We start from the raw sequence: 56,659 nt of genomic DNA on the forward strand, positions 1-56,659 counted from the left end.
CCGACATCTGGCGCGCATGTTCACCGATTACGAGCCGGGCATCCATTGGAGCCAGGTGCAGATGCAATCGGGGACCACTGGGATGAACACCCTGCGGATCTACAACCCGGTGAAACAGGGGCTGGATCAGGACCCCACAGGCGCCTTTACCCGGGCATGGTTGCCGGAACTGGCCGAGGTGCCGGACCGGTTCCTGCAGGAGCCGTGGAAGTGGCAGGGTGCTGGGCGGCTGCTGGGGCAGGCATATCCGGCGCCTATCGTCGATGTGCAGATGGCGGCACGGGCGGCGCGCGAGGCGGTCTGGGCTGTGCGGCAGCAGGACGGATTTCGCCCCGTCGCCCGCCGTATCGTGAAGAAACACGCCAGCCGCAAATCCCCGCGCGCCCGGGGCAGGCAGGTAAAGCAGCCTGCGAAGGGCGCTGATCAGCTGAGTTTTGATTTCTGATGGCACGTATGAGGAAGAAAGAAGATCTGCCGACGAAGACCTGCCCGGTTTGCGCGCGCCCCTTTGCCTGGCGGCGCAAATGGGCGCGGGACTGGGAGCAGGTCATCTACTGCTCGGCCCGCTGCCGCAGCATGGCAAAGTGCGCATCTGCAAAGAAGATTTGAAACAGCTGCGCCTAAATTGGTAAAAAAGGTTTACCACCCTTGTTGCCGATAGGAAACTTTTCCTGTATCGGGGAAACTGACCAACGTTTACCTGCGAGGAGAGAGCCGATGGCAGACATGAAAGACATTCACGGGATGCAGGTCGCATCCGAGCTGGCTGACTTTATCGAAGCCAAGGCTTTGCCGGGCACTGGCGTCAGCGCCGATGCTTTCTGGGCGGGGCTGTCCGGCCTTGTGAATGGCATGGGCGATGAAAACCGCGCGCTGCTGGCCAAACGCGAAGACATCCAGGGCCGCATCGACGCCTGGCACGTGGAGCGTCGCGGCCAACCGCATGACGCCGAGGCCTATACCGCCTTCCTGCGCGAGCTGGGCTACCTGGTGCCCGAAGGCGATGATTTCGAAATCGAGACCGAGAACGTCGACCCCGAGATCGCCCATACCCCGGGCCCGCAGTTGGTGGTGCCGATCACCAATGCGCGCTTTGCGCTCAATGCGGCGAACGCCCGCTGGGGTTCGCTTTACGATGCGCTTTACGGCACCGATGCCATGGGCGATCTGCCTGCGGCGGGCGGTTATGATGCGGCGCGCGGCGACCGGGTGATTGCCTGGGGGCGGGCGTTTCTGGATGAAACCTTCCCGCTGGCCGCTGGCTCCTGGTCCGATATCGACGCCCTGTCGGTCGCGGATGGTGCGCTGGTTCCGGCGCTGAAGGATGCGGCGCAATTCGCGGGCCACGCCGGCGAGGCTTCGGCCCCGTCGCGGATTTTCCTGAAAAACAACGGGTTGCACGCGATTATCGAGATCGACGCCACCGGCAATATCGGCAAGGGCGATAGCGCAGGTATCAACGACATCACCCTGGAATCGGCGCTTTCCACCATTATGGACTGTGAAGATTCCGTCGCCTGCGTCGATGCAGCGGACAAGGTTCAGGCTTATTCCAACTGGCTGGGCCTGATGAAGCGCGATCTGGCCGAAGAGGTCAGCAAGGGAGGTAAATCCTTCACCCGCGTACTCAACGATGACATCTCCTACACCACGCCCGCGGGCGAGGCGGCTGTGCTGAAAGGCCGTTCGCTGCTGCTGATCCGCAACGTGGGCCACCTGATGACCAACCCGGCGGTTCTGGACAGCGCAGGCCGCGAAGCGGGCGAGGGCTTTCTGGACGCCATGATCACCGTGCTGATCGCCATGCATGACCTGAAGTCCGAAGGCGGTAACTCGCTGCACGGCTCGGTCTACGTGGTCAAGCCGAAGATGCACGGGCCGGAAGAGGTCGCCTTTGCGGTGAAGATCTTCGACCATGTCGAGGACGCGCTGGGCCTGCCGCGCAACACCGTCAAGATCGGCATCATGGACGAGGAACGCCGCACCTCTGTGAACCTGAAGGAATGCATCCGCGCCGCCAAATCCCGCGTCGCCTTTATCAATACAGGCTTCCTTGACCGGACCGGCGACGAGATCCACACCTCGATGGAAGCAGGCGCCATGCTGCGCAAGGGTGAGATGAAATCGACCCCTTGGATCGCGTCCTATGAGGATCGCAACGTCGATATCGGTCTGGCCTGTGGTCTGAAGGGCCGCGCGCAGATCGGCAAAGGCATGTGGGCTATGCCCGACCGCATGGGTGAAATGCTGGAGGCCAAGATTGGCCATCCGCAATCAGGCGCCACCTGTGCCTGGGTCCCGTCTCCCACTGCTGCGACCCTGCACGCCACGCACTATCACAAGGTTGATGTGCTGGCGCGTCAGGACGAACTAAAGGCAGGCGGTGCCCGTGGCAGCCTCGCGGACCTGCTGACCATCCCGGTGATGGAAAGGCAGAACCTGTCGGATGATGAGATCGCCAAGGAAATCGAGAACAACGCTCAGGGCATCCTTGGCTATGTGGTGCGCTGGGTCGATCAGGGCGTCGGCTGCTCCAAGGTGCCGGACATCAACAACGTTGGCCTGATGGAAGACCGCGCGACCTGCCGGATTTCCTCGCAGGCGCTGGCCAACTGGCTGCACCACGGCATCGTGGACGAGGCGCAGGTGATGGCAGCGATGCAGAAAATGGCTGCTGTGGTGGATGGGCAGAACAAGGGTGATCCGGCCTATCGTCCGATGGCGCCTGGATTTGACGGCATCGCCTTCCAGGCGGCCTGCGATCTGGTCTTCAAGGGCCGCATCCAGCCCTCTGGCTATACCGAGCCGGTGCTGCACGCACGTCGGCTTGAACTGAAGGCGGCTGGCTGACCCACACGGATTGATCGGACCGGGGCCTGTCCCCGGTCCTTTTCTTTGAAACTCACTCATCAGAAGGAAACCGCAGATGACGATTTCACTCAGACGCGCACGTACCATCATCCGCAAGGCGCTGGAAAAGGGCCGCGAGCTGAACCTCAAACCGCTGTCGGTGGTGGTGCTGGATGCGGGCGGGCACGTCCAAGCCTTTGAACGCGAAGACGGTGCCGCACCGGGTCGCTTTGCCATCGCCCACGGCAAGGCCTATGGCGCCGTCATGCTGGGCATGTCTGGTTCGGCGCAGATGGCCCGGGCTGAACAGCAGGCCTATTTCATGGCGGCGGTGAACGGTGTTTACGGCGGTCAGGTCGTGCCTGTTCCCGGCGGCGTTCTGCTGCGCGACAAGAAGGGCGCCGTGCTGGGCGCCGTGGGCGTCACCGGCGATACCTCGGACAACGATGCCGCAGCGGCGCTGGCTGGGATCGAGGCCGTGGGGCTGGTCGGCGAGGCCTGATCTCCCGCCTTTGTGCAATGGCGAACAATGAACCGGCCTGTCCCCGTTCCGGGGTGCGGGCCGTTTCGTTTTGACGCGGCGTTACCGCAGGATTGCGTTAAAAATCACCGCTTTGCCCCCTGTGCGTACCTGAACAAGCGCCTGCGCCACCCTGACGAGTTGAATGCCTGGCGCTGCGCCGCTAGGGTCACCAAAAGGCAACAACTCGCGAGTGGATCATGGCGCGGCCCAAAGTTGGCATTATCGGCAATTCCTATCTGATGAACGATCAGTATCCCACCCACGCCGGTGGAACTATGAACTCCGAAGCGGTGGCCGACGTGTCCGGCTGCATGCCGCTGCTGATCCCCTCGGATCCGCGTTTCCTTTCGGTGGAAGAACTGCTTGAGACCTTTGACGGTTTCCTGCTGACTGGTGGGCGTCCGAACGTGCATCCCAACGAATACGGCGAGGAAGAGACCGAAGCCCACGGCGCCTTTGACCGCGCCCGCGATGCCATCGTCCTACCGCTGGTGCGCGCCTGCGTCGAGCGGGGCCAACCCTTCCTCGGCATCTGCCGCGGCTTTCAGGAGGTGAACGTCGCCATGGGTGGTACGCTATACCCCGAGATCCGCGATCTGCCGGGCCGGATGAACCACCGCATGCCCCCCGATGGCACCCTGGAAGAGAAATTCGCCCTGCGCCATTCGGTAAAGCTGACCAGCGGCGGCGTGTTCCACCGCCTGTTCGGCGCCGAAGAGGTGATGACCAACACCCTGCACGGGCAGGGCATCAAACAGCCGGGCACCCGCATCGTGATCGACGGCTACGCCCCTGATGGCACGCCCGAGGCCATCTATGTCGAGGATGCGCCCGGATTTACCCTCGCGGTGCAATGGCACCCGGAATGGGACGCAGCGAACGACCCAGTGTCGCGCCCTCTGTTCCAGGCCTTTGGCGAAGCGGCAAGCGACTGGGCAGGCGGCGCCCGCCCGAAGCCGTTGCAGAAGTCGGCCTGATCGGGAGCTCGTCTCAGTCGAACGTGGGGGAGAGGGTGAACGAAATATCCCCTCCCAATCGCGTTGGTCCGCTTTGAGCCCAAAGAAGAATTGCTTTCCGGGGCATCTCGACTCCGCCATCGATTGAACTTGTCAACTCATGGTAGACCATGACGCAATGAGAACGGCGGCACCCCAAATCAATGCCACTGTCCCGAATACCATTGCCAACACACGATAAGCGACCATCGACACAAAGTGAAACCTTGGCGATTTGTTCGACAGATACCTGTATATAGGGTTGATTTTCAAAGATTTTTTGTCACACTGAAGCCAAACAGTCTTTATTGACGTCAAGCATAATATTGACCCCACGAGAAACAAAATAGATCCAAAAGCTAATGTGAAGAACTGGTCCAAGCCGCTCAAATCCTGTCGGTGAAGATTTGCGCAAAGGGTAAGGAGATCACGTAGTCAGTGCAACCATGTTGGTCGGTTAGGTGCAGATTGCCGACCATCAAGGCTAGCACGCAGAAAAAGCCCGCCGGATCAGCGGCGGGCTCTTCTTGTTCATAGTCTCGCCACGCCGGTTCAAACCAGCAAGTCGAACTCGTGCATCAACGGCAGGCTGCGGGCGCGTTTGCCGGTGAGGTCGAATAGCGCATTCGCCAGCGCCGGGGCTGCCGGGGGCGTGCCCGGTTCACCTGCGCCGCCCATGTGGGTCTGGTTTTGCAGAACCGCCACCTCGACCGCAGGCATGGTATGCATGCGCATGGCTTCGTAGTCGGGGAAGTTCTGCTGCTCCACCGCGCCGCCGTCAAAGGTGATCTCGCCAAAACAGGCCGCTGACAGACCGTAGGCGAGGCCGCTGAACATCTGCGCCTCGACGTTGCTCGGGTCGATGGCGCGGCCGATGTCGGCGGCGATCCAGGCCTTGTTGAGACGGATCTGGCCGTCTTCATCGACCACCTCGATCACCTCTGCCACGGGGGTGCCGAAACTATAGGCCAGCGCCACGCCGCGTCCGACGCCTTCCGGCGTCTCTCCTGTCCAGCCGGACATCTCGCCCACCTTTTCCAGGACTTTGGCCGCTGGTTCCCATTCTGCGCGGGCCAACTCCAGACGGAACTCCAGCGGATCGCGGCCTGCGGCATGGGCCATCTCATCCAGAATGGTGTCCGAAAAGAAGCCGTTGAACGACGCCGCAACCGAGCGCCAGAACCCGACCGGGATCATTGGTTTCACCAGATAGCCTTCGACGCGGAAATTCGGGATCGCCAGCGGTTGGTTGAAGGCGGCATCGACGTGGCCCTTGTCCGGTCCACCCATCGGCAGGCCAAGCATGCGGCCTGCGCCCTCCACCGTGGTGGACTGGGCAGCGATCTTGCCGTGTACCATCACCGCCTTGCCGTCCTTCACCGCCGCGCGATAGCGCGCCACGGCGCCGGGGCGGTAGAAGTCATGGGTCATGTCTTCTTCGCGGCTCCAGGTCAGCTGGACGGGCGTGCCGCGCATCTGCATCGCGATCTCTACCGCGCGGTTGGTGTAATCCACCTCGATCCGACGTCCGAAACCACCACCCAGATAGGTGGTGTGGACCTGCACGGCTTCTTTCGGCAGGCCAGCAAGGTCGGCTGCGGATTTCTGCACCACTGTCGGACCCTGATTGGGGGCCCAGATTTGCAAGGCGTCACCGGTATAAAGCGCGGTGGCATTCATCGGCTCCATGGTAGCATGGGCCAGATAGGGCAGGCGGTATTCGGCCTCGATGATCTGCGCCCCCTCGGGGAGGCCGTTGACATCGCCATCGTCGCGCAGGACGGAGTTTGAGCTGTCCTCGAATGCGCGGTCGATTTCGGCAAAGATCGCATCAGTGGTTTCAGGGTAGGGGGCGGGCTCCCATGTCACGTCGATCGCATCCACGGCCTGTTGCGCCAGCCAGGTGTTACTCGCCACCACGGCAACTGCATCGCCCAGATCCAGAACCTTTTCCACGCCCGGCATGCCTTCGGCGGCGCTGGCATCAAAGGCACTCTTGCCGGTGCCAAAATGCGGACTTTGCCGGATGGCGGCGAACTTCATGCCGTCAAGCCGCACATCGACGCCAAAGCCCGCGGTGCCGGTGACCTTGGGAACCATATCAAGGCGCGGCATGTCCTTGCCGACGTATTTCCACTGCGCCGCCGGGCGCAGCTCGGCATCCTGCGGGTCAACCCCGGCGGCCTCGACCGCCAGTTCGGTATATGGGATGCGGCTGCCGTCCGGGGCGATCACATGGCCGTCCTCGGTATCCAGCAGCGCACGCGAGGTGCCAAGGCGCTGGGCCGCAGCCTCTTTCAGGGTTTCGCGTGCGGTGGCGCCGGCCATCCGCATGCGGTCGAACCCGTCTTTCATGGATGAGGATCCGCCGGTGACCTGCAGGTCGAGGAATTTCGACATATGGCCGACGATCTGCCCCAGCGAGTGCTGGAAGTTGCTGGCGTCATAACCGCGCCCGGGCAGGGCCTCGGCCATCATGGCGCTGTTGTAATAAGCCTTAGCGGCGGGGCCGTGGATGACCTGTACCGCTTCGGGGCGCACATCCAGTTCCTCGGCGATCAGCGCTGCCCAGGAGGTGCGCACCCCCTGACCCATTTCGGCGCGGGGGGCGACCAGGGTCACGCCGGACTGATCCACCATCACAAACGGGTTGAGGGCGGCCTGCCCTTCTTTCGGCGACAGGGGATTGGGCGCGGGCTGATGGTATTTATAGGTGCCAAAGGCCACGCCACCCAGGATGGCGGCAGAGCCGATCAGGAAACTGCGGCGGGCGATTTTCTTGAAGCTGGCCATGGATCACGCCTCCTGCATCAACTTGGCGGCGGTATGGATGGCAGCGCGGATGCGGGGATAGGTGCCGCAGCGGCACAGGTTCCCCTGCATGGCGTCGTCGATATCGCTGTCGCTAGGCGCTGGGTTCTCGGCCAGCAGGCTTGCAGCCTGCATGATCTGCCCGGACTGGCAATAGCCACATTGTGCCACCTGATGATCGACCCAGGCTTGCTGGATTGCAGCCATGGCTTCGGGTGTGCCGACGCCTTCGATGGTGGTGACCTCACCCCAGACATCGCCAAGCGCCACCTGGCAGGAGCGCGTCGCCACCCCGTCGATATGCACGGTGCAGGCACCGCAGGCCGCAATGCCGCAGCCGAACTTGGTGCCCGTAAGGCCGATTTCATCACGCAGGACCCAGAGCAGGGGTACATCCTGCGGCAGATCCACCTCGTGGTCGCTTCCGTTGATCCTGAGCGTGGTTGGCATTGGGCTGACCCCTGTTTGTGGATGTTGTGACAAAATGCGTTAATTGTGTCAGCGTGTCAATTGACAAAATCAGGCAATAGTGTCAGTAGCCTTGGGTATGAACCGTCTTACCGCTGATCCCATGTTGTCCGACCCAAAGGCCCAGACCATACTCGAGTCTGCCTGGCAGGCTTTTTCGGCCTATGGGTTCCGCAAAACCTCGATGGACGACATAGCGCGTGGGGCAGGGATGTCCCGTCCGGCGGTCTATCTTCACTTTCGCAACAAGGAAGCGATCTTCACGGCTCTGGTCGAAGCCTATTACCGGCAGGCGCGCGAAGACATCCGCGCGGCGCTAGAGGGAGAGGGCACTCAGGCCGACCGCGTTGCGTATGCCTTTGCCGCCCATGGCGGGGCAACGATGGAGGCGATGATGTCTTCGGCGCATGGGCTGGAACTGTTCGAGGCAGGTATGAGCGTCGCGCCAGAGGCCATCGAGGCGGGCGAGGTGGCGCTGGCTGGGGCCTATGCCGAATGGCTGCAGAAAAGAGATCTGCCCGAAGCCGTCGGAACGGCCGCAGAGGTGGCGCAGGTGTTTTGCGCCGCGCTCAAAGGGATCAAGCATACGGCGCCCGATTACCCAACTTATCGCATGCGTGTTTCGCAGCTTGCCGCGCTGATGGTACGGGCGCTCGAAGGCCTTTAATAACAGATGAGCAATCGCGGGGTGTGCTGCAGAAGGAGCAGGAGGCTCCCGCGGCTGACGCAGACCCTGCCTCTGGCAGAGCCCGCTTACAGTCTTGGGCCCGGCGCCGCGCCTATGGCGCGGCGCCGGGCCCAACTGGTCGAGGGTTTCGCATGAAATCCGAGACCGGGCGGGAGAGCTCCCTGACCTGCGGTGGGGACCGGGCTTACAGCTCGGTGCGCAGGTGCCAGAGTTCGGGGAACAGCTCCACTTCCAGCATGCGTTTCAGATAGCTGACCCCGCCGGTGCCGCCGGTACCGCGTTTGAAGCCGATCACTCGTTCCACGGTGGTCACATGGTTGAACCGCCAGCGGCGGAAGTAATCCTCGAAATCGACTAGTTTTTCGGCCAGCTCATACAGCTCCCAATGGGTCTCGGGGGCCTGATAGATAGTGGTCCAAGCCTGCATAACCGCGTCGCTGGCTTGGTAGGGCAAGGAGACATCCCGGCTCAGCACCTGGGCAGGCAGCGGCAGGCTGTTCGACAGAAGCCGCAGGGCCACATCGTAAAGCGAGGGCTGCGACAGTTCATTCTCCAAGAGGGCTGTCACATCCGCATCATGGGCGTGGGGGCGCAGCATGGCTTTGTTCCGGTTGCCCAGCATGAACTCAATCAACCGGTACTGATAGGATTGAAAGCCCGAACTCTGCCCCAGTGAATCCCGGAAATGAGTGTAGTCCGAGGGCGTCATCGTGCGCAGCACATCCCAGGCCGAATTCAGCTGCTCAAAGATCCGGGCCACTCGGGCCAGCATCTTGAACGCCTGCCGGGAATCACCGGCCAGCAGGCAATCGCGGGCGGCGTGCAACTCGTGCACCGCAAGGCGCATCCACAATTCGCTGGTCTGATGCTGGATGATGAACAGCATCTCGTCATGGGCGTCGCTCAGCGGCTTTTGCGCTGTCAGGATCGCGTCCAGCGACAGGTAGTCGCCATAGGACATGCGCCCGTCAAAGGACATTTCGGCGCCGTCCTCGGCCGGGTCAAAGGGAGAGTTAAGAGGGCATTTGCTCATTGGATCTTTCCTGTTCCTTGGTCTTTTATACATCAGGGAAAGGAAAGCGTCCTCCGGTTTAACCGGCAGCACTGAGCCAGGCGCCGCCAGAGCGCCACCCAGCCCGCAGGTCTGCACAAAGGAAGGATATGCGTCGCCCCACTCACGATCAGGTCACGGCGGCGCGTTGTTTGTAGGCGTCATTGTCCCACAGATCGTTGGTCATCACGTCTTTCACGATCGCCACGGCGGCGCGCACGTCATCGGCGTCGATATATAGCGGGGTAAAGCCAAAGCGCATGATGTCCGGGGCACGGAAATCACCGATCACGCCGCGTTCGATCAGAGCCTGCATCGCGGCATAGCCTTCGCGGAAGCGGAAGGAGACCTGGCTGCCACGCTGGTCGCCATCGCGCGGCGAGGCAAGCTCCAGCTCGGGACAGGCGGCTTCGACCTCGGCGATGAACAGATCACAGAGCTCGATGGATTTTGCCCGCAGATCCTGCATGTCGACCTGGTCCCAGATGTCCATCGCTGCTTCCAGCGAGGTCAGCTGGATCACCGGTGGCGTGCCGACCCGCATGCGTTCGATGCCGCGGCCTGGCCGGTAATCAAGTTCAAAGGCAAAGGGTGCCTCGTGTCCCAGCCAGCCAGAGAGCGCCGGGCGGGCAACCTCGGCGTGGCGCGGCGCCACATAGATGAAGGCAGGGCCGCCGGGGCCGCTGTTGAGGTATTTGTAGGTGCAGCCGACCGCGAAATCAGCCTTGCAGCCTGCCAGATCCACCGGAAGGGCACCTGCGGAATGCGCCAGATCCCAGACGGTCAGGGCGCCTGCCTCATGGGCCTTGGCGGTGAGGGTCTTCATGTCGTGCTTGCGTCCGGTGCGGTAATCCACCTCGGTCAGCATCAGCACAGCGACATCATCGGTGATGTTCTCGGCCACCACCTCGGGGTCGACGACGCGCAGTTCATACTCGGCGCCAAGCGATTTGAGCAGCCCCTGCACGATGTAGAGGTCAGACGGGAAGTTGCCGTTGTCCGACAGAACCACCTTGCGGCTCGGGTTCATTTCCAGCGCCGAGGCGACGGCCTGATAGACCTTGATCGACAGGGTATCCCCCATGATCACGTGATCTTCTTCGGCGCCGATCAGCCGGGCGATGCGGTTGCCGACAGCGGTGGATTTCTGCATCCATCCGGCCTTGTTCCAGCCGGTGATCAGCATCTTGCCCCATTCCTCGGTCATCATGTTGGCGACGCGGTCCTTGGCGGCGCTGGGCAGGGGGCCGAGTGAGTTGCCATCGAGGTAGATCACCCCTTCGGGCAGGTCGAACATGGCCTTGGTGGCGGCAAAATCGGTCATCGGAACCTCGTCTGGCGGGCTGAAAAGAAGGGCCTGAACTGTTTCAAGCTTGAAGGTTTCGGATTTTGTATCCGATATTCAAAAACCTGTCCAGTGCGTGTGGTATTTCTGTAGGACACGCAAAAACGCCGCCGGAAATCCGGCGGCGCAATCTGGTGCGAGGCTATTGCTGCGATCAGGTCTGGCCGCCGGAGATTTCGATGGTCTGCCCGTTGATGGATTGTGATCCGGGCCCGCAGAGCCACATGGCCGCAGCCGAGACTTCTTCCGGCTCGATCAGACGCTGGTGGCGGTTGGCGTGGGTCATGATCTTCAGCGCTTCATCTTCGCTGACACCGGCTCGGGCCGAGATCGAGGTGATGTTTCGCTCCACGATGGGGGTATCTACGTAGCCCGGGCAGATCGCGTTGAAGGTGAAGGGGGTGCCGAGGTAATCCTCGCTCAGCGCGCGGGTGAGGCCGATCATGCCGTGTTTGCTGGCGGAATAGCAGGCACCGCCCTTGAGCCCGCGCAGACCCGCGATCGAGGAAACGGTGATGACCCGGCCCCAATCGGTTTCGCGCATGGATTTCAGACACTCGCGGATGGTCAGGAAGGCACCGTCCAGATTGGTCGCCATCATGTTGCGCCAGAAATCGAGCGTGGTCTTGTGTAGCGCTTTGCCCTCGGCAACGCCGGCATTTGCGACGCAGATCTGGATCGGGCCCCGCGCATCGACGGCGGCCTGGATCTTGGTCACGATGTCGTCTTCGTCGCGCACATCCATCGCCATGGGGTGCAGCCCCTTGGTGGCGACCTCCTCCAGCACCTCCTGTCGCCGTCCGGTGATGGTGACTTCGGCGCCTTGCGCGGCCAGGGCGCGGGCGATGGCCAGGCCGATCCCGGTGCCGCCGCCCGTGACCAGCGCATGTTTTCCTGCCAGCGATGTCGTGTCTTGTGATGTCATGTCGTTCGGTCCTCCCGTGTTTGTGCCCAGCCTAACGGCCTGCCGGGGCAGGGCAAGAAAGCCGTCCCGTCACAATTCCGTGTCGGCACTCTTGGGCAAAGGTTTTCCACCGGGACCATTTACAATCATATTCATAAGTGTGAATTGTTGCGCAGCTGTTTTGGGAGGACACCATGAAACCGATTTTTACCGCCGCATTGATTGCGACATTTAGCGCGGGCGCCGCATGGGCCAGCGAAGACATTGCCGATCAGTACCCGCAATCCGAGCTATATTCCAAACCGGTCGAGGTGATCCCGCATGTGTTTTCCGCCATCGGAGCCACCGCGCCGCCGACCTACGAGAACTCAGGACACAACAACAATTTGTCATTTATCGTGACCGACGAGGGCGTCGTGGTCATCAACGGCGGCGCTTCGGTGCGTCTGGCGGCGGCGCTGCACGATGAGATCAAGGCGGTGACCGATCAGCCGGTGGTTCTTGTGATCAATGAAAACGGCCAGGGCCATGCGATGCTTGGTAATTCCTACTGGGTCGATCAGGGCGTCGATATTCTGGCGCATGTGGATGCGATCGAAGCCTTCACCGAAGAAGCCGATTTCATCCTGCAGGGCATGGAGGGCTACAACCGCGACAAGGCCGAAGGCACCCGGGTCGTGACGCCAAACCTAAGTTTTGAAGACAATTACGACCTGACTCTTGGCGGGGTAGAGATCAAGGTCATGCACATGGGGCCCGCGCATGACCCGGGGGATACGCAGGTCTGGCTGCCGCAATGGAACATGCTGATTGCCGGTGACATGGCCTTTCACGAACGCATGCTGCCGATCTTTGAAGGGACCTGTACCTCCTGCTGGCTGGAAACCTGGGAGACCAAGATGGAGCCGCTGAACCCGACCTATGTGATCCCGGGGCACGGCCATCCGACCAACCTCGCGCAGGTGCGCCGCTACACCTACGACTACCTCACGGATCTGCGAGCGAAGATCGGCGCCCATATCGACGAGGGTGGTGATCTGGCTGGCGCTTACTATGTGGACCAGGAACGCTGGAAGGGGCTCGATACCTTCGAGGAACTCGCCACCAAGAACGCCGGGCGGGTCTTCGAGGAAATGGAGTGGGAATGACCCCGCACCCGGTCAGCATGCAAAAGTATACGTAGGAAAGCCCGTAGAATTGTGCAGGATCATGCCGCATCCCGGAACAGATTCGCCGTTTCCGGGCCATTTTGGACATTTTGTCCTTTTCTTTGCGCACAACGGCGCCGCGGGCTGGACCTGTCGGCCGGATAAGAGGACTTTGCGCCCGATGAACTTGTACTCTGCCCCGGATATCGCGATGGTGTGCGCCTGATGCGCTGGATTGATATGCCCCCCGTCTGGTTGTTTGCCTGCCTTATCCTGGCGTGGCTACAGGCCAGCTATCTGACCTATGGGCTGACCTTTGGCGGGGCGTGGGCGGATTTCCTTGGTGGAATATTGGTCGGGGGGGGCATCCTTCTGATGCTGCTTGCGGTGGTCGAGATGCGGCGCCAGCACACCACCATCATTCCCCACCAGACACCAAGCCGCTTGGTGCAATCGGGGATCTTCAGCCGCAGCCGCAATCCCATTTATCTGGGCGACATCCTGGTTCTGGCCGGGCTTATCCTTCGGTTTGACGCGGTGCTGTCCTTGCCGCTGGTGCCGATATTCGTCTGGATTCTGGAACGGCGATTCATCGAACCCGAAGAAAACAGAATGCGGCGGACATTCCGTCAGGACTGGGCGCGCTACGAAGGAAAGGTACGCCGCTGGGTCTAAAGTTCATGCGGCGTCGCGGCAAAATGATGCGGCGACGCGGCGAAACGCTTGCGCAAAAATGTTGCGCAGGATAATCAAAATATTTGCGATCCGTACCCGGTGCTTTGCTGGCACGGGCAAGACGAGGGGGACCGACAAGGTGAGAATAGGTACACCAAAGGAAGTAATGAAAGGCGAGGCGCGCGTCGCGATGACGCCGGACTCTGCCAAGCAGCTGCAAAAGCTCGGCTATGACTGCGCCATCGAAACCGGTGCCGGTCAACTGGCTGGTTTCAGCGATGCCGCCTATGAAGAGGCTGGAGTCGAAATCGTGAAAACCGCAGCCGCGCTGTGGAAGACATCGGATATCGTCGCCAAGGTGCGCATTCCGACTGACACCGAATTGAAGCGGATGACAGCGGGTAAGACGCTGATCTCCTTCTTCAACCCCGGTGGCAACGAGGAAGGCCTGGAACTGGCGCGCTCCAAGGGCGCCAATGTCATCGCCATGGAAATGGTGCCGCGCATCAGCCGCGCGCAGAAGATGGACGCGCTGTCCTCGATGGCGAATATCGCCGGCTACCGTGCCGTGATCGAGGCGGGCAACAACTTTGGCCGCTTCTTCACCGGTCAGATCACTGCTGCGGGCAAGGTGCCCCCGGCCAAGGTTCTGGTCGTTGGCGCAGGTGTGGCCGGTCTGGCAGCCATCGGCGCCTCCACCAGCCTGGGCGCTGTGACCTATGCGTTTGACGTGCGCCCGGAAGTGGCAGAGCAGGTCGAATCGATGGGCGCTGAGTTCGTCTACCTCGATTTCGAAGAGGAACAGCAGGACGGCGCGGCGACCGGCGGCTATGCGGCTGTCTCCAGCCCCGAGTTCCGCGAAGCACAGCTCGCAAAGTTCCGCGAACTGGCCCCCGAAGTGGACATCGTGATCACCACCGCGCTGATCCCCAACCGCGAAGCGCCCAAGCTCTGGCTTGAGGACATGGTTGCGGCGATGAAGCCGGGTTCGGTCATCGTCGACCTTGCAGCCGAAAAGGGCGGTAACGTCGAAGGCACCGTGATGGATGAGAAAGTTGTCACCGACAACGGCGTCACCATTATCGGCTACACTGACTTCCCGAGCCGTATGGCCGCGCAGTCCTCGACGCTTTATGCCACCAACATCCGTCACATGATGACCGACCTGACCCCTGAAAAGGACGGTCAGATCGTGCATGACATGGAAGACGACGTGATCCGTGGCGCAACGGTGACTTTCGACAAGGAAATCACCTTCCCGCCGCCGCCGCCAAAGGTTCAGGCCATCGCGGCGCAGAAGAAACCCGAAGCGCCGAAAGAACTGACCGCGGAAGAAAAGCGCGCGCAGGAAATCGCCGCCTTCAAACAGCAGACCAAGCAACAGGTCACCCTCTTGGTGATCGGTGCGGCGCTACTCTTGGGCGTGGGTCTCGTGGCTCCGGCCAGCTTCATGCAGCACTTTATCGTCTTCGTTCTGGCGGTCTTTGTCGGCTTCCAGGTGATCTGGGGCGTGGCGCACAGCCTGCACACACCTCTGATGGCGGTGACCAACGCGATCTCCTCGATCATCATCCTGGGCGCGCTGATGCAGATCGGCTCTGGCTCGTTCCTGGTGATCCTGCTGGCAGCGCTCTCGGTCTTCATGGCCGGTATCAATATTTTCGGCGGCTTCCTTGTGACACGGCGCATGCTCGCCATGTTCCAGAAGTCTTAAGAGCGAGGGAAAACAGATGGAATACGGATTTACCACGGCGGCCTATGTGGTCGCGGCTGTTCTCTTCATCCTCTCGCTGGGTGGTCTGTCGGGACAGGAAAGCGCAAAACGTGCGGTCTGGTACGGGATCGCGGGCATGGCGCTGGCGGTTTTCGCCACGCTGATCGGCCCCGGTTCGGGCCTGTGGCTGCTGTCGCTGGTGCTGATCGCAGGTGGCGGCATCATCGGCTATTTCCTGGCCAACCGGGTGCAGATGACCCAAATGCCGGAACTGGTTGCGGCGATGCACTCGCTGGTCGGTCTGGCGGCGGTTTTCGTGGGCTTTATCGCCCATGTAGAACTGGGGCGCGTTATGGCCATGGACGACAGCGCCAAAGCCTCGCTTGATGGCTTTGCCAAGCTGCTGGCCAAGAAGGACGGCGTCGAGATTGCTATCCTGCGGGTCGAGCTGTTCCTCGGTATCTTCATTGGTGCTGTGACCTTTACCGGCTCTGTCATTGCCTATGGCAAACTGGCGGGCAAGGTTGGCTCGGCAGCGACGAAACTGCCCGGCGGTCACATGCTGAATGCAGGCGCGGCGGCGATCTCTTTGCTGGCTCTGATCTGGTACTTCAACACCGGCGCGCTGTTGCCGCTGTTCCTGATGACCCTGATGGCGCTGTTCATCGGCTACCACCTGATCATGGGCATCGGCGGCGCCGACATGCCGGTGGTTGTTTCGATGCTGAACAGCTACTCGGGCTGGGCTGCGGCTGCGATCGGTTTCTCCCTTGGCAACGACCTGCTGATCGTTGTGGGTGCGCTGGTTGGCTCCTCGGGTGCGATCCTCTCTTACATCATGTGTAAGGCGATGAACCGCTCCTTCATCTCGGTGATCCTGGGCGGCTTTGGCGGCACTTCGGGTCCTGCGATGGAAGTCGAGGGCGAACAGGTTGCGATCGACGCCGACGGTGTTGCGCAGGCTCTGGAAGAGGCCGACAACATCATCATCATCCCGGGCTACGGCATGGCCGTTGCACAGGCACAGCAGTCGGTTTCCGAGCTGACCAAGCGTCTGCGCGCCAAGGGCAAGAACGTGCGCTTTGCGATTCACCCGGTTGCGGGTCGTCTGCCGGGCCACATGAACGTTCTCTTGGCCGAAGCGAAGGTGCCTTATGACATCGTTCTGGAAATGGACGAGATCAACGAGGACTTCCCGGAAACTGATGTGGCCATCGTTATTGGTTCCAATGACATCGTGAACCCTGCTGCGCAGGAAGACCCCAACAGCCCCATCGCCGGTATGCCGGTTCTAGAATGCTGGAAGGCGAAGCAGGTCTTCGTGTCCAAGCGCGGCCAGGGCACCGGCTACTCCGGCATCGAGAACCCGCTGTTCTACAAAGAGAACACCCGGATGTTCTACGGCGATGCGAAAAAATCGCTGGACGATCTGCTGACCAAGATCAGCTGATCAACTCCACAGGCCTGCGGGCTGTAACACTCGGGAAAGGCGTCTCTTGTGGGGCGCCTTTTCTGCATTCTGCGGCTAGCCTGTGCTGCATGCGGCCGCGTTGTATACTGTTGTATCCTGATAAGGTATTGAATTACATGCATTCTTTACAGGTCTTGTGGTTTTGGCTATGGTCGCCCTGTACCAGTGGAGACCGTGATGCCCCCGATCCAGGATCACCCGTTGCGCTATCAGCTTGCCAATGAGCTGCACGCGCGTCCTTTTCCGACCATGAAAAGCCCAAGCACCGTGATCTATCTGGCGGTGAAACAGCCCGAGGAAGCCGTGCACCGGGACCGCGGCTTGGATCTTGCGCATCTGATCGATCTGCTGGACCGCCACGGCGCGCCGCACCCGAAACCGGGCGCCACCCATCATGCGGCCCAGCTGGGGCGCCACACCCTGAAGTGGGAACAGCACACCGAATTCGTCAGCTACACGCTCTACAGTGACGGTGTCAGCGAACGGCCCTTTGACCCGGTTGATTTCGAGGTGCTGCCTGGCGATTGGCTGGAACAGGCGCCGGGGCAGCGGATCACCTCACTGATGCTCCGTGTCCTGCCACGTCCTGACACGGCGGAGATCAAATCAAAGCTGCAGGACTGGCTGGTGCCCGAAAGCATGGCGGTGTCGCAGGTGCTGGATGACAATGCGGTGGTGGCCGGGGATTTCCGGATCGATCCGGCGGGGCACATGCGGTTTGCTGCCTTCGTGAACCGCGAAACCGGCAGCCGCAGGATTGGCCGCATCGTGCAGCGCCTGTGCGAGATCGAGACCTATCGCGCCATGTCGATGCTGGGCTTTTCCCGTGCCCGGGGACTGTCGCCCACCATCGGCGGGCTTGACACCCATCTGAGTGAAATTATGGCGGAAATGACCGGCAGCAGCGTTCCGGCAGAACAGACCCTGTCGCACCTTCTGACGGTCTCGGCCGAGCTGGAGGCGATGGCCGCCCGGGCGGCCTTCCGCTTTGGCGCCACCGGCGCTTATGAGGCGCTGGTGAACCAGCGGATCAGGCTGTTGCGGGAGGAACGTCTGGAAGGCTTCCAGACCTTCGCGGAATTCATGCTGCGCCGCTATGAGCCGGCCATGCGTACGGTGAAGTCCACCGAAAAGCGGCTGGTGACGCTGGCTGATCGGGCACGCAGGGCGGGGGAGCTTTTGCGCACCCGGGTGGATGTGGAGCGCAGCGCGCAGAATCAGGCCTTGCTGGAAAGCATGGACCGCCGCGCCGATATGGCGCTGCGGCTTCAGCATACGGTCGAGGGGCTGTCTGTGGTGGCAATCAGCTACTATGCGGTGTCGCTGGCGTCCTATGCGCTTTATCCCCTTGCCGGGCCGCTGGGGCTCAGCAAGGGGATGATGACCGCGCTGATCACTCTGCCGGTTGTGGGGCTGGTGTGGCTCGCCGTCCGGCGGATCCGGAAGGGTCTGCACTGAGCAGCGCTTGGGTGAGGCTGCCGCCCAGCAGGATCGACAAGATCGCCAGCAGGGCAGCCACGCCAAGGGTGGGAACCCCGGCCAGACCGGCGCCAACGGTGCAGCCACCGGCCAGCACGCCGCCGATGCCCATTAGTACGGCACCTGCCAGATAGCGTCCTGTCTGGGCGGGGCTTTCAAAGCTCTGCCACTTGAACTGTCCGGTCAGCAGGGCCGCAACAAGTGCGCCGACCAGAACGCCACCCACCAGACCGGTGCCAAAGCTGCCGGAGACGGCGCTGGAGGCGACGACGTAGAACAGGGTGTCAGCAGACGGCGCGGTGAAGGACAGGCTTTCCATCGCGATGGGATCGAATTCGTCAAACAGCACAAAGCCAGTGCCGACCCAGGCCAGCGGGACCAGCAGGCCAATCACAGCCGCGCCAACCAGCACAGGGATACGGTTGCCAGAGCGCAGGGCAATGGCAAGTGCGGCGAGCGCAATCAGCAGGCCCCAGACGAGCGCGCCGCCGGGCAGGGCCGCCAGCGTGGCGTAATCGCCAAGCGGAACAGTGACGGCGCCAAGGCTGGTGCGCAGTGGCGCCAGAACACCCTTCAGCGTGGCATGGGCGGTGATCGCAAAGACCGAGATGACCAGCAGGGCGCGCAGGTTGCCACTGCCGCTGAGAACCATTAGCCGGGACACGCAGCCCCGGGTCAGGATCATGCCGGCACCGAACATCAGACCTCCGGCGATGACGGCCAGCACCGGCAGATCTGCGGCGAGTAGGCGGTGATCGTCAAAGCTGATCCAGCCCTGCAGGACAGCGGCCTGGGTGCCGAGCACAGCAATGGCCAGCGCCATGGCCCAGACGCCAGCGGCTTCGCGGCGGTCACTGCCGTCGATGGTGCGACGCAGGCAGAACCGGGTCAATTGCGCCAGCGCGCCAAAGACAAGGCCCAGCCCCAACGCGAACAGGACAGAAGCCTGGCGTGCGGTGGTCTCTTCAAAACCGAACGTTTCGAACATGATACTCTCCATACCGGAAATCGGAACTTTTTCCCGAAATGGCGCGAAATATCCAAGCGAGCAAGGCCATTATCGCAGTTGTCGACGGGTATCTGCAGGACAAAGTTCCCGGTAGCGGAGGGCTGGCAGAAAATGAATCCAGATGGGGCGGGGTGCCCCAAAACAAACCGGCCGCCCTGTTGGGGCGGCCGGTGGTTATGTTCTTATTTGAATATGTGCGGGTGTGTCCCGTCTGACTTGCGGCTCAGCGGCCCCGGATACGCGGATCCAGCGCATCACGCAGGCCGTCACCCAGATAGTTGACGCTGAGAACGGTCAGCGAGATCGCCATACCGGGCCAGAACACGCGCTCAGGGTACTGCTGCAGATAGTCGGTGGCATCAAACAGCAGACGGCCCCAGGTTGGGAAGTCCGGCGGGAAGCCAAGACCAAGGAACGACAGCGAGCTTTCGGTGATGATCGCGGTGGCGATCCCCAGCGTCGCGGACACCATGATCGGCGACAGCACGTTCGGCAGGATGTGCCGGGTGATCAGCTTGCCATCCGAGGTGCCGATGGAGCGGGCCGCCAGAACGAATTCACGTTCCTTGATGGCCAGCACATCGCCGCGCACGATCCGTGCCGTGGGCATCCAGCTGGTCACGCCGATCGAGGTCACGATCAGGATGAAAATCCCCTGTTCGGGGCCGAAGGCCGCGTTCAGCGGTTCGCGGAACAGCAGCATCATCACCAGCAGCAGCGGCAGCAGGGGCAGCGCCAGGAACAGGTCCGTAAGGCGCATCAGCGGCCCGTCGAGCTTTTTGAAGAAGCCCGCGATAACGCCCACGAAGGAGCCCAGGAACAGCGCCAGCAGCATGGCCGTCAGACCTACCGAAACGGAGGTCGATCCACCGGCCATCATCCGGGCCAGCATATCGCGGCCCAATTGGTCGGTGCCGAAGGGATGCGCCCAGCTTGGACCCTGGTTCCGCGCGCGGATATCGATCCTGGTGGCTTCGATATCCCAGAACATGGGGCCTAGATACACGGCCAGAATGATGAACAGGAACAGCGCCCCGCCCATCAGGGCGCCACGGTGAGATTTGAACTGATCCCACACGTCCAGCCATTGGCTGCGCGGCGGGTTGCTCGGGACAGGATTGCTCAGCTCAGTCATAGCGGATCCTTGGGTCAAGAATGCCGTACAGTACGTCGGCGATCAGATTGAACATCACGATCAGCACCGCGAAGATGAAGGTCAGGGTTTGCACCATCGGCAGGTCGTTGGCCTGAATGGCGCCGATCAGTAGCTGACCGATTCCGTTCACCTTGAACACCTGCTCGGTGATGATAGCGCCGCCGAAGATCGCCGGGATCCCCAGTGCGATCACAGTGACAACCGGGATCATCGAGTTGCGCAGCACGTGCACCATGACCACGGTATATTCGCTCAGACCCTTGGCACGGGCGGTGCGCACGTAGTCCTGATTGAGGTTGTCCAGCATCGAGGCCCGCATGAAGCGGCTCAGCTGGGCGGTGATCTGCAGTGCCAGCACCATGACTGGCATGATCATCTGTTGCAGCTGTTTGACGAAGGCGTCCCAGCTGTCAACGACCAGGGTGGTGTCATAGATCGACGGGAACCATCCAAGCTGCACCGAGAAGATCACGATGACCAGCACGCCGGAGAAGAACGGCGGCACGGAGAAGCCGACCATGGACACGAAGGTGCCCATCTGGTCGAACCAGCTGTATTGGCGGTAGGCCGAGTAGATCCCGATGGGCAGGGCGATCAGGATTGCAACCACATAGGCGGTACCGACAACCCACAGGGTCTGCGGCATACGCTGGATCACGATGTCCATGACGGGCGAGCGGGTCTGCCAGGAGATCACGCGCAGATCGCCTTCGGAAAAATTGGAGCCGAAGTAGTGGTCAATCATGACCTGCGGCTCGATCCAGAAGAACTGCACAAGCCACTTCCAGAACCGGATATGGGCGGGTTGGCCAAGGCCAAGGGCCTCGCGCATCTTTTCTTTTACTTCGGGGGGGACGGTCAGCGGGACCTGCGCCATGGGATCGCCAGGGGCGAGCTCCAGCAGCAGGAAAATCACGAGGCTGATGAACAGCAGCGTCGGAACCGATAGGATCAGTCGCCTGATTGTAAAGGTCAGCATCAGGTGGGCGCCTTTGATGTTCGATTTCAGAATTAGGAAGCAGGGCCGGAGGCCTCGGGTCCATTATGCCCGCGCGCTAAAGCGGATCTGGGCGTAAATGGCAAGAGGCCCCGGTGGAACACCGGGGCCTCAGGAGAGGCTAGCCTGCCTTACTTGATGCGGTACCAGTCAGCCGCATCCCAGAGTTCGCTGTCCCAGACGTTCAGGACGTGGCCACCCAGGGTGTTGGATTGACCGGACAGACGACCACGGTGAACCAGCGGGATCATGCCACCTTTTTCGAAGATCATCGTGTTCAGCTGCTGACCGATTTCGGCGCGCTTGCCTGCATCGGCAGTCTTGGTCAGCTCAGCGTGCAGGGCGTCGAACTCTTCGTCACAGAAGCGGGAGATGTTCTCACCCTGCCACTGGGATGCCGGAGTCGGTGCCTTGTCGCACAGGCCGTTGCCGAAGTAGGACTGCGGGTCGGTGCCGTTGAAGGTGTTGGCGTACATTTCCACGTCCGCGTAGAACTTCTGGAAGGTGTCCGGGGAACCCGGGTCGCCACCGAAGAAGACGGATGCGTTGACGTTACGCAGTTCGGTTTCGATACCGATCTCGCTCCACCACTGTTTGATCAGGGCCTGGAAGTCCTGACGCACGGCGTTGGTCGAAGTCTGGTACAGAACCTTCATCGGCTTGCCATCCGGAGTTTCGCGAACGCCGTCACCGTTGGTGTCTTTGTAGCCTGCTTCGTCCAGCATCTTGTTGGCGCCAGCGATGTCCTGAACGTCACAGCCAGCAATATCTGCTGCGTAGACGGCAGGTGCGGGAACCCAGTTACAGGTCACTTTACCGGCTTTGCCGTAACCGATTTCAACCAGCAGCGGGCGGTCGATCGCCATGGACATGGCTTTGTAAACCGCAGGATCGCTCAGGAAGGGGTGCGGGCGTACAACCGAACGCTCGTCCGGGCCAAGCGCCGGATCAGGGTTGGTGTTGTTCAGCATGATGCGCTCAACCAGCGGGCCAAAGCCTGCCACAGCAACGCCTTTGCCGCCTGCTTCCATCTGGGCAATCACATCGGGTGCCAGCTGCAGGTTCCAGGCGTAATCGAATTCGCCGGTTTCCATCACGGCACGACCGGCCGCAGTTGCGTCGCCGCCACCTTTGAACAGTACCTTGGCGAAGGCCGGTTTGGCCGGGTCACGGTAGTTCGGGTTGGCCGACAGGGTGATCACGTCGTTCGGTTTGAACTCGTCGACCACGAAGGGACCGGTGCCGATCGGGCTGAAGTTGGCCTCGGTGCACTCGGGGGCTTTGGCGCCCAGGCATTCGGCGAACTGAGCGGCCTGGATGATCGGGCTTTCACCGCCAACGAAGGGGCCGTAAGGGAAGGGGGTCGGGCCTTCGAAAGTGACCTTGACGGTCAGATCGTCGGGGGTTTCGACCGAGGTCACGCCTTCGAATTTGGTGACCTGCGCGCAGCCGCCTTCGGGATGGGTACAGTAGTCGTAGGTGAACTTCACGTCTTTGGAGGTGAAGGGGGTACCATCAGACCAGGTGAGGCCCGCCTTGATCTTCCAGGTGATGGAAGTCAGGTCCTCGCTCACACCGCCATTGGCGACGGTCGGGATCTCTTCGGCCAGGAAGGGAACCATTGCACCGTTGGGGTCGTAGCGCGCCAGAGGTTCGATGACCAGCGAGGAGGCTTCAACGTCTTTGGTGCCGCCCGACAGGAACGGGTTCATGATCGAGGGCGCCTGCCAGTAGATGATGTTCACCTGACCGTCGGCGCCGCGCTCGGCAAACGCTGCCGGAGCAAGCGCTGCAGAAGCAATAGCCCCCATCAAAAGGGTCTTGAGTTTCATTTTCACACTCTCCTTGTCGAACACAGAAACGGTGTTCTTGTGTCTTTTTGCGGCCGGGCGATGCGTGGCCCAGCCTGTTGCCGCAAGATTGCGGATGGTTCGTCGTTCCGCCCCACGCGTTAAACGATTGAAATCTAATGCGCCAGCTTCGGCCATGGCCGGTCCTGCGCGCCAGATTGCCCGGGCAGACACTGGGAGGTATCGAAACAGAGTTTGCGGAAATTGCAAGCCTTCGGATCCAAAATTTCGCTTAACGCCGCCCATTGGTTTGACGAAGCTTCAATGATCAGCTTACATCTCGGCCTTGAAAGACTGCCAACGATGCAGCGGATAACGATTTACCGATAAGGGGACGACTGGGGTGCTGGACCAACCAATTGCACAAATTAAGGGCTTGCGGGTCGAATTTCAGACCAAGGACGGCCCGGTCGTCGGGGTTGAGGATGTCTCGTTTGACGTCAACCCGGGCGAAACCGTTTGTATCGTGGGCGAATCCGGTTCGGGGAAATCGGTTTCTTCCCTCTCCCTGATGCGTCTCGTCGAGTTCGGCGGCGGCGAAATCGCGGGTGGGGAACTGCTGTTCAATGGCCGTGGAGGTGAAACCACCGACCTGGCCAAGGCCGAACAGGAGATGATGAAGCAGATTCGCGGCAACGAGATCGGAATGATCTTCCAGGAGCCGATGACTGCGCTCAATCCGGTGTTCACTGTGGGGCGCCAACTGACCGAAGGTCTGCGCATCCACAAGAACATGACTAAAAAACAGGCAGAAGAGCGGGCGCTGGAACTTTTGCGTCAGGTGCGCATCCCCGAACCCGAACGGCGCCTGAAGCAATACCCGCATGAGCTGTCCGGGGGTATGCGTCAGCGTGTGGTGATCGCGATGGCGATGGCCTGTGAGCCGCGCCTTCTCATCGCGGATGAGCCGACCACCGCGCTTGATGTGACCATTCAGGCCGAAATTCTGGCCCTGATGGACCGGCTGAAACGGGAAACCGGCACTGCGGTGATGTTCATCACCCACGATATGGCGGTTGTGGCGCAAATGGCGGACCGCGTGGTGGTTATGTTCCGCGGCAACAAGGTCGAAGAAGGCACCGTCACCGAGATCTTTGAAAACCCGCAGCACGACTATACCCGCGCCCTGCTGGCCGCCGTGCCAAAACTGGGCGAAATGATCGGTAAGGACTACCCCGAACCGATGAAACTGATGGGCGTCGAGGACCAGAAGATCGAACCGATCAAGGGCACCGATGAGGTGCTTCTTGAGGTTAAGAACCTGACCACCCGTTTCCCGGTCAAAGGCGGGGTGCTGCGCCGTACCGTTGCCAATGTGCACGCGGTCGAGGACGTCTCGTTCAAGGTGTTCAAGGGCCAGACCCTGTCGCTGGTCGGCGAATCCGGTTGTGGTAAATCCAGCGCGGGACGCTCGATTCTCCGTCTGGTCGAACCCATGTCGGGGCAGGTAAATTTCGAGGGGCGCGATATTCTGGGGCTCAGCAATTCGCAGATGCACAAGGCGCGTCTCGACATGCAGATGATCTTCCAGGATCCCTTTGCCTCGCTCAATCCGCAGATGCAGCTCTTGGATCAAGTGGCTGAACCGATGCGCAACTACGGGCTCGCCTCGGGCTCGGAACTGCAGGATCGCGTTGCCTCGCTGTTCGACCGTGTGCACCTGCCGCGCAGCTTCATGCGCCGCTATCCGCATGAAATGTCCGGTGGTCAGCGGCAGCGGATCGCCATTGCCCGGGCGCTGGCGCTCAATCCCAAACTGATCGTCGCGGACGAGGCGGTCTCGGCGCTGGACGTGTCGGTGCAGGCGCAGGTTCTGAACCTGATGATGGAACTGCAGGCCGAATTGGGGCTGTCCTTCTTGTTCATCAGCCACGACATGGCCGTCGTCGAACGCGTCAGCCATCAGGTGGGCGTGATGTATCTGGGCCGGATCGTTGAAATCGGCCCGCGCGACCGCGTCTTTGCCAACCCGCTGCACGCCTATACCCAGGCGCTGATGAAGGCCGTGCCTATCGCCGATCCGCGCAAGCGTAAGAGCGAAAAGGATCTGAACTTCAAACCGATTCCCTCGCCCATTCACGGCACCGACTACAAGCCGGAGCCGTCAGAGTACCTTGAGCTAGAGCCGGGCCATTTCGTTCTGACCACCGACAGTGGGTATTGATCCTGTGGCTGATATTCTGACGCCGCTGGAGCTGATGGAGAAACTGGTTTCCTTTCCCACCGTCAGCCGGGACACGAATCTGCCGCTGGTCGAATGGGTCGAAGAGTACCTGAGCAGCCATGGCATCACGCCGCACCGCTGGGTCGATCCCGATCAGCCGCACAAGGCTGCGGTCTTTGCCCATGCCGGACCGAAGGTCGAAGGGGCGGTGGTCCTGTCCGGCCATACCGATGTGGTGCCGGTCGACGGCCAGCCCTGGGACAGCGATCCTTTCACTGTGGTGGAGCGTGACGGCAAATACTACGGGCGCGGCTGCTGCGATATGAAAGGCTTCGACGCGCTGGCGATCTGGGCTCTGGTCGAGGCGCACCGGCGCGGCGTAAATCGTCCGCTGCAACTGGCGCTTTCCTTTGACGAGGAAATCGGCTGCACCGGCGCCCCGCCGATGATCGAAGCGATGCAGCCCGTGCTGCCCAAGGGCGGCGCGGTCATCGTCGGCGAGCCGTCGATGATGAAGGCGGTGACCGGCCACAAAGGCGGCATTGGCTATGACACCCATCTGATCGGCTTTGAGGTGCACAGCTCGCTGATGCACACCGGGGTCAGCGCGGTGATGCAGGGGGCGCGGTTGATCGACTGGGCTAACCACCGTAATGCGGAAAATGCGGCTGCCGAGCCGGAGGAGATCCCGGCGATGTTCACGCCGCCCTATACCACCTGCCACGTCGGCATGATCGAAGGTGGCACGGCTCATAACATCACCGCCAAGGATTGCCGGTTCGTGATGGATTTCCGCGTGGTGCCCGGCGAAAACGCTGCCGATTGGGAAGAAGCTTATCTGGCCGAAGTGCGCCGCATCGAAGCCGAGATGCAGGCGGTGCATCCGGAGGCGCGAATCGAGATCGAAAAGAAGTTCAACGTTCCGGGGCTCGTCCCCGAACAGGAGGGCGCAGCGGAAACACTGGTGCGGATGATCACCGGGGACAATGGCACCCACGTTGTCAGCTATGGCACCGAAGCGGGGCAATTCCAGGAAGCGGGCTATTCCGCTGTCATCTGTGGCCCCGGCGATATTGCCCAGGCGCATCAGCCGAATGAATTCATCACCGTCGCCCAGTTCAACGCCGGTCACGATTTCATGCGGCAGTTGGTGGACCGGCTGGCGGCCTGATCCAAGGGCGCGGTGCTTGAGCGCCTGATGCATATTCTGAACACGGACGGGCTGTATCGCAGGGCGATGCAGCCCGTTTTCATTAGCCCACTCCCTAGGCCGCTATTTTGTGCAAATACAAATATTTTTTCGGGGGCGAACCAATGCAGCAGTGCAAATCTGCAAATTGGTTCGGGTTAAACCATTGATTTAATGGGGGTGAAATTTCGGAGGCCAAAATTGGTTCGCTTTGACGCGTTTTGCATGGCAGCTCGTCTGCTTGTGATACTTGCTAACGCAACTTAATTGACTGACAGTGCCCCGGAACCGCAGCCGTGCGGGCACAACGCAAGAGGAACAGGATGCCAGTCAAAAACCGTTTTGCCGATCTGCAGGATGAAATCACCAAATGGCGCCGTCACCTGCATGAGAATCCGGAACTGATGTACGAGGTTCACAAGACCGCCGGATTTGTGGAGGAACGGCTGAAGGAATTTGGTCTCACCGATATCACCACCGGCATCGGCCGCACTGGCGTCGTCGCGGTGATCGAAGGCAAGACCAACACCTCGGGACGGGTGATCGGGTTGCGCGCCGACATGGATGCGCTGCCCATCACCGAAGCCTCGGGTGTCGATTATGCCTCGAAAACGCCGGGCGTGATGCACGCCTGTGGCCACGATGGTCACACCTCGATCCTGCTGGGGGCAGCGAAATACCTGTCCGAGACGCGCAACTTTGATGGCAAGGTCGTGCTGATCTTCCAGCCTGCCGAAGAAGGCGGCGCTGGCGGCAAGGCGATGTGCGATGACGGGCTGATGGAGCGCTGGGGTATTCAGGAAGTCTATGGTCTCCACAATATGCCGGGCCTGCCTGTCGGGCAGTTTGCTATCCGCCCCGGGGCCCTGCTGGCGTCCTCGGATGAATTCGAAATCACCGTGACCGGCAAGGGCGGCCATGCGGCGGCGCCGCATGATGCCATCGACACGACTTTGGTGGCGTCGCAGATCGTGGTGTCGCTGCATTCCATCGTGTCGCGCAACGTGAACCCGGTGAAACGCGTGGTCCTGACCGTCGGCACCTTTGAAACCGACAGCACCGCGTCGAACGTGATAGCGCATACCGCCCGTCTGCAGGGCACCGTGCGCACCCTTGATACCGAGTACCGTCAGCAGGCCGAAGGCTGGGTGCGCCAGATCGCGGAAAACGTCGCTGCCGCCTATGGCGCCGAGGCAAAGGTCGAATGGTCGCCGGGCTATCCCGTCACCATCAACACCGAAGAGGAGACGGGTTACGCCGTCGAAGCTGCCCGTGTAGTCTCTGCGGATGTGGTCGACAACACCGACCCGATCATGCCGTCCGAGGATTTCGCCTATATGCTGGAAGAGCGCCCCGGCGCGTATATGTTCCTCGGCAATGGCGACACCGCCATGTGCCACCACCCGGCCTATGTGTTTGACGACAATGCCATCCCGCTGGGGTGCAGCTGGTTCGCCGAACTGGTCGAACGACGTATGCCCGCCGCCTGAGGAGATCGATAATGCCAGTCAAGAACCGCGCCGCAGAGTTTCAGAAAGAGGTCGCAGCCTGGCGCCGCGACATCCACGAAAACCCCGAGATCCTTTACGACACCCACCGCACCTCTGCCCTGGTGGCGGAAAAGCTGAAAGAATTTGGCTGTGATGAGGTCGTGACAGGGATCGGCCGTACCGGCGTCGTTGCGGTGATCCGGGGCAAGAGCGACAGCAAGGGGCGTGCCATCGGTCTGCGCGCCGATATGGACGCGCTGCCAATGCAGGAACAGACCGGCCTGCCGCATGCCTCCAAGATCCCCAACGCGATGCACGCCTGCGGCCATGACGGTCACACCGCAATGCTGCTGGGGGCAGCCAAATACCTCGCGGAGACCCGCAATTTTGACGGTACTGCTGTGATGATTTTCCAGCCTGCCGAAGAAGGCGGCAATGGCGGCGAGGCCATGGTCAAAGACGGGATGATGGAGCGTTTCAGCATCGACGAAGTCTATGCCATCCACAACAGTCCCGGCATTGAGGCAGGCACATTCGCCATTCGCCCCGGGCCGATCCTGGCCTCGGTCGACGAATTCACCCTGCATCTGAGCGGGCGGGGCGGCCACGGGGCCAAGCCGAACATGACCGTCGATACCACGGTGATGATGTGCCATATGATCACCGCGTTGCAGACCATCGTGTCGCGCAACATGGATCCGGTGGAGAAGGCGGTGATGTCGCTGACCAGCGCCGAGACCTCTTCCAAGGCGTTCAACGTGATCCCCGACAAGGCAGAGGTCCGCGGCACCATCCGCACCCACTCCGAAGACGTGCGCGCGATGATCCCAAAGCGGATCAAGGAAATCGCTGAAGGCGTGGCGGCGACCTTTGGCGGCTCGGTCGAACTGGAAATGCGCATCGGCGTGCCGGTCACCATCAACGACGATGCGGCCACGGAATACGCCCGCGCCGCGGCGCAGGCGGTTGGTATCTGCGATGATGTGCCGATCCTGATGGGCGGTGAGGACTTTTCCTTTATGCTGCAGGAGCGCCCCGGGGCGATGATCCGTCTGGGCAACGGCCCCAGCGCGGGCCTGCATCACCCCGAATACGATTTCAACGACGAGATCATCCCGGCCGGCATCAGCTGGTTCGCGGAAATCGTCGAAGGCAGAATGCCCGCGGCCTGATCCGGCCACGGACCCTCGCGGGAGCCTATGGCGCCTGCGACAGCAAACCCGGCGGCGCATTTGGCGCCGCACATGATAAAAACAAGGAGTGACACTATGCCGGTCAAGAACCGTTTTGCCGAGCTTCAGGAGGAAATCACCGCCTGGCGCCGTGATCTTCACGAGAACCCCGAAATCCTGTTCGAAACCCACCGCACTTCGGCGCTGGTGGCAGACAAGCTGAAGGAATTCGGCTGCGACGAGATTGTCACCGGCATCGGCCGCACCGGCGTTGTCGGCGTGATCAAGGGCAAGTCCGACACCTCGGGCAAGGTCATCGGGTTGCGCGCCGATATGGACGCGCTGCCGATCCACGAACAGACCGGGCTTGAGTATGCCTCCAAAACCGCCAATGCCATGCACGCCTGCGGCCATGACGGCCACACCGCGATGCTGCTGGGCGCTGCCAAATACCTGTCCGAGACCCGCAACTTTGATGGCACCGTTGTGGTGATCTTCCAGCCCGCCGAAGAAGGCGGCGGCGGCGGCAAAGAGATGTGCGACGACGGCATGATGGAGCGCTGGAACATCCAGGAAGTCTACGGCATGCACAACTGGCCGGGTAAACCGATCGGCAGCTTCTCGATCCGCCCCGGTGCCTTTTTTGCCGCGACCGACACCTTTGACATCACCTTTGAGGGACGCGGCGGCCATGCGGCGAAACCGCATGAGACCATCGACACCACCGTGATGACCGCTCAGGCGGTTCTGGCGCTGCAGACCATCGCATCGCGCAATGCCGATCCGGTGGATCGCGTGGTTGTCTCGGTGACCTCATTCGAAACCTCTTCCAAGGCATTCAACGTGATCCCGCAGCGGGTTCAGATCAAAGGCACCGTGCGCACCATGTCGAAAGAGATGCGCGATCTGGCCGAAAAGCGGATCAAGGAAATCTGCGCAGGCGTTGCAGCGACCTTTGGCGGCACGGCCGACGTCACCTACAACCGCGGTTATCCGGTCATGGTAAACCACGAAGAGCAGACCGAATTCGCAGCCAAGGTTGCTTCCGATATCTCCGGCAACTGCGATGAAGCGCCGCTGGTCATGGGCGGCGAAGACTTCGCTTATATGCTGGAAGAGCGTCCCGGCGCCTATATCCTGGTTGGCAACGGCGACAGCGCCGATGTGCACCACCCGGAATACAACTTCAACGACGAGGCCATTCCGGCTGGTTGCAGCTGGTGGGCCGGTATCGTCGAGCAGCGCATGCCCGCCGCCTGATAGAGGCTGAGTTTTTTGAAAGAAGAAGGCCCGGCAGATCGTCGGGCCTTTTTCATGTTCAGCCTTCGGACCAGAGCGCCTGATAGACCGCCTCGATCCCATCTGCTTCAGCGCGGGCGCTGAAACTGTGCAGGGCGATGTTGCGGGCATCCCGTGCCATCTGGGCATGGCGCGCCGGATCGCTCAGGATCGCGCGGGCAGCTTCGGCTGCGGCTTGCGCGGCCTCAAGCGGTACGATCAACCCGCTTTTGCTCTGGGCCGAAAAGGCGCGGTAGTACCCAGCCTCGGCCCCCACAAAGGGCACACCGCTGGCCATACCTTCCAGCGGAGCCATGCCGTAGCCTTCGTAGCGGGGCAGTTGCATCACCAGTGACAACGCCCGCATCAGCGGCGGCAGATCTGCGGCGGGGATTTCGCCGGGAAACAGGATACGATCACCTAGACCCGCAGCAGCGATGCGGGATTTCAAATCCTTTAGAAATCCCTGATGTTCGCGCGCCGCGCGGCCAATCACCAGCGCGACCGCGCCGGGCAGGGTGGGCAAGAGGTCGATCATCGCATCGACAAAAATATCGGTGCCCTTTTCTGGGCGGATACGGCCAATCGTAGCGATGCCGCGGGTTCCGCCATATCCCAGCGCCGCCCAGGCGGTGTCGCGGTTGTCTGCTGGCTGGAACAGATCGGTGTCTACCCCATGCGGCACCACCGCGCGCACGTGCGGTACGAATTCAGCAGCCTTGTCCGTGGTGGCCACGACCGCATCCATCCGGCTGATCAGCCAGCGCGGCAGGGCCGAATGCCGCCGCTGCGCCGCCGAGGTAAAGACGATGCGGATCGGAAGGCGCAGCACATCCCGCGCCCAGATCGCCGCGCGCATTTCCGTATTGCGCCGCACGTGCCAGATGGCGAAGGGTTTGCCGTCCGGGGCGTTTCTGCACAGGCGCCGCGCCTCGGCCGTGGTAATCGGGTCCGGGCAGCCGGGCAGGGGGCGGCCCACCAGCCGCAGATCATGGGTGTTTGCCTGCTGGCGGATCACATTGGCGGCCGTGGCCGAAACCCCGGTGAAATTACGGTTGAAATTGGTGACGAAGAGCTCAGGCATCGGGATGTGTCCCTTTGGCCCCAAGCCCCAGCCGGTCGATCAGAAGATCCGCCACGCCATCCAGCTCCTGCGCTTGTGATTTGGCAAAGCCGGAGGCAGCCGTGCAGGCGGTCTGCAGGGCTTTGGGGTCATCCAGCCAGTGCTGTACGGCATGCGCCAGTTGGGGTGCGTCCTGCACTTCGACCGCACCGCCAGCGGCGATCAGCGGCGGGAAGGTCTCGGTAAAATTGCTGGTGCCGGGACCGGTGATCACGGCGGCGCCTGCCTGTGCCACTTCAAACGGATTATGCCCGCCAATGGGCCGTAGCGAGCCGCCTAGAAACACCAGCGGAGACAGCGCGTAGAATGTGCCCAGCTCGCCCAGCGTGTCGGCCAGATAGACCTGCGTCTGCGGGGTGATCGCTTCTCCCTTGCTGCGCCGCGCGAAGGTCAACTCGGCGTCGCGGATGAGTTCGGCAACCTTGTCACTGCGTTCCGGATGGCGCGGGATCAGCACCAGGCACAAGTCGGGAAAACGGTACAGCAGGGTGCGATGCGCTGCAAGAATAGTCTCTTCCTCGCCGTCGTGGGTCGATGAGGCAATCCACACCGGCCGCGCACCGACGTCGGATCGCAGTGCCTCCACCACCGCCGCGTCAACCGGCAGGGCGGCAGCCCCGGCCTTGAGGTTGCCACCGGGCTGCACCCGCGCGGTATCGGCGCCAAGCGAAATAAGGTTCTGTGCCATGTGATCGTTCTGGCTTAGCAGCAGATCGAAACGCGACAGGATGAAACGGGCGGTAGCGGCGCGTTTCTGCCAGCTGCGGACCGAGCGGTCGGACAGGCGGGCATTGACCAGCGCCAGCCGGGTGCCGCGCTTATGAGCGGCGCTGAGGGTGACAGGCCAGAGTTCGCTTTCGACGAAGATCCCGGCATCGGGCCGCCAGTGATCGAGGAACCTGCGCACCGGTCCGGCCGCATCCAGTGGGGCAAACTGATGTATCGCGCCCTTTGGTAGCCGCGTTTCAGCCATCGCAGCCGAGGTGGCGGTACCCGAGGTCAGAAGGAAGCGTGCGTCGCTGCGTTTTTCCGCGAGCCGGTTGATCAGGGTGATCGCGGCCAGGCTCTCCCCAACCGAGGCGCCGTGAAACCAGATCAGCGGCGCATCGGAGGGCAGGGTGGGGCGTGGCTGGCTGGCATGGCCCAGACGCTCGCGCTGGCGCTGCGGGGACACACCCTGCGCCGCCAGTTTTGCGGCAACCTTGCGGTAGGCAAAGGGCGCAATCAGCGCGGTGACGGCCCGGTAGGCGTGAAACAGAGCCGTCGCCTTGCCGCCAGAACCTTGGCTGGTCATCTCAGCCGCCGGTGTGGCTCATGTGGCGGGACATCTGGCCGCCGGGCGTCTGCCGGGAGTAATCGAAATCATGGCCCTTGGGTTTGAGGTTGATCGCGGCGCGGATCGCCTCTTCGAGAGGGGCCTCGCTGTCCGGGTGGTCGCGCAGGGGCGCGCGCAGATCGGCCATGTCTTCCTGACCCAGGCACATGTAAAGCTCGCCGGTGCAGGTCAGGCGCACCCGGTTACAGCTTTCGCAGAAATTATGGCTGAGCGGGGTGATGAAACCGATCTTCTGACCGGTCTCTTCCAGCCGCACATAGCGGGCCGGGCCGCCGCTGCGTTCCGCCAGATCGGTCACGGTATAGTGATTTTCGTATTCGCGCCGCACGTCCTTGAGCGACCAGTATTGGTCCAGGCGGTCCTCATTGCCGATATCGCCCATCGGCATGACCTCGATCCAGGTGAGGTCAATATCACGCGAGGCGCACCAGCGGGTGATCTCGGGCAGCTCCGGTTCGTTAAAACCTTTCAGCGCCACGGCGTTGATCTTGACCCTGAGGCCCGCTTTTTGCGCCGCATCGATGCCACGCATGACCTGCGGCAGGCGGCCCCAGCGGGTGACTGCCGCGAATTTCTGCTCGTCCAGCGTATCGAGCGAGATATTGACCCGGCGTACCCCGGCATCAAACAGATCCTGGGCGTATTTCTCCAGCTGCGAGCCGTTGGTGGTCAGCGTCAGTTCCTTGAGGGCGCCGCTGTCCAGATGCCGGGTCATGCCGCGGAAGAAGGTCATGATATCGCGCCGCACCAGAGGCTCACCGCCGGTGATGCGTAGCTTTTCCACGCCCATGCCGACAAAGGTCGAACACAGCCGGTCCAGTTCCTCCAGCGTCAGCAGTTCTTTCTTGGGTAGAAAGGTCATGTTTTCCGACATGCAATAGACGCAACGGAAGTCACAACGGTCAGTAACCGAGACGCGCAGGTAGGTGATGGCGCGGGCGAAGGGATCGATCAGCGGAGCAGTCATGACTGCATAGGTAAAGCGGCGCCTTGCCTGCGACAAGAGGGGAGTGCATTTTCCTGCTGGTAAAGATCTGTGTGCGCCAATAGATTTACGGCCATGCGTATCACAGTCTCATGCTCCGCCGCCCTGCCATTGTCCCTGCTGCTGCTTGCCGGTTGCGGGAATTTGGACTTTCCCGACCTGCGTGGACAGGCCGCAAGCAGCACCCCGGCGCCGACCGCAGCGCCCGTGACTGGCGCGCCGCTGGATGCAACCGGTGGCGCCCTGACGGTGCCGGATGCTGTGGAGGAGGATATGGTGTCCGAGGCTGAGGCGCCTGCGGCGTCCTCAATCTTCACCGGCACCGAGCAGGTGGTCGCCTCGCTGGGGGATCCGGCGGTTCCGGGACTGTGGATGGAGACCTCTTTGGTCGGCACCGAGCAACAGGCGGTATTGCGCAGCGCCAGCGGTGCAGAGGTGCAGGTGACGCTGAAACCGGCGGCAAACGGGGGCAGCGCCCGGGTGTCCATCGCTGCAATGCGGGCGCTTGGTCTGCCTTTGACCGAGCTGGTTGAGCTACAGGTGCGCCCGGCCAACTGACGGGCCAACTGACCGGTGAACCAAACCCGTGGATTAGCCTGCCTTTGGCGCCTCGTTGCGAAGGTATTTCCCGGCTTCCTTGCGGGCAAAGGGTTTCATCGCATCGCCATGGGTCGCCAGAAAGATACGGGTGGCCTCTGCATCGTGTTTGCTAAGATCGCGCAGCCACCAAGCGATGGCTTTCTGAATGAACCAGTCGCGGTCTGGCACATAGCCTGCCGCCCATGTGATGATCCGCGCCCGCCGGGCCTGATCGGCGGGTTTGAGATTGTTCATTTTGGCCCAGGGCAGGGTGGCGACCAATGCGGCCCGGCGGGTCCACATATGTTCGGACTGCGTCCAGGTCTCAACATCGTCCAGCCGGGCGGGATCCGCCACCAGCCGTTTCTGCGCCGCCATGCAGGCATGGTCGGCGATGGCCCAGCTATCGAACTGCGGCACCCAGGAGCAGATCAACGCCCAGGCGGCGTCGTCGCCCTTGATCCGGGCCTGGGTTAGCAGTTTGGCGGCAGCGAGGCGCGCCTCGAAGATGTCCGTATTCCACAGGGCATCGGCAAGGGCGACGCGCTCTTCCACCGTGAGGCTCTGCCGCCAGCCCTTGGTCAACTCGTTGAGCGCCGGGTTCGGGATACCCAGAACCTCCCGGTTCTGCTTGTGATAGGCCGCCATCTGCTCGGCGCGGCCCGGTTCGATCAGGGCGCGCAGCTGCCCCAGCGCCTCGTCCAGCGCCATCGGATCATTCCACCGTCACGGATTTGGCGAGGTTGCGCGGCTGGTCCACATCGGTGCCCTTGGCCACGGCGGTGTGATAGGCCAGCATCTGCGCGGGCAGGGCGTAAAGGATCGGCGACAGGCTGTCGTGGACCTGCGGCATGCGGATTGCCTGCCAGACCTCGTCACCCGCCTCGGCAAGCCCTTCGGCATCCGAGACCAGCATCACCTTGCCCTTGCGCGCCATGACTTCCTGCATGTTGGAGACCGATTTGTCGAAAAGATCGTCCCGCGGGGCGAGAACCACGACCGGCATGTTGTTGTCGATGAGCGCGATGGGGCCGTGTTTCAATTCCCCCGAGGCATAAGCTTCGGCGTGGATGTAGCTGATTTCCTTCAGTTTCAGCGCGCCTTCGAGCGCCAGCGGGAACATCAGCCCCCGGCCCAGGAACAGCACATCCCGCGCTTCGCTGAGCTTCAGGGAGGCCTGACGGATCGCCTCGTTCTGCTCCAGTGCAGCAGACATGACGTTCGGAAGCCCGCGCAGAGCGGAGACATGCGCCTGCAGCTCCTCTTCGCCGATTTCGCCCCGGTCGGTTGCGGCCTTGAGGGCCAGCATCAACAGCACGCTCAGCTGGCAGGTAAAGGCTTTGGTCGAGGCGACCCCGATTTCGACGCCAGCATGGATCGGCAGGGCCAGATCGCTCTCGCGGGCGATGGAGCTTTCGGGGACATTGACCACCGACAAGATCTGATCGGCCTTGTCCTTGCAATAGCGCAGGGCGGCGAGGGTATCTGCGGTCTCGCCCGATTGGGAGACAAACAGTGCGGCAGTGCGACCGGGGATCGGTGGTTCGCGATAGCGGAACTCGGAGGCGATATCGACCTCGACCGGAATGCGGGCCAGTTTTTCGAACCAGTATTTCGCAGTGAGGCAGGCATAAAAGGCGGTGCCACAGGCGACCAGTGTCAGCCGGTCGATTTTTGTGAAATCGATCCCGTCTCCTGGCAGGTGCACCGCGTCTTCGCCGACTGGCAGGTAGTGGCGGATGGCTTCGGCAATGACCGTGGGCTGTTCGGCGATTTCCTTGGCCATGAAATGCTTATGCCCGGCCTTGTCGACCTGTGCTGCGTCTATCTGAATGGTGCGCATTTCGCGGTTCGCCAGATCCCCGTTTGCGTCGCGGATCTCCAGGCTGCTGCGGGTCAGGACGGCGCAGTCGCCTTCCTCAAGATAGGTGATCTTATCCGTAAGCGGCGCCAGGGCGATGGCATCACTGCCGACGAACATTTCGCCGGTGCCATGACCGATCGCCAGGGGCGAGCCCTTGCGGGCGGCCACCATCAAATCCTCTTCGCCGTCGAACAGGAAGGCGAGGGCAAAGGCGCCCTCCAGCCGTGACAGGGTTTTCTGTGCGGCCTCGGCGGCGGACAGCCCACCGCGCATGTAGCGCTCTGTCATCAGCGCGACGGTTTCGGTATCGGTTTCGGTCTGAAACTCGATCCCTTCCTTGGCCAGTTCCGCCCGCAGGTCGCGGTAGTTTTCGATGATGCCATTATGCACGACCGACACTGCGCCGGCACGATGCGGGTGCGCGTTGTTGACCGAAGGTTCGCCGTGGGTGGCCCAGCGGGTGTGGCCGATGCCGGATTTTCCCGCCAGCGGCTCATGCACCAGCAGGTCGCTGAGGTTGACCAGCTTGCCGACAGCGCGGCGGCGTTCCAGCTTGCCGTCGTTGACGGTGGCAATACCGGCACTGTCATAGCCGCGGTATTCCAGCCGCTTCAGCGCCTCCACCAGCAGGGGCGCGGCTTCATGATTGCCAAGAACTCCGACGATTCCGCACATTACGCGCCTCCTTTTGCCTTGCGGGCCTTCTTGGCACGCAGCATGTCCATCAGTTTTCGCGCGCGGCCGGGTTTGTTTTCCTGGGCGCTGCGCGAGATTGCCAGATCACCATCGTCGACATTTTTTGTCACCACGGTGCCGCTGGCGGTCATCGCCTCATCGCCGATGCGCACCGGTGCCACCAGAAGGGTGTTGGAGCCGATAAAGCTGCGGGCGCCGATTTCGGTCCGGTGCTTCATTACGCCATCATAGTTGCAGGTGATGGTGCCGGCCCCGATATTGGTGGCTTCGCCGACCGAGGCATCGCCCACGTAAGAAAGATGATTGACCTTGGCGCCAGCAGCGATTTCGGCGTTCTTGATCTCGACGAAGTTGCCGATATGGGTGTCTTCTGCCAGTTCGGCGCCGGGGCGCAGGCGGGCATAGGGGCCGACCTTGGCGCCGCGGCTGACGTGGCAGCCTTCGAGATGCGAAAAGGCGCGGATCAACGCGCCGCTTTCTACCGTGACGCCAGGGCCGAACACCACGTTGGGTTCGATGACCGCATCGCGGCCGACCACGGTGTCAAAGGCGAAATAGACGGTTTCCGGCGCCATCAGGGTGACGCCATTTTCCAGCGCCTCGGCGCGGGCGCGGCTCTGGAACAGCGCATCGGCCTGGGCCAGTTCCGCGCGGCTGTTAATGCCCAGCGTTTCGGCCTCGTCACAGGCTACGGCGGTGACGCGCAGGCCCTTGGCGCGGGCCAGTTCCACCAAATCGGTGAGATAGTATTCGCCCGCCGCATTGTCGTTGCCGATCTCGGCGATCAGTTCGAACATCAGCTGCGATGCGCAGGCCATCAGGCCGGAATTGCAGAAGGTGATTGCGCGTTCGGTCTCGCTCGCGTCCTTGAACTCGACGATCCGCTCCAGACTGTCGCCGTCCATCACAAGCCGCCCATAGCGGCCAGGGTCAGCAGCCTCAAAGCCCAGAACCACCAGATCGGCCTTGGCGCGCGCTTCGATCATGCGGGTGATGGTCTCGCCGCTGACAAAAGGCGTGTCGCCATAAAGAACCACCGCATCGCCATCAAACCCGGCCAGCGCCTCCCTTGCCTGATCCACTGCGTGACCTGTGCCCAGCTGTTCATCTTGCAGCACAACCTCGGCGCTCACGTCGATGTCGGCCACGGCGGCGCGCACTGCTTCGGCGCCATGACCGGCAACCACGACGATCCGCTCCGGCTCCAAAGCGCGCCCGGCGGACATGGCGTGTTCCAGCATGGGGGCCTGGGCGATGGGATGCAGGACCTTAGGCAGATCCGAATTCATCCGCGTGCCTTTGCCTGCGGCCAGGATGACGAGGGCTGTGCTCATGTTATGTTTCTCTTTGTCTTTTCAGCGCCCCCGTTTTATCCGCTAACAGTGGGTGCGCAAGCCATTGCGCCATCAAACTAGGTTGCGGCTTGCAACATCATGCGGCGGAAATGCGCCGAAAGGGGACGATATGCGGACAGTGATCTTTGATCTGGATGGTACTCTGGCGGACACGTCGGGGGATTTGCTGGCAGCGGCCAATGCCTGCTTCCGCCAGATGGGCCATGGCGATCTGCTGACCCGCCCGGGCGACGCGGCAATTGCCCTGCGCGGTGGCAAGCGGATGCTGACCGAGGGGCTGAAGCGGGTCAATGAGTACGATGACGCTACTGTCGAAACCTTTTATCCCGTGCTGCTGGAGGCGTACAAAGGCGCAATCGATCACCACACCGTTCTGTATCCCGGCGCGATGGATGCCGTCGAGGCGTTAAAACTGGCTGGCTATGGCGTTGGCATCTGCACCAACAAGCCTGAGGCGCTGGCCGAGCATCTGATGCGATCCCTTGGCGTGCGCGATGCCTTTGCCTCGCTTGTGGGCGCCGATACGCTGCCGGTGCGAAAACCCGATCCCGCGCCCTTGTTCGAAGCGGCCCGCCGCGCGGGCGGTGATCCCGCGCGCACCGTTCTGATTGGCGACAGCGATACCGACCGCAACACATCCGCCGCGGCGGGCGTGCCCTCGGTCCTCGTCACCTTCGGTCCTGCAGGCGATGACATGGCGGCGCTGAATCCCGAGGCGCTGCTGCACCGGTATGAAGATCTGCCCGGGGTGGTGGCGGAATTGCTGCCCTGATGATCTGATGTCCTTCCGCACGCGTCTGAAACCGGGCGCGACAGCGGCTTCCCCCTTGACCCCGCAGCTGGCCGCGCTCACAAACAGGCCATGAGCGAGATTTTCACTGGCAGTTTCACCCAGCAGGAACCCATTCCCGAAGAGGCGATTTCCGCCGCGATGGAGGTACTGCGCCATGGCCGTCTGCACCGCTACAATGTTGCGGGCGACGAGGCCGGAGAGACCGCGCTGCTGGAGCGCGAATTCGCCGATCAGATGGGGGCGAAATACTGTCTGGCGGTTGCTTCGGGCGGCTACGCACTGGCCACCGCGCTAAGAGCGGTTGGCGTGAAACATGGCGACCGGGTGCTGACCAATGCCTTTACCCTCGCGCCGGTGCCGGGCTCCATCGCAGCTGTCGGCGCCACGCCGGTCTATGTGGATGTGACCGAGGATCTGACCATCGATCTGGAGGATCTGACCGCCAAGGCTGATCAGGCGGATGTGCTGATGCTGAGCCATATGCGCGGGCATCTGTGTGACATGGACCGGCTGATGGAGATCTGCAACGACGCCGGGATCACCGTAATCGAGGATTGCGCCCACACCATGGGGGCGGCCTGGAATGGCACCCTTTCGGGACGGCATGGCACGGTGGGCTGCTATTCCTGCCAGACCTACAAGCACGTGAACTCGGGTGAGGGCGGATTGCTGATCACCGATGACGAGGAGGTCGCCGCGCGGGCTATCATCCTGTCCGGATCCTACATGCTCTATGGCCGTCATCTGGCCGCGCCGGGGCCAGAGGTGTTCGAACGGGTGAAATACGAAACCCCGAATATTTCTGGGCGGATGGACAATCTGCGGGCGGCGATCCTGCGGCCCCAGCTGCGCGATCTGGAGGTGCAGGTCGCCCGCTGGAATGAACGCTACAGGGAGGTCGAAACCGGGGTGCGCGGCACGCCCGGCCTGACCGTCGTGGAGCGCCCGGTAGCGGAAACCTATGTCGGCTCTTCTATCCAGTTTCTGTTGCTGGATTGGGCTGCGGACCGGGTGCAGGAAGTCCTGCGCCGCTGCGCCGCCCGCGGGGTTGAGCTGAAGTGGTTTGGTGAACCGCAGCCCGTGGCCTTTACCTCCCGCTATGACAGCTGGCGCTACGCCGAGACGCCGTCGCTGCCCAAAAGTGATCGCATTCTGGCGGGGATCGTCGATATGCGGGTTCCGCTGACCTTCAGCCTTGAGGACTGCGCCCAGATCGCCCGCATCATCCGCGCCGAGGTCGGTGCAGTGTTTCAGGGCGCCTGAACCACAGCAGAGGCTGTTTTCAGAACCAATCAACTCCGACTGGCCGGGCCCCGACAGGGTCCGGCCTTTTCGTGTCCCCACGTGACCTCTTGACCTGTGGTGGCTTGTCGGCAATAAATGAACACATGTTCAAATAATTCGCGATGACTCGGGAGGAGACGCGAGATGTTCAACGCAAGCATGACTTTTGATCTGGGCGAAGATGTAAACGCCCTGCGCGACATGGTGCACCGCTGGGCGCAAGAGCGCGTCAAGCCGATGGCGCAGGAGATCGATCAGAAGAACGAATTCCCCGCCGAGCTGTGGCAGGAGATGGGTGAGCTCGGTCTTCTGGGTATCACCGTCCCCGAGGAATTCGGCGGAGCCGGGATGTCCTATCTGGCCCATACCATCGCGGTCGAGGAAATTGCCCGCGCCAGCGCCTCGGTGTCCTTGTCTTATGGTGCGCACTCCAACCTTTGCGTCAACCAGATCAAGCTGAACGGCAATGCCGAGCAGAAGAAGAAATACCTGCCCCGGCTGATTTCGGGTGAACACGTCGGCGCCCTGGCGATGTCCGAAGCGGGCGCCGGCTCTGATGTTGTGTCGATGTCCCTGCGGGCGGAAAAGCGCAACGATCATTACCGCCTCAACGGTAACAAATACTGGATCACCAACGGCCCCGATGCCGACACGCTGGTGGTCTACGCCAAGACCGATCCCGAAGCAGGCTCCAAGGGCATCACCGCCTTCCTGATCGAGAAAGAGTTCAAGGGGTTCTCGACCTCAGTGCATTTCGACAAGCTGGGCATGCGTGGCTCCAACACCGGCGAGCTGATCTTTGAAGACTGCGAAGTGCCATTTGAGAACGTGCTGGGCGAAGAGGGCAGGGGCGTTCAGGTCTTGATGTCCGGCCTTGATTACGAACGCGTGGTTCTGGCGGGCATCGGCAGCGGTATCATCGCCGCCTGCATGGACGAGATGATGCCCTACATGAAAGAGCGCAAGCAGTTCGGCAAGCCGATCGGAAGCTTCCAGCTGATGCAGGGCAAGATCGCCGATATGTACACGGCGATGAATTCCTCGCGCGCCTATATCTACGAAGTGGCCAAGGCCTGCGACAATGGCACGGTGACGCGCCAAGACGCGGCGGCTTGCTGCCTTTATGCCTCTGAGCAGGCAATGGTGCAGGCGCACCAGGCGGTGCAGGCCTTTGGCGGTGCCGGTTATCTGTCTGACAATCCGGTGGGCCGGATCTTCCGCGATGCCAAGCTGATGGAAATCGGCGCAGGCACCTCGGAAATCCGCCGCATGCTGATCGGCCGCGAGCTGATGGCAACCATGTAAAAGCAGTAAGCCCGCGTGACCGAGGGAAGGCACGCGGGCTTGTCTGTGGTCCGGGCAGGCGGCAGCGCCCGCCCGGGAAACCGGATCAGAGGGTCAGAAGCGGTGGACGTAGGCAACACCCACAACAACCGGATCAATCTCGGCGGTACCGATCGCGGCACCGTTCAGGAAGGCGTCGGTCTCGATATCCATGTAGCGCACGTTCAGACGCAGCGCACCGTTGTCCGACACTTGCCAGTCCGCACCGGCGTTGAGCGCAAGACCCCAGCTGTCATCAAGGTTCAGCACGCCAAGCGGCGAGCTTTCTTCAAAGAAGGTGGTGTAGTTCACACCAATGCCGACGAAGGGCGTGATCTTGCTGTTGGTCGGGAAGTGGTAGTTCAGCGACAGGGTCGGCGGCAACTGCTTGGTCGAACCGGCATAGCCGACACCGGCGATGGTGACGTCATGCTCGAACGGGGTCGCGGCCAAGAGTTCGATGCCAAGGTTGTCGCGGATGAAATATTCAACTGTCAGAGACAGTTGCGTTTCATCGCTGACCGTTGCGGCACCCCCGGCCAACGTGCCGTTGTTCGATTTGGGGTTCACGTTGGCGATCCCCGCACCGAAGGTCCAGTCGCCTTGCGACTGGGCAAGGGCCGGGGCCGCAAAGGCGGCGCATGCAGCAGAGAGGGCGAGGGCGGAAACGATGCGTTTCATGGGGAAGATCCCTTTTCTTTCGAGTACGCCGGGATCATGCGCGATGGAGGCGAAAACGTCTCTGATCTGGATCAAGCAGGTTTGTGCCGAGCCTTTGAAATGCACCACAAAACGCGCATGCCTGCCATGCGATTTAGGAAGATCTGACTATGCAGGACTATTGTAGCATTCCGGGGCTGACGCCCGATGGTCGCTGGGATCTGCGAGAGCGGCTCAATATGGCGGCACAGGCCATGGATCACCCGGCAGATGCGCTGGCGCTGATCGATCTGACCGGCGCCGCGCGGCGCGACATTTCCCATGGGGAACTGGCGGCGATGGTCGATGGTCTGGCGCGCTATCTTCTGTCGCGGATCCAGCCGGGCGACCGGGTGGGTGTGCTGCTCAGCCAGTCGCCCTGGTGTGCTGCCGCGCATCTCGCGATCTGGAAGGTCGGCGCCATTTCGGTGCCCTTGTTCAAGCTGTTCCAGCACGATGCGCTGGCCTCGCGCGCCGGGGATGCGGGGGTGCGTTTCGTGCTGACCGATCCCGAGGGTGCGCTGCTGCTGGGTGATCTGGCCGAGGCGGTGATGGTGCGGGACGCAGGCATTGACGGCGCCCCGGTGCCCTTTGCCGCGACCGGCCCGGAAACCCCGGCTGTCCTTATATATACCTCCGGCACCACCGGCAGCCCCAAGGGCGCGCTGCACGCCCACCGGGTGTTGACCGGCCATCTACCGGGCGTCGCCATCAGCCATGATCACCTGGGCCAGCCGAGCGATTGCATCTGGACCCCTGCCGATTGGGCCTGGATCGGCGGGCTGTTCGATGTGCTGATGCCAGGGCTAGCGCTGGGCGTGCCGGTCGTCGCGGCGCGGCTCGACAAATTCACGCCTGAGGCCTGCGTCGATCTGATCACGCGCGGAGATGTACGCAACATCTTCTTCCCGCCAACCGCGCTGCGCATGCTGAAGGCCGCAGGGAAGGCGGTGCCGGGCCTGCGCTCGGTCGCTTCGGGTGGTGAGCCCTTGGGGGCCGAGATGCTGGCCTGGGCGCAGGAGGCTTTTGGCCTCACCATCAACGAATTCTACGGGCAGACAGAATGCAATATGGTCGCCTCCTCCTGCGGCGTGGATTACCCGCCGCGTCCGGGCTGCATCGGCAAGGCGGTGCCAGGACATGAGGTCGCTGTCATTGATGCTAATGGCAATCCCACCGATCAGGAGGGCGATGTGGCGGTGCGGCGCGGCTCTGCCTCGATGATGCTGGAATATTGGAACCGCCCCAAGGAGACGGCCGAGAAATTCCACGGCGACTGGCTGATCACAGGCGATCGCGGCATCTGGGAGGGCGACTATCTGCGGTTCGTGGGCCGTGAGGATGATGTGATCACCTCCTCCGGCTATCGCATCGGCCCGGCCGAGATCGAGGATTGCCTGCTGACCCATCCCAGCGTCGCCACCGTCGGCGTCGTTGGCAAGCCCGACCCGATGCGCACCGAGATCGTCAAGGCCTATGTGGTGCTGAAAGAGGGCGCTGCGGCCACCGAGAAAGAACTGCAGGACTACGTCAAGGGCCGTCTGGCCCATTATTCCTACCCCCGTGAAATCGCATTTCTGGACGCCTTGCCGATGACCGTGACCGGCAAAGTGATCCGCAAGGAACTGAAGGCCCGTGCGGCCGCTGAACAGGAGTCTTCCGTATGAAACTTCAATCCAAGGCAATGCCTTCCTCCGAAGGCTTCAAACAGAACCGCGCCGCGCATCTGGAGGCGCTGGCGCAGATCAACGAGGCGGCGGAGGCCGCGCGCATGGGCGGCGGTAAGAAATCCCGCGCCCGACATGAAAGCCGGGGCAAGATGCTGCCGCGCCGCCGGGTGGCGAACCTTCTGGATCCGGGCTCTCCGTTTCTGGAGGTCGGCGCGACGGCAGCCCATGGTATGTATGATGGCGCCGCTCCTGCCGCAGGCGTGATCGCGGGCATCGGCCGCGTCCACGGGCAAGAGGTCATGGTGGTCTGCAACGATGCCACCGTGAAGGGCGGCACCTACTACCCAATGACGGTGAAAAAGCACCTGCGCGCGCAGGAGATCGCCGAGGAAAACCGCCTGCCGTGCATCTATCTGGTGGACAGTGGCGGCGCCAACCTGCCCAACCAGGACGAGGTCTTCCCGGACCGCGATCACTTTGGCCGGATCTTCTACAATCAGGCGCGCATGTCCGCAAAAGGCATCCCGCAAATCGCCGTGGTCATGGGCTCCTGCACCGCAGGCGGCGCCTATGTACCGGCGATGTCGGATGTGACCATCATCGTCAAGGAACAGGGGACCATCTTCCTTGCTGGTCCTCCGCTGGTGAAGGCCGCAACGGGTGAGGTGGTTTCCGCCGAAGACCTGGGCGGCGGTGATGTGCACACGCGCCTCTCTGGTGTGGCCGATTATCTGGCCGAGGATGACACCCACGCGCTGGCGCTGGCGCGGCGCGCGGTGCAGTCGCTCAACATTACCAAGCCGCTGGGCGTCAACTGGGCCAGCCCGGAAGAGCCCGCCTATGACCCTGAAGAAATCCTTGGCGTGGTGCCCGGTGATCTGCGCACGCCTTATGACATCCGCGAGGTGATCGCGCGTCTGGTGGATGGGTCGCGCTTTGACGAGTTCAAGCCGCGCTTTGGCGAAACGCTGGTCACCGGCTTTGCCCATGTGAAGGGCTGCCCGGTGGGCATCATCGCCAACAACGGTGTGCTGTTCTCCGAAGCCGCGCAGAAGGGCGCGCATTTCGTGGAGCTGTGCTCCCAGCGTAAGATCCCGCTGGTCTTCCTGCAGAACATCACCGGCTTCATGGTGGGCCGCAAGTACGAGAACGAAGGCATCGCCCGCCATGGTGCCAAGATGGTGACAGCGGTGGCAACGACCAATGTACCGAAAGTCACCATGCTGGTGGGCGGCTCCTTTGGGGCTGGCAACTACGGCATGTCGGGCCGGGCCTATCAGCCACGCTTCCTGTGGACCTGGCCGAACAGCCGGATCTCGGTGATGGGCGGCGAGCAGGCGGCGGGCGTTCTCGCCACCGTGAAACGCGACGCCATCGAGCGCCAGGGCGGCAGCTGGAGCGCCGAGGAGGAGGCCGAGTTCAAGCGCCCCACCATCGAGATGTTCGAGGAGCAGAGCCACCCGCTTTATGCCTCGGCGCGGCTTTGGGACGATGGCATCATCGACCCGCGAAAATCCCGCGAGGTGCTGGCCCTGTCGCTGAGCGCCGCTTTGAATGCCCCGATTGAAGACACACGCTTTGGCGTGTTCCGGATGTGAGGTAAGGCAACGATGATCCCCCTCGAAGAGGCCCTCGCAGCATTTCCCGTTGCGCAAAGCTATCGCCCCGGCGATTCATCTGCCTTGAATGCCGAAATCATCGGCCTGATCCGCTCGGGCGCAAAGACCGTCAGCTGCGAGGCTTGGTCGGTCTTCGACGATGGCCTGGAAAGCTTTCCCGAGGTGGGGCGCGTGGATATCGTGTTGAACTGGGACGGAACGGCCGCCTGCGCCACCGAAACCGTGAAGGTGGACAAGGTCCGCTTTTGCGACGTAACGGCAGAGATGGTTCCGCCGCAGGGAGAATTCAAAGACTTGGAGCACTGGCGGGCGGGGTACGAAAGCTACCTGACCCGTACGGGTCGCTTTCACCAAAACGCACCGATGATGGTTGAGACCTTTCGTCTGGTCCGTGATTTCGGAGACCACAAAGATGTTTGACAAGATTCTGATCGCAAACCGGGGCGAGATCGCCTGCCGTGTCATGGAAACCGCCCGCGCCATGGGCGTGAAAACCGTGGCCATCTACTCAGACGCCGACCGGGCCGCGAAACATGTGGCCATGGCGGATGAGGCAGTTCACATCGGCACCGGCTCTGCGCCCGCCGACAGCTACCTTCTGGGGGATGAGATCATCGCCATCGCCAAGGCCACCGGCGCTCAGGCGATCCATCCGGGCTATGGCTTCCTGTCGGAAAACCCCGAGTTCGTGGACGCGGTAGAGGCGGCTGGCCTTGTGTTCATCGGCCCCTCGGCGGATGCGATCCGCAAGATGGGACTGAAAGACGCGGCCAAGGCACTGATGGAAGAGGCGGGCGTGCCCGTTGTGCCCGGCTATCACGGCAAGAACCAGGACCCCGAGCATCTGTCGGGCGCTGCCGATACCATCGGCTATCCCGTCCTGATCAAGGCGGTCGCCGGTGGCGGTGGCAAGGGTATGCGTCTGGTCGAGGATCCAAAGGATTTCGACGAGGCGTTGAAAAGCGCGCAGGGCGAAGCCACCACGGCCTTTGGCAACCCGGATGTCTTGATCGAGAAATACATCCAGCAACCCCGCCATATCGAAGTGCAGGTCTTTGGCGATGGCACCACAGCGGTGCACCTGTTCGAGCGGGACTGCTCGCTGCAGCGCCGTCACCAGAAGGTCATCGAAGAGGCACCTGCGCCCGGTATGACCGAGGAAATGCGCGAGGCCATGGGCCGCGCAGGTGTGCGCGCGGCCGAGGCGATTGGCTATAAAGGCGCCGGTACGGTGGAATTCATCGTCGATGGCTCCAACGGGCTGCGCCCCGACGGGTTCTGGTTCATGGAGATGAACACCCGCCTGCAGGTGGAACATCCGGTCACCGAACTGATCACCGGCGTCGATCTGGTGGAATGGCAGCTGCGCGTGGCTTCGGGTGAAAGCCTGCCGCAACAGCAGGACGAGCTGACCATCACCGGTCACGCCTTTGAAGCGCGGCTTTATGCCGAAGACGTGCCAAAGGGCTTCCTGCCTGCAACCGGTACGCTGACGCATCTGCAATTCCCCGCAAGCTGCCGCGCCGACAGTGGCGTGCGGGCAGGGGACACCATCAGCCCTTGGTATGATCCGATGATCTCCAAGGTGATCGTGCATGGCCCCACCCGCGCAGTGGCCCTGTCGCGCCTGTCGCAGGCTTTGGCGGAAACGCAAGTGGGCGGTACGGTAACCAACCTTGCCTTCCTTGGCGCATTGGCCGCACACGACGGCTTCTCTGCGGGTGATGTCGATACCGGCCTCATCGCGCGGGATCTGGATCAACTGGTGCAGGCACCCATGGTCAAGCCCGAGCACAAGGCCGCTGCCGGGATGCAGGCGCTGGGACTGACCAACACCGACTGGGACACCGGTTTTACCCTGTGGTCCGACATGCACCGTTCGGTCCATCTCAGCCATCAGGGCGAAGAGTTCGAAGCCATGGTCGAGGTGGACGGGCCGGATCGCCAGATCTGGGCCATCGGTGAGGATCAGGTCGTGGCAAACCGTATCGGAGGTGCCTGGGTTCTGGGCGGCGACCGTCTGCCGCCGATGGCGCAGGCCGGGAACACGATCACCGTTTTCGATGGCTACGGGATCCAGTTCGAGGTGATCGATCCGTTGGATCGGGCGTCGGCTGCCGGGGGTGACATGAACTTGATCGAGGCACCGATGCCGGGTCTGGTCAAGGCGGTCTTCGCCGAAGCGGGCCAGAAGGTGAAGGAAGGTGATCGCCTTGCCATTCTCGAAGCCATGAAGATGGAGCATTCGCTGCTGGCTGCCCGTGATGGTACCGTGGCAGAAGTTCTGGCCGCCGCTGGCGATCAGGTCGAGGCCGGAGCCGCGCTGGTGCGGCTGGAGGAGGCCGAAGACTGATCGGCACTCGTAAAGAAACTGCGTTGGCGGCAGGGGGCTGCCAATGCGACAGGATAACGTTGGCAGGATTGCCGGGGGAGGGCGCGCCATGACGCAAAGCGTTGAAATTTTCGAAATGGGCCCGCGTGACGGGCTTCAGAATGAAAAGCGGGCGATTCCGGTGGCGGAAAAGATTACCCTGGTGGATTGCCTGTCACGCGCGGGCTTCCGGCGAATAGAGGTGGCGAGCTTTGTCTCCCCCAAATGGGTGCCGCAGATGGCTGGTAGCGGTGAGGTTCTGGCGGGTATCAAACGCGCGCCCGGGGTCTCTTATGCGGCGCTGACGCCCAACATGCGGGGATACGAGGACGCGGTGGCGGCCAAGGCGGATGAAATCGCCGTCTTTGCCTCGGCCTCCGAAGGATTTTCCAAAGCCAATATCAACGCCAGCATTGCCGAGAGCATCGAGCGTTTCGTGCCCATCCTTGAGGCCGCGAAGAAGATCGACCTACCGGTGCGGGGCTATGTCTCCTGCGTGACCGATTGCCCCTATGATGGCGCAACCCCGCCGGAAAAGGTGGCAGAAGTGGCTGAGCGGTTGTTTGAACTCGGCTGCTATGAGGTCTCTTTGGGCGACACCATCGGACAGGGGACGCCGGAAACGATCACGAAAATGCTAGAGGCCGTAAAGGCACGTGTGCCTGTCGAGAAACTGGCCGGACATTATCATGACACCGCCGGGCGGGCGATTGCCAATATCGACGCCTCGCTTGCGCAGGGCGTGCGGGTGTTTGATGCCGCCGTCGGCGGGCTGGGCGGCTGCCCCTATGCGCCGGGCGCCGCGGGAAATGTGGCGACGGAAACAGTGCATGCTCATCTGACGGCGCTGGGATATGACACCGGGCTCGATGCGCGGGTGCTGGATGAGGCTGCCGAGGTGGCTCGCGCCATGCGCGGCGTGGTCTGATAGCGCGATTTTAGAAAAAGAGAGCGATACGATGTTCAACACGATTACCCTTGAGACCGATGCGCGCGGCGTGGCGACCCTGACCCTGAACCGGCCCGAGAAGCACAACGCCATGTCTGGCGAGATGCTGCTGGAGCTGAAACAGGCCGCACAGGACCTTGCCGCCGATGACAAGGTCCGCGTCGTGGTACTGACCGGCGCGGGAAAAAGCTTTTGCGCGGGCGGCGATCTCGGCTGGATGCAGGCGCAGATGACAGCGGACGCGGAAACCCGCGCGAAAGAGGCGCGGGTGCTGGCGGAAATGTTGATGCTGCTCAACACCCTGCCCAAGCCACTGATCGGAGCGATTCAGGGCAATGCCTTTGGCGGCGGTGTTGGCATGGCCTCGGTCTGCGATGTGGCGATTGGTGTCGATCATCTGAAGATGGGGCTGACGGAAACCAAACTAGGCCTGATCCCGGCTACCATCGGCCCCTATGTGATTGCCCGCATGGGCGAAGCGCGCGCGCGCCGTGTCTTCATGTCGGCTCGTCTGTTTGGCGCAGCCGAGGCAGTCGATCTGGGGCTGCTCGCCAGAATCGTTCCAGCCGATCAACTGGCCGAAGCGGTCGAGGCAGAGGTCGCCCCCTACATGGCTTGCGCCCCGGGCGCGGTCGCCGCAGCGAAAAAACTGACCCGCGATCTGGGTCCGCGTCTGGACGACGCCACCATCGACCACACCATCAAGGCGCTGGTTGACCGTTGGGAAGGCGGCGAAGCCTCCGAGGGCATCGCGGCATTTTTCGACAAACGCAAACCCAGCTGGCAGGTCTGAAACGGGTCTGAGAGGGGCCTCAGACACGGGTTTAAAGGCGGTTTCGCGGCCTTGCCAAAGACCGAGTATTTCCCTCAGGCGCGCCCAAATTTTGGGCGCGCTGTTCTTTTCTTATATATAGAAAAATATGCATATTTATATGCGTTTGCGGGCCATGTGATGTGCCCACGCCGCGCTGTTAAAGGAAGCTTTAGCCAAACCAAATGCCTGTGTTGACGGTCGGGGGGCAGGGGAGTAGACACGGCCCCAAGTCAACACGCCAATTGACGGCGCGCGAGAATCCGCGCGCGCGGAAAGGAGCCACTCGTGGAAGAGATGTTGCGGGAATACCTCCCGATCCTGGTGTTTCTGGCCGTCGCTATCGGCCTTGGAATTGTTCTTATTCTGGCAGCAGTTGTGCTCGCCGTACGCAATCCCGACCCGGAAAAAGTAAGTGCTTACGAATGTGGTTTCAACGCCTTCGATGACGCCCGTATGAAATTCGATGTGCGCTTTTACCTGGTGTCGATTCTGTTCATCATTTTCGATCTGGAAATCGCCTTCCTGTTTCCCTGGGCCGTCGGCTTCAAGGACATGAGCGACGCAGGCTTCTGGTCGATGATGGTGTTCCTGGGCGTGCTGACAGCCGGCTTTGCCTATGAATGGAAGAAGGGGGCCCTGGAATGGGAGTGATGACCGGAGCCAATACGGCGGGCGTCGACAAGGAAGTCGTCACCCAGGCCCTGAACGCCGAACTACAGGACAAAGGCTTCCTGCTGACTTCGGCCGAGGACATCATCAACTGGGCCCGCACCGGGTCGCTGCACTGGATGACCTTTGGTCTGGCCTGCTGCGCCGTTGAGATGATGCACACCTCGATGCCGCGCTACGACGCCGAACGCTTCGGTATCGCGCCGCGCGCCTCTCCGCGTCAGTCGGATGTGATGATCGTTGCGGGCACGCTGACCAACAAGATGGCCCCGGCGCTGCGCAAGGTTTACGACCAGATGCCCGAACCGCGTTACGTGATCTCGATGGGCTCCTGTGCCAACGGCGGTGGGTACTATCACTATAGCTACTCGGTTGTGCGCGGTTGCGACCGCATCGTTCCGGTCGACGTCTATGTGCCCGGCTGCCCGCCGACCGCAGAGGCTCTGCTCTATGGTCTGATGCAGCTGCAGCGCAAAATCCGCCGCACCGGCACCCTGGTCCGCTGATCGGCTTTGGTTGGAGAATTGATGATGACTGAAGCACTGAACGAACTCGGGACCCAGATCGCGGCTAAGCGCCCCGAATGCGTGCTGTCCTGGGATGTGTCCCATGGTGAGCTGAACGTGGACGTGGCGCCTGCGAATATCGCGGCGCTGGTCGACTTTCTGAAAGCCGATGCGACCTGCAAGTTTTCCACCCTGGTCGATATCACGGCAGTCGATTACCCCGAGCGGACCAAGCGGTTCGACGTGGTCTATCACTTCCTGTCGATGTACCAGAACCAGCGTATCCGCCTGCGGGTTTCCGTACGCGAAGATGAAATGGTCCCCTCGATTGTCGATCTGCACCCCTCGGCCAACTGGTTCGAGCGTGAGGTCTTCGACATGTTCGGGATCCTCTTCACCGGTCACCCGGACCTGCGCCGCATCCTGACGGACTATGGCTTCCGCGGCCATCCGCTGCGCAAGGATTTCCCGACCACCGGCTATACCGAGGTTCGCTATGACGAGGCGCAGAAGCGTGTTGTCTACGAACCCGTAAGCCTGGTTCAGGAATACCGCCAGTTTGACTTTATGTCCCCGTGGGAGGGTGCCGAATACATCCTGCCCGGCGATGAAAAAGAGGGGGCGAAATGATGGACGGCTCCAAAGGTTTCGAAGACGCCCTGACGGGCGAACAGAAGATCCGCAACTTTAACATCAACTTCGGCCCGCAGCACCCGGCGGCGCATGGCGTGCTGCGTTTGGTGCTGGAGCTGGACGGCGAGATCGTTGAACGCTGCGACCCGCACATCGGCCTGTTGCACCGTGGCACAGAAAAGCTGATGGAAAGCCGCACCTACCTGCAGAACCTGCCGTATTTCGACCGCCTCGACTATGTGGCGCCGATGAACCAGGAACACGCATGGTGTCTGGCAATCGAAAAGCTTTGCGGTGTCGAAGTTCCCCGCCGGGCCTCGCTGATCCGGGTGCTCTACTCGGAAATCGGCCGCATCCTGAACCACCTCTTGAACGTCACCACGCAGGCGATGGACGTCGGTGCGCTGACCCCGCCGCTGTGGGGGTTTGAAGAGCGCGAGAAGCTGATGATCTTCTACGAGCGCGCCTGTGGTGCCCGCCTTCACGCGGCGTATTTCCGTCCCGGCGGCGTGCATCAGGATTTGCCGGATGAACTGATCGACGATATCGAAGAATGGGCGATCGAATTCCCCAAAGTTTTGGCTGATATCGACGGGCTTCTGACCGAAAACCGCATTTTCAAGCAGCGTAACTGCGACATTGGCGTGGTGAACGAGCAGGAGATCCAGGACTACGGTTTCTCTGGCGTCATGGTACGCGGTTCCGGCCTTGCATGGGACCTGCGCCGTGCGCAGCCCTATGAATGCTACGACGAGTTCGACTTCCAGATCCCTGTCGGTAAGAATGGCGACTGTTATGATCGCTACCTCGTCCGTATGGAGGAGATGCGCCAGTCGCTGTCGATCATTCGTCAGGCCATCCACAAGCTGCGCGAAGCCACCGGCGATGTGCTGGCCCGTGGCAAGCTGACCCCGCCGAAACGCGGCGACATGAAGACCTCGATGGAAAGCCTGATCCACCACTTCAAGCTTTACACCGAAGGGTTCCACGTGCCCGAGGGCGAAGTCTACGCCGCTGTCGAAGCGCCGAAGGGCGAATTCGGCGTCTATCTTGTGGCGGACGGGAGCAACAAACCCTACCGCGCCAAGCTGCGCGCGCCGGGCTTCCTGCACCTGCAAGCCATGGACCATGTGGCCAAGGGTCACCAACTTGCCGACGTGGCTGCCATCATTGGCACCATGGACGTCGTATTTGGAGAGATTGACCGCTAATGCTTCGTCGTCTGCATTCCGAACAACCCGAAAGCTTTGCCTTCACGCCCGACAACCAGAAGTGGGCCGAAGCGCAACTCACCAAATACCCCGAGGGGCGTCAGGCCTCTGCGGTTATTCCGCTGCTGTGGCGTGCCCAGGAGCAGGAAGGCTGGGTCACCAAGCCCGCGATTGAATATATCGCGGATATGCTGGGCATGGCCTATATCCGCGTTCTTGAAGTTGCCTCCTTTTACTTCATGTTCCAGCTGGTCCCGACCGGATCCGTTGCCCACGTGCAGGTCTGTGGCACCACTTCCTGCATGATCTGCGGCGCCGAGGATCTGATCGCAGTCTGCAAGGAAAAGATCGCGCCGAAGCCGCACACCGTGTCTGCCGATGGCAAGTTCTCCTGGGAAGAGGTGGAATGCCTCGGGTCCTGCACGAACGCGCCGATGGCGCAGATCGGCAAGGATTACTTCGAGGATCTGACCACCGAAAGCTTCACCAAGATCCTCGATGATCTGGCAGCAGGCAATCCGGTTGTTCCTGGGCCGCAGAACGGGCGTTACGCGGCCGAGCCGAAATCGGGCCTGACGTCGCTCACCGAATACGACAGTGGCAAGACGCAGTATAACGCGTCTGTGCAGCTGGCCGTGGATCTGGGCGACAGCGTCAAGCGCATTCAGGGCGATGAAGTTCCGATCTTGACCCCTTGGGTTGGCAAGGACGGCGTCGTCGCTGGCCGCGCTGCCGAAGGTCAGCCTCCGAAGGCGCCCGAAGCGGCTAAACCGGCTGCCAAACAGGCTGCCGAGGCTAAGCCCGCACCGAAGAAAGCTCCGGCCAAGAAAGCCGCTGAGCCTGCGTCGCCCGAAGGGGCAGCCGCCAAATCGGTTGAAGAAAGCGCGCCTGAGACGCTGAGCGAAGCCCGCGGTGGCAAGGCCGATGATCTGAAGATGCTGAAAGGCGTTGGTCCCAAGCTGGAAGAGACGCTGAATGAACTCGGCTTCTTCCACTTTGACCAGATCGCCAAATGGACCGAAGCCGAAATCGCATGGGTCGACAGCCGCTTAAAGTTCAAGGGCCGCATCGAACGCGATGGCTGGATCGAGCAATCCAAACAGCTCGCCGCTGGTGAAGAGACCGAGTTCGCCAAGAAGGCCAAAGACGACGGTCGCTACAAAGATTAACCCGTCTTCCGCCTCTGAACCGGGGGCGGGGGAGCAGACATTGGGACCCAATGAGCGCTGAACAGGACAAAGCCATCGCAGCCAAGGGGCGCCACATCGCCCTGGTGATTGCCGGAACCATGCTCGCATGGCTCGCTTTGTCCCTGATCATTGGTCCGGCGATGGGATTGCCGGGCCGTTATGCGCTTCTGTTCGATTTTCTCGCGCTGGCGGGGATGATCTATGCAGGGGTCAACATCGTTCAACTCTGGCGCATGCGTCAGGACAACCAAAGGTAGGCAGACATGCTGAAGGACCAGGACCGGATCTTTACCAACCTGTACGGTATGCATGAGCGGACGCTCAAAGGCGCTCAGGCGCGCGGCCACTGGGATGGTACCGCCGGTCTGATCGAAAAGGGGCGTGACTGGATCATCCAGACCATGAAGGACTCCGGCCTGCGTGGTCGCGGCGGTGCGGGCTTCCCCACTGGCCTCAAATGGTCCTTCATGCCCAAGGAAAGCGATGGTCGCCCGGCCTATCTGGTGATCAACGCGGATGAATCCGAACCAGGCACCTGTAAAGACCGCGAAATCATGCGCCACGATCCGCATACGCTGATCGAAGGTGCGCTGATTGCCTCTTTCGCGATGAACGCCCACACCTGCTATATCTATCTTCGCGGCGAATACATCCGCGAGCGCGAGGCCCTGCAGGCGGCCATCGACGAATGCTACGACAAGGGCCTTCTGGGCAAGAACGCTGCTGGGTCGGGCTGGGACTTCGACGTCTTCCTGCACCACGGTGCCGGTGCCTATATCTGCGGCGAGGAAACCGCCCTGATTGAAAGCCTTGAAGGCAAGAAGGGCATGCCCCGCATGAAGCCGCCGTTCCCGGCGGGCGCGGGTCTTTATGGCTGCCCGACCACGGTGAACAACGTCGAATCCATCGCCGTCGTTCCCACCATCCTGCGCCGCGGCGCTGAATGGTTTGCGGGCTTTGGTCGCCCCAACAACGCGGGCACCAAGCTGTTTGCGATCTCGGGCCACGTCAACAACCCCTGCGTCGTCGAAGAGGCGATGTCGATTTCCTTCGAGGAACTGATCGAAAAGCATTGCGGCGGCATTCGCGGCGGCTGGGACAATTTGCTGGCGGTGATCCCGGGTGGTTCCTCGGTGCCTTGTGTGCGCGGTGAAAACATGCGCGATGCGATCATGGATTTTGATTACCTGCGCGGTGAGCTGGGTTCCGGCCTTGGCACTGCGGCGGTCATCGTGATGGACAAGCAGACCGACATCATCAAGGCGATCTGGCGTCTGTCCAAATTCTACAAGCACGAAAGCTGCGGCCAGTGTACACCCTGCCGCGAAGGCACCGGCTGGATGATGCGCGTGATGGATCGTCTGGTCAAAGGTCAGGCGGAACCGGAAGAAATCGACATGCTGTGGGATGTGACCAAGCAGGTCGAAGGCCACACCATCTGCGCCCTTGGCGACGCGGCGGCCTGGCCGATCCAGGGCCTGATCCGCAACTTCCGCGAAGAGATCGAAGACCGTATCAAGGCGCAAAAGTCGGGCCGCATGGGCGCGATGGCGGCTGAATAAGAACAAAAAACAGGCAGATAGCAGAACCCATGATGAGCAATTTTACCCTCACAATGACATCCGGCCAGGCAGGCGTTTCTGCCCGGGCGGCTGTGCTGTGTCTGGGGGCATGGGGTCTGTGCAGCTGCGACGGGGAGGGGGCACGATGAACCGGAAACTGAAATCCGCAGGTGTCCTGTTGCTGTCGGCGGCAGTTCTGGCTGGCTGTGGCAGTTCCTTCAGCGACCGCACGCTCTATGATGGCGTGGCGTTCAAGGCGAAGGCCAAACCGGTGGACAAGAAGGTCACGCGCGCGGATTTTCGCGTTGAGGTCTCCAAGGCGTCGCAATCCTTCAAGGGCGCGCGTATGGCTGCGCATCACGCTGGCGTCACCTATTGCCTGAGTGAAGCCGGTTACGGCACCTCCGACATCATCTGGGACGTGGATCCCTACGACCCCGAGGCCGAGCTGCGCCTTGATGGCGACACCGCGATTTTCCACGGGACCTGCGACACGTGATCGGTATGGCCTCATATCCTGGCCCGGCGTTATTGCATAACGACGCAGGCTCCCCGTTCCATTGGCGCTCCGCAAAGAAGGAGAGTCATGTGAAACGGGTTGTTCTGTCATTTGTGTCCGCTGTCGCGCTGGCGCTGGTGCCATCGTCGCTGCTGGCGAAGCCGCCGCTGCGCTCGGTCGCGGAAATCGAAGAACCGCTGTTTGCCGTCGCTGTCGCCAAAGAGATCGCCGATCACTGCGACAGCCTGAGTGCGCGATTCTGGAAGGGCGCCGGAGAGTTGCGACGCCTGCGCGCGCGGGCCAATGACCTTGGCTATTCGGACACTGAAATCCGCGCCTACATCGGCTCGGACACGGAAAAGGCCCGGATGCGGGCAAAGGGAGAGACACTGTTTGCAAGCCGTGGCGTCTCATACGGAAAACCGGAATCCTTCTGTGCGTTCGGACGTACGGAAATTAAGAACAACAGCGCGATCGGCGTTTTACTGAGGGCGAAATAGAC

51 protein-coding genes (1 of these 51 cut by a window edge) are annotated in these 56,659 nt (G+C 61.8%); 35 read left to right on the top strand and 16 right to left on the bottom strand.

Features of this window, described 5'->3' with window-relative positions:
- From JL2886_RS16995 to JL2886_RS17010, 5 genes are all read left to right on the top strand, one after another.
- Positions 1-445: the 3' portion of an FAD-binding domain-containing protein gene (locus JL2886_RS16995; protein WP_065273077.1), read on the top strand. Its footprint begins 1,064 nt before the window's first position; only the last 445 of its 1,509 coding nucleotides appear in the window; the start codon falls outside the window, past its left edge; the stop codon is at positions 443-445.
- Between the two features lie 8 nt (positions 446-453).
- Positions 454-609, top strand: a complete 156-nt coding sequence (locus JL2886_RS19295; RefSeq protein WP_335645282.1) for a DUF2256 domain-containing protein — start codon at positions 454-456, stop codon at positions 607-609.
- A 117-nt stretch (positions 610-726) separates the two neighbouring features.
- Positions 727-2,850: a malate synthase G gene (locus tag JL2886_RS17000; RefSeq protein WP_420480639.1), complete on the top strand. Its 2,124-nt coding sequence runs from the start codon at positions 727-729 to the stop codon at positions 2,848-2,850.
- A gap of 76 nt (positions 2,851-2,926) precedes the next feature.
- Entirely contained in the window at positions 2,927-3,352 is a 426-nt protein-coding gene (locus JL2886_RS17005; protein WP_065273079.1) for a GlcG/HbpS family heme-binding protein, read from the top strand.
- Between the two features lie 218 nt (positions 3,353-3,570).
- Complete coding sequence (locus tag JL2886_RS17010; RefSeq protein WP_065273080.1) at positions 3,571-4,350, top strand: gamma-glutamyl-gamma-aminobutyrate hydrolase family protein; 780 nt, start codon at positions 3,571-3,573, stop codon at positions 4,348-4,350.
- Positions 4,351-4,920: 570 nt separating this feature from the next.
- Here JL2886_RS17010 and JL2886_RS17015 read toward each other — a convergent pair.
- Both JL2886_RS17015 and JL2886_RS17020 read right to left on the bottom strand, forming a co-directional pair.
- A complete protein-coding gene (locus tag JL2886_RS17015; RefSeq protein WP_065273081.1) occupies positions 4,921-7,161 on the bottom strand; it encodes a xanthine dehydrogenase family protein molybdopterin-binding subunit in 2,241 nt (746 codons plus the stop codon).
- A gap of 3 nt (positions 7,162-7,164) precedes the next feature.
- Positions 7,165-7,629, bottom strand: a complete 465-nt coding sequence (locus JL2886_RS17020) for a (2Fe-2S)-binding protein (RefSeq protein ID WP_065273082.1) — start codon at positions 7,627-7,629, stop codon at positions 7,165-7,167.
- 97 nt (positions 7,630-7,726) lie between these two features.
- Here JL2886_RS17020 and JL2886_RS17025 point away from each other — a divergent pair, with 97 nt between their 5' ends.
- A complete protein-coding gene (locus JL2886_RS17025) occupies positions 7,727-8,314 on the top strand; it encodes a TetR/AcrR family transcriptional regulator (protein ID WP_237028395.1) in 588 nt (195 codons plus the stop codon).
- A 205-nt stretch (positions 8,315-8,519) separates the two neighbouring features.
- Here JL2886_RS17025 and kynA read toward each other — a convergent pair whose 3' ends face one another.
- From kynA to JL2886_RS17040, 3 genes are all read right to left on the bottom strand, one after another.
- A complete protein-coding gene (gene kynA, locus JL2886_RS17030; protein WP_065273083.1) occupies positions 8,520-9,368 on the bottom strand; it encodes a tryptophan 2,3-dioxygenase in 849 nt (282 codons plus the stop codon).
- A 148-nt stretch (positions 9,369-9,516) separates the two neighbouring features.
- On the bottom strand, positions 9,517-10,710 hold the full coding sequence (gene kynU / locus JL2886_RS17035; RefSeq protein ID WP_065273084.1) for a kynureninase: 1,194 nt from the start codon (positions 10,708-10,710) through the stop codon (positions 9,517-9,519).
- Positions 10,711-10,885: 175 nt separating this feature from the next.
- On the bottom strand, positions 10,886-11,656 hold the full coding sequence (locus JL2886_RS17040; protein WP_065273085.1) for an SDR family NAD(P)-dependent oxidoreductase: 771 nt from the start codon (positions 11,654-11,656) through the stop codon (positions 10,886-10,888).
- A gap of 173 nt (positions 11,657-11,829) precedes the next feature.
- On the opposite strand from JL2886_RS17040, the gene JL2886_RS17045 reads away from it, so the two are divergent.
- The 5 genes from JL2886_RS17045 (at position 11,830) to JL2886_RS17065 (ending at position 18,101) form a co-directional block, all read left to right on the top strand.
- Positions 11,830-12,783, top strand: a complete 954-nt coding sequence (locus tag JL2886_RS17045; protein ID WP_065273086.1) for an MBL fold metallo-hydrolase — start codon at positions 11,830-11,832, stop codon at positions 12,781-12,783.
- Between the two features lie 225 nt (positions 12,784-13,008).
- Positions 13,009-13,458: a methyltransferase family protein gene (locus tag JL2886_RS17050; RefSeq protein WP_065273087.1), complete on the top strand. Its 450-nt coding sequence runs from the start codon at positions 13,009-13,011 to the stop codon at positions 13,456-13,458.
- A 139-nt stretch (positions 13,459-13,597) separates the two neighbouring features.
- Positions 13,598-15,172 carry a Re/Si-specific NAD(P)(+) transhydrogenase subunit alpha gene (locus tag JL2886_RS17055; protein ID WP_065273088.1) on the top strand — a complete coding sequence of 525 codons (1,575 nt, stop codon included), beginning with the start codon at positions 13,598-13,600 and terminating at the stop codon, positions 15,170-15,172.
- Between the two features lie 16 nt (positions 15,173-15,188).
- Complete coding sequence (locus JL2886_RS17060; RefSeq protein ID WP_065273089.1) at positions 15,189-16,622, top strand: NAD(P)(+) transhydrogenase (Re/Si-specific) subunit beta; 1,434 nt, start codon at positions 15,189-15,191, stop codon at positions 16,620-16,622.
- A 198-nt stretch (positions 16,623-16,820) separates the two neighbouring features.
- Complete coding sequence (locus tag JL2886_RS17065; RefSeq protein WP_065273090.1) at positions 16,821-18,101, top strand: DUF3422 family protein; 1,281 nt, start codon at positions 16,821-16,823, stop codon at positions 18,099-18,101.
- Here the strand turns inward: JL2886_RS17065 and JL2886_RS17070 are convergent.
- From JL2886_RS17070 to JL2886_RS17090, 4 genes are all read right to left on the bottom strand, one after another.
- Positions 18,037-19,110 (bottom strand): YeeE/YedE family protein, encoded by a 1,074-nt coding sequence (locus JL2886_RS17070; protein WP_065273792.1) that lies wholly within the window; start codon positions 19,108-19,110, stop codon positions 18,037-18,039. The genes JL2886_RS17065 and JL2886_RS17070 overlap by 65 nt on opposite strands.
- Before the next feature lie 244 nt (positions 19,111-19,354).
- A complete protein-coding gene (locus tag JL2886_RS17080; RefSeq protein WP_065273092.1) occupies positions 19,355-20,266 on the bottom strand; it encodes an ABC transporter permease in 912 nt (303 codons plus the stop codon).
- The gene (locus JL2886_RS17085) at positions 20,259-21,266 is read right to left on the bottom strand and encodes an ABC transporter permease (RefSeq protein ID WP_065273093.1); all 1,008 of its coding nucleotides are present in this window, start codon (positions 21,264-21,266) and stop codon (positions 20,259-20,261) included. Before JL2886_RS17085 ends, JL2886_RS17080 begins: the two co-directional genes overlap by 8 nt.
- 149 nt (positions 21,267-21,415) lie before the next feature.
- Complete coding sequence (locus JL2886_RS17090) at positions 21,416-23,116, bottom strand: peptide ABC transporter substrate-binding protein (RefSeq protein ID WP_065273094.1); 1,701 nt, start codon at positions 23,114-23,116, stop codon at positions 21,416-21,418.
- A 361-nt stretch (positions 23,117-23,477) separates the two neighbouring features.
- Here JL2886_RS17090 and JL2886_RS17095 point away from each other — a divergent pair, with 361 nt between their 5' ends.
- The 5 genes from JL2886_RS17095 to JL2886_RS17115 all read left to right on the top strand — a co-directional run bounded on the left by JL2886_RS17095 (position 23,478) and on the right by JL2886_RS17115 (position 30,409).
- The gene (locus tag JL2886_RS17095; protein ID WP_065273095.1) at positions 23,478-25,298 is read left to right on the top strand and encodes an ABC transporter ATP-binding protein; all 1,821 of its coding nucleotides are present in this window, start codon (positions 23,478-23,480) and stop codon (positions 25,296-25,298) included.
- A gap of 4 nt (positions 25,299-25,302) precedes the next feature.
- Complete coding sequence (gene argE / locus JL2886_RS17100; protein ID WP_065273096.1) at positions 25,303-26,469, top strand: acetylornithine deacetylase; 1,167 nt, start codon at positions 25,303-25,305, stop codon at positions 26,467-26,469.
- Positions 26,470-26,810: 341 nt separating this feature from the next.
- Positions 26,811-27,977 (top strand): M20 aminoacylase family protein, encoded by a 1,167-nt coding sequence (locus tag JL2886_RS17105; protein WP_065273097.1) that lies wholly within the window; start codon positions 26,811-26,813, stop codon positions 27,975-27,977.
- A gap of 11 nt (positions 27,978-27,988) precedes the next feature.
- Positions 27,989-29,149 carry a M20 aminoacylase family protein gene (locus JL2886_RS17110; protein WP_065273098.1) on the top strand — a complete coding sequence of 387 codons (1,161 nt, stop codon included), beginning with the start codon at positions 27,989-27,991 and terminating at the stop codon, positions 29,147-29,149.
- A 96-nt stretch (positions 29,150-29,245) separates the two neighbouring features.
- Entirely contained in the window at positions 29,246-30,409 is a 1,164-nt protein-coding gene (locus tag JL2886_RS17115; protein WP_065273099.1) for a M20 aminoacylase family protein, read from the top strand.
- A gap of 58 nt (positions 30,410-30,467) precedes the next feature.
- On the opposite strand, the gene JL2886_RS17120 is transcribed toward JL2886_RS17115, so the two are convergent.
- Genes JL2886_RS17120 through moaA form a run of 3 tightly spaced genes read right to left on the bottom strand, consistent with a single transcriptional unit; the run spans position 30,468 to position 33,853 of the window.
- Complete coding sequence (locus JL2886_RS17120) at positions 30,468-31,511, bottom strand: glycosyltransferase family 4 protein (protein WP_065273100.1); 1,044 nt, start codon at positions 31,509-31,511, stop codon at positions 30,468-30,470.
- Positions 31,504-32,844 (bottom strand): 3-deoxy-D-manno-octulosonic acid transferase, encoded by a 1,341-nt coding sequence (locus tag JL2886_RS17125; RefSeq protein WP_065273101.1) that lies wholly within the window; start codon positions 32,842-32,844, stop codon positions 31,504-31,506. The genes JL2886_RS17120 and JL2886_RS17125 overlap by 8 nt, the downstream gene beginning before the upstream one ends.
- 1 nt (position 32,845) lies before the next feature.
- The gene (gene moaA, locus JL2886_RS17130) at positions 32,846-33,853 is read right to left on the bottom strand and encodes a GTP 3',8-cyclase MoaA (RefSeq protein WP_065273102.1); all 1,008 of its coding nucleotides are present in this window, start codon (positions 33,851-33,853) and stop codon (positions 32,846-32,848) included.
- Between the two features lie 93 nt (positions 33,854-33,946).
- Here moaA and JL2886_RS17135 point away from each other — a divergent pair, with 93 nt between their 5' ends.
- Positions 33,947-34,429: a hypothetical protein gene (locus JL2886_RS17135; protein ID WP_065273103.1), complete on the top strand. Its 483-nt coding sequence runs from the start codon at positions 33,947-33,949 to the stop codon at positions 34,427-34,429.
- Positions 34,430-34,462: 33 nt separating this feature from the next.
- Here the strand turns inward: JL2886_RS17135 and JL2886_RS17140 are convergent, their stop codons facing one another.
- Genes JL2886_RS17140 through glmU form a run of 3 tightly spaced genes read right to left on the bottom strand, consistent with a single transcriptional unit; the run spans position 34,463 to position 38,344 of the window.
- Positions 34,463-35,161, bottom strand: coding sequence for a DNA alkylation repair protein (locus JL2886_RS17140; RefSeq protein WP_065273104.1), 699 nt, complete (start codon positions 35,159-35,161; stop codon positions 34,463-34,465).
- Between the two features lie 4 nt (positions 35,162-35,165).
- On the bottom strand, positions 35,166-36,989 hold the full coding sequence (glmS, locus tag JL2886_RS17145) for a glutamine--fructose-6-phosphate transaminase (isomerizing) (protein WP_065273105.1): 1,824 nt from the start codon (positions 36,987-36,989) through the stop codon (positions 35,166-35,168).
- Positions 36,989-38,344, bottom strand: a complete 1,356-nt coding sequence (glmU, locus tag JL2886_RS17150) for a bifunctional UDP-N-acetylglucosamine diphosphorylase/glucosamine-1-phosphate N-acetyltransferase GlmU (protein ID WP_065273106.1) — start codon at positions 38,342-38,344, stop codon at positions 36,989-36,991. The genes glmS and glmU overlap by 1 nt, the downstream gene beginning before the upstream one ends.
- A 130-nt stretch (positions 38,345-38,474) precedes the next feature.
- Between glmU and JL2886_RS17155 the strand changes: the two genes are divergently transcribed.
- The 3 genes from JL2886_RS17155 (at position 38,475) to JL2886_RS17165 (ending at position 41,747) form a co-directional block, all read left to right on the top strand.
- Entirely contained in the window at positions 38,475-39,137 is a 663-nt protein-coding gene (locus tag JL2886_RS17155; protein ID WP_065273107.1) for an HAD-IA family hydrolase, read from the top strand.
- 90 nt (positions 39,138-39,227) lie between these two features.
- Positions 39,228-40,421 carry a DegT/DnrJ/EryC1/StrS family aminotransferase gene (locus JL2886_RS17160; RefSeq protein ID WP_065273108.1) on the top strand — a complete coding sequence of 398 codons (1,194 nt, stop codon included), beginning with the start codon at positions 39,228-39,230 and terminating at the stop codon, positions 40,419-40,421.
- 165 nt (positions 40,422-40,586) lie between these two features.
- The gene (locus tag JL2886_RS17165) at positions 40,587-41,747 is read left to right on the top strand and encodes an isovaleryl-CoA dehydrogenase (RefSeq protein WP_065273109.1); all 1,161 of its coding nucleotides are present in this window, start codon (positions 40,587-40,589) and stop codon (positions 41,745-41,747) included.
- 93 nt (positions 41,748-41,840) lie between these two features.
- Here the strand turns inward: JL2886_RS17165 and JL2886_RS17170 are convergent, their stop codons facing one another.
- Complete coding sequence (locus JL2886_RS17170; RefSeq protein WP_065273793.1) at positions 41,841-42,446, bottom strand: OmpW/AlkL family protein; 606 nt, start codon at positions 42,444-42,446, stop codon at positions 41,841-41,843.
- 149 nt (positions 42,447-42,595) lie between these two features.
- On the opposite strand from JL2886_RS17170, the gene JL2886_RS17175 reads away from it, so the two are divergent.
- From JL2886_RS17175 to JL2886_RS17245, 15 genes are all read left to right on the top strand, one after another.
- Positions 42,596-44,131 carry an AMP-binding protein gene (locus JL2886_RS17175; protein WP_065273110.1) on the top strand — a complete coding sequence of 512 codons (1,536 nt, stop codon included), beginning with the start codon at positions 42,596-42,598 and terminating at the stop codon, positions 44,129-44,131.
- On the top strand, positions 44,128-45,732 hold the full coding sequence (locus JL2886_RS17180) for a carboxyl transferase domain-containing protein (protein ID WP_065273111.1): 1,605 nt from the start codon (positions 44,128-44,130) through the stop codon (positions 45,730-45,732). The genes JL2886_RS17175 and JL2886_RS17180 overlap by 4 nt, the downstream gene beginning before the upstream one ends.
- Before the next feature lie 12 nt (positions 45,733-45,744).
- Positions 45,745-46,173, top strand: a complete 429-nt coding sequence (locus tag JL2886_RS17185; RefSeq protein WP_065273112.1) for an ASCH domain-containing protein — start codon at positions 45,745-45,747, stop codon at positions 46,171-46,173.
- A complete protein-coding gene (locus JL2886_RS17190; protein WP_065273113.1) occupies positions 46,166-48,106 on the top strand; it encodes an acetyl/propionyl/methylcrotonyl-CoA carboxylase subunit alpha in 1,941 nt (646 codons plus the stop codon). Before JL2886_RS17185 ends, JL2886_RS17190 begins: the two co-directional genes overlap by 8 nt.
- 88 nt (positions 48,107-48,194) lie before the next feature.
- A complete protein-coding gene (locus JL2886_RS17195) occupies positions 48,195-49,052 on the top strand; it encodes a hydroxymethylglutaryl-CoA lyase (RefSeq protein ID WP_065273114.1) in 858 nt (285 codons plus the stop codon).
- Positions 49,053-49,083: 31 nt separating this feature from the next.
- A complete protein-coding gene (locus JL2886_RS17200; protein ID WP_065273115.1) occupies positions 49,084-49,866 on the top strand; it encodes a crotonase/enoyl-CoA hydratase family protein in 783 nt (260 codons plus the stop codon).
- Between the two features lie 306 nt (positions 49,867-50,172).
- On the top strand, positions 50,173-50,538 hold the full coding sequence (locus JL2886_RS17205; protein WP_065273116.1) for an NADH-quinone oxidoreductase subunit A: 366 nt from the start codon (positions 50,173-50,175) through the stop codon (positions 50,536-50,538).
- Positions 50,529-51,062: a NuoB/complex I 20 kDa subunit family protein gene (locus JL2886_RS17210; RefSeq protein ID WP_082996117.1), complete on the top strand. Its 534-nt coding sequence runs from the start codon at positions 50,529-50,531 to the stop codon at positions 51,060-51,062. Before JL2886_RS17205 ends, JL2886_RS17210 begins: the two co-directional genes overlap by 10 nt.
- Positions 51,063-51,086: 24 nt before the next feature.
- Complete coding sequence (locus JL2886_RS17215; RefSeq protein WP_065273118.1) at positions 51,087-51,692, top strand: NADH-quinone oxidoreductase subunit C; 606 nt, start codon at positions 51,087-51,089, stop codon at positions 51,690-51,692.
- Positions 51,692-52,906, top strand: coding sequence for an NADH-quinone oxidoreductase subunit D (locus tag JL2886_RS17220; protein ID WP_065273119.1), 1,215 nt, complete (start codon positions 51,692-51,694; stop codon positions 52,904-52,906). Before JL2886_RS17215 ends, JL2886_RS17220 begins: the two co-directional genes overlap by 1 nt.
- Positions 52,906-54,075, top strand: coding sequence for an NADH-quinone oxidoreductase subunit E (locus JL2886_RS17225; protein WP_065273120.1), 1,170 nt, complete (start codon positions 52,906-52,908; stop codon positions 54,073-54,075). Before JL2886_RS17220 ends, JL2886_RS17225 begins: the two co-directional genes overlap by 1 nt.
- Before the next feature lie 50 nt (positions 54,076-54,125).
- Positions 54,126-54,353 (top strand): DUF5337 domain-containing protein, encoded by a 228-nt coding sequence (locus JL2886_RS17230; protein ID WP_065273121.1) that lies wholly within the window; start codon positions 54,126-54,128, stop codon positions 54,351-54,353.
- 6 nt (positions 54,354-54,359) lie between these two features.
- Entirely contained in the window at positions 54,360-55,658 is a 1,299-nt protein-coding gene (gene nuoF / locus JL2886_RS17235; RefSeq protein WP_065273122.1) for an NADH-quinone oxidoreductase subunit NuoF, read from the top strand.
- A 145-nt stretch (positions 55,659-55,803) separates the two neighbouring features.
- Positions 55,804-56,157, top strand: coding sequence for a hypothetical protein (locus JL2886_RS17240; RefSeq protein ID WP_065273123.1), 354 nt, complete (start codon positions 55,804-55,806; stop codon positions 56,155-56,157).
- Positions 56,158-56,246: 89 nt separating this feature from the next.
- Positions 56,247-56,657, top strand: a complete 411-nt coding sequence (locus tag JL2886_RS17245) for a DUF5333 domain-containing protein (protein ID WP_065273124.1) — start codon at positions 56,247-56,249, stop codon at positions 56,655-56,657.
- Positions 56,658-56,659: the final 2 nt, after the last annotated feature.

This window comes from Phaeobacter gallaeciensis (assembly GCF_001678945.1).
Lineage (GTDB): Bacteria > Pseudomonadota > Alphaproteobacteria > Rhodobacterales > Rhodobacteraceae > Phycobacter > Phycobacter gallaeciensis_A.

What these genes read in the sequence shown, in the direction of transcription:
- JL2886_RS19295 (WP_335645282.1), top strand. Translation starts at nt 454, where the DNA reads ATGAGGAAGAAAGAAGATCTGCCGACGAAGACCTGCCCGGTTTGCGCG.
- JL2886_RS17000 (WP_420480639.1), top strand. Translation starts at nt 727, where the DNA reads ATGAAAGACATTCACGGGATGCAGGTCGCATCCGAGCTGGCTGACTTT.
- JL2886_RS17005 (WP_065273079.1), top strand. Translation starts at nt 2,927, where the DNA reads ATGACGATTTCACTCAGACGCGCACGTACCATCATCCGCAAGGCGCTG.
- JL2886_RS17010 (WP_065273080.1), top strand. Translation starts at nt 3,571, where the DNA reads ATGGCGCGGCCCAAAGTTGGCATTATCGGCAATTCCTATCTGATGAAC.
- JL2886_RS17015 (WP_065273081.1), bottom strand. Translation starts at nt 7,161, where the DNA reads ATGGCCAGCTTCAAGAAAATCGCCCGCCGCAGTTTCCTGATCGGCTCT.
- JL2886_RS17020 (WP_065273082.1), bottom strand. Translation starts at nt 7,629, where the DNA reads ATGCCAACCACGCTCAGGATCAACGGAAGCGACCACGAGGTGGATCTG.
- JL2886_RS17025 (WP_237028395.1), top strand. Translation starts at nt 7,727, where the DNA reads ATGAACCGTCTTACCGCTGATCCCATGTTGTCCGACCCAAAGGCCCAG.
- kynA (WP_065273083.1), bottom strand. Translation starts at nt 9,368, where the DNA reads ATGAGCAAATGCCCTCTTAACTCTCCCTTTGACCCGGCCGAGGACGGC.
- kynU (WP_065273084.1), bottom strand. Translation starts at nt 10,710, where the DNA reads ATGACCGATTTTGCCGCCACCAAGGCCATGTTCGACCTGCCCGAAGGG.
- JL2886_RS17040 (WP_065273085.1), bottom strand. Translation starts at nt 11,656, where the DNA reads ATGACATCACAAGACACGACATCGCTGGCAGGAAAACATGCGCTGGTC.
- JL2886_RS17045 (WP_065273086.1), top strand. Translation starts at nt 11,830, where the DNA reads ATGAAACCGATTTTTACCGCCGCATTGATTGCGACATTTAGCGCGGGC.
- JL2886_RS17050 (WP_065273087.1), top strand. Translation starts at nt 13,009, where the DNA reads ATGCGCTGGATTGATATGCCCCCCGTCTGGTTGTTTGCCTGCCTTATC.
- JL2886_RS17060 (WP_065273089.1), top strand. Translation starts at nt 15,189, where the DNA reads ATGGAATACGGATTTACCACGGCGGCCTATGTGGTCGCGGCTGTTCTC.
- JL2886_RS17065 (WP_065273090.1), top strand. Translation starts at nt 16,821, where the DNA reads ATGCCCCCGATCCAGGATCACCCGTTGCGCTATCAGCTTGCCAATGAG.
- JL2886_RS17070 (WP_065273792.1), bottom strand. Translation starts at nt 19,110, where the DNA reads ATGTTCGAAACGTTCGGTTTTGAAGAGACCACCGCACGCCAGGCTTCT.
- JL2886_RS17080 (WP_065273092.1), bottom strand. Translation starts at nt 20,266, where the DNA reads ATGACTGAGCTGAGCAATCCTGTCCCGAGCAACCCGCCGCGCAGCCAA.
- JL2886_RS17085 (WP_065273093.1), bottom strand. Translation starts at nt 21,266, where the DNA reads ATGCTGACCTTTACAATCAGGCGACTGATCCTATCGGTTCCGACGCTG.
- JL2886_RS17090 (WP_065273094.1), bottom strand. Translation starts at nt 23,116, where the DNA reads ATGAAACTCAAGACCCTTTTGATGGGGGCTATTGCTTCTGCAGCGCTT.
- JL2886_RS17105 (WP_065273097.1), top strand. Translation starts at nt 26,811, where the DNA reads ATGCCAGTCAAAAACCGTTTTGCCGATCTGCAGGATGAAATCACCAAA.
- JL2886_RS17110 (WP_065273098.1), top strand. Translation starts at nt 27,989, where the DNA reads ATGCCAGTCAAGAACCGCGCCGCAGAGTTTCAGAAAGAGGTCGCAGCC.
- JL2886_RS17115 (WP_065273099.1), top strand. Translation starts at nt 29,246, where the DNA reads ATGCCGGTCAAGAACCGTTTTGCCGAGCTTCAGGAGGAAATCACCGCC.
- JL2886_RS17120 (WP_065273100.1), bottom strand. Translation starts at nt 31,511, where the DNA reads ATGCCTGAGCTCTTCGTCACCAATTTCAACCGTAATTTCACCGGGGTT.
- JL2886_RS17125 (WP_065273101.1), bottom strand. Translation starts at nt 32,844, where the DNA reads ATGACCAGCCAAGGTTCTGGCGGCAAGGCGACGGCTCTGTTTCACGCC.
- moaA (WP_065273102.1), bottom strand. Translation starts at nt 33,853, where the DNA reads ATGACTGCTCCGCTGATCGATCCCTTCGCCCGCGCCATCACCTACCTG.
- JL2886_RS17135 (WP_065273103.1), top strand. Translation starts at nt 33,947, where the DNA reads ATGCGTATCACAGTCTCATGCTCCGCCGCCCTGCCATTGTCCCTGCTG.
- JL2886_RS17140 (WP_065273104.1), bottom strand. Translation starts at nt 35,161, where the DNA reads ATGGCGCTGGACGAGGCGCTGGGGCAGCTGCGCGCCCTGATCGAACCG.
- glmS (WP_065273105.1), bottom strand. Translation starts at nt 36,989, where the DNA reads ATGTGCGGAATCGTCGGAGTTCTTGGCAATCATGAAGCCGCGCCCCTG.
- glmU (WP_065273106.1), bottom strand. Translation starts at nt 38,344, where the DNA reads ATGAGCACAGCCCTCGTCATCCTGGCCGCAGGCAAAGGCACGCGGATG.
- JL2886_RS17155 (WP_065273107.1), top strand. Translation starts at nt 38,475, where the DNA reads ATGCGGACAGTGATCTTTGATCTGGATGGTACTCTGGCGGACACGTCG.
- JL2886_RS17160 (WP_065273108.1), top strand. Translation starts at nt 39,228, where the DNA reads ATGAGCGAGATTTTCACTGGCAGTTTCACCCAGCAGGAACCCATTCCC.
- JL2886_RS17165 (WP_065273109.1), top strand. Translation starts at nt 40,587, where the DNA reads ATGTTCAACGCAAGCATGACTTTTGATCTGGGCGAAGATGTAAACGCC.
- JL2886_RS17170 (WP_065273793.1), bottom strand. Translation starts at nt 42,446, where the DNA reads ATGAAACGCATCGTTTCCGCCCTCGCCCTCTCTGCTGCATGCGCCGCC.
- JL2886_RS17175 (WP_065273110.1), top strand. Translation starts at nt 42,596, where the DNA reads ATGCAGGACTATTGTAGCATTCCGGGGCTGACGCCCGATGGTCGCTGG.
- JL2886_RS17180 (WP_065273111.1), top strand. Translation starts at nt 44,128, where the DNA reads ATGAAACTTCAATCCAAGGCAATGCCTTCCTCCGAAGGCTTCAAACAG.
- JL2886_RS17185 (WP_065273112.1), top strand. Translation starts at nt 45,745, where the DNA reads ATGATCCCCCTCGAAGAGGCCCTCGCAGCATTTCCCGTTGCGCAAAGC.
- JL2886_RS17190 (WP_065273113.1), top strand. Translation starts at nt 46,166, where the DNA reads ATGTTTGACAAGATTCTGATCGCAAACCGGGGCGAGATCGCCTGCCGT.
- JL2886_RS17195 (WP_065273114.1), top strand. Translation starts at nt 48,195, where the DNA reads ATGACGCAAAGCGTTGAAATTTTCGAAATGGGCCCGCGTGACGGGCTT.
- JL2886_RS17200 (WP_065273115.1), top strand. Translation starts at nt 49,084, where the DNA reads ATGTTCAACACGATTACCCTTGAGACCGATGCGCGCGGCGTGGCGACC.
- JL2886_RS17210 (WP_082996117.1), top strand. Translation starts at nt 50,529, where the DNA reads ATGGGAGTGATGACCGGAGCCAATACGGCGGGCGTCGACAAGGAAGTC.
- JL2886_RS17215 (WP_065273118.1), top strand. Translation starts at nt 51,087, where the DNA reads ATGACTGAAGCACTGAACGAACTCGGGACCCAGATCGCGGCTAAGCGC.
- JL2886_RS17220 (WP_065273119.1), top strand. Translation starts at nt 51,692, where the DNA reads ATGGACGGCTCCAAAGGTTTCGAAGACGCCCTGACGGGCGAACAGAAG.
- JL2886_RS17225 (WP_065273120.1), top strand. Translation starts at nt 52,906, where the DNA reads ATGCTTCGTCGTCTGCATTCCGAACAACCCGAAAGCTTTGCCTTCACG.
- JL2886_RS17230 (WP_065273121.1), top strand. Translation starts at nt 54,126, where the DNA reads ATGAGCGCTGAACAGGACAAAGCCATCGCAGCCAAGGGGCGCCACATC.
- nuoF (WP_065273122.1), top strand. Translation starts at nt 54,360, where the DNA reads ATGCTGAAGGACCAGGACCGGATCTTTACCAACCTGTACGGTATGCAT.
- JL2886_RS17240 (WP_065273123.1), top strand. Translation starts at nt 55,804, where the DNA reads ATGAACCGGAAACTGAAATCCGCAGGTGTCCTGTTGCTGTCGGCGGCA.